Raw genomic sequence first — 47,198 nt, 5'->3', positions numbered from 1 at the left:
GTGTGGGGGGGGGGGGGGGGGGGGGCGGGGGGGGGGGGGGGGGGGGGGGGCCCGGGGGGGGGGGGGGGGGGGGGGGGGGGGGGGGGGGTGGGGGGGGGGGGGCGGGGCGGCCCCCCCCACCACCGCAAGCGCACCGCTGAACCCCCATCCCGGCGGTCGATCGGGATGCGACCCGACCGGTGGGTTACCAGTTCAGGTTCAACGAGACGCCCACGACGCGCGGTTCGTTGTACACCGCCGCCATGTAGTTCTCGATCACGCCCTTCAGGTTCTTCTCGTTGGTGATGTTGCGCGCGAACAGCGCCGCTTCCCACGCACCGTAGTTGCCCGAGTATCCCAGCTTCAGGCCGCCTTCGAAGCTGCCCCTGGAGTTGAACTCGGCCGAGTCATACAGCACGAAGCTGGTGTAGCCCTGCTTGTTCCAGTCGGTGGACACGAAGAACACGTCGCTGTCGTTCACCGGAATGTCGTAGCGCGCGGCGAAGTTCAGGTTGTACTTCGGCGCGTTCGGCAGCGGATTGCCGTTGATCTGGGCGAACGTGTTGGCGCCCACCCTGATCGTCGGGTCATTGACCGTGCACACCACCCCGCCGTTCAGGGCACAGACCTGCGCGTACACGCGGTCGTCCTGGATTTCGCTGTGCAGCAGGCTCACGCCGGCGCTCAGGCTCAGGTTCGGGATCGGGCGCAGCTCCATGTCCGCTTCCAGACCGTAGGCCTTGGCCTTGTCGGCATTGAACAGTACGCCGTTGCCGTTGGAATCGTTGCCGTTGAGCTGGATGTCGTTGACTACGTAGGTGAACGCGGTGGCGTTCATGCGCAGGCGGTTGTCCCACAGGCTGCTCTTCACGCCCGCCTCCCAGGACAGGATGGTTTCCGAATCGGCGGTGGTGAAGTCCGCATTGAACACCGCCGAACGGCCCTGGATGGTCGGGCCGCGGAAGCCACGCGCCACTTTGGCGTACACACTCAGCTGCGGGTTGAACGCGTACATCGCGCTCACGTCCCAGCTGGGGGTGGTGTCGGCCATTTCCACATCAGTACGGCCACGATAAGTGACTGCGCCAGCGGCGGTATCGGCGGTCTTCAGCAGGCGGGTGCGCTTCTCGTCGCGGGTCTGGCGCAGGCCGGCGGTCAGGGTGAACTTGTCGGTCACGTCATAGCTGACCTGGCCGAAGCCGGCCCACGAGGTGTTGGTGTTGCGCAGGCGCACCCAGTTGTTCGGGTTGCGCGCGGCGCCCTGCAGGAACCAGGCGCGCTGGTAGAAGTCGGTGGTGTCACGGCCATCGAAGTAGAACGCCCCCACCTGCCACTTCAGGCGGTTTTCATCGGCATTGGCCAGGCGCACTTCCTGCGTCCACTGGTCCAGGTCGCGGATCTGCCCCATCGACTGGCCATACCCGTTGGGGACGCCGTTGACCGGGAAGTTGACGGCCGCGCCGCCGTCGGTGTCACCGCGGCTGTAACCGGACGTGGTTTCGTAGGCGGTGATCGAGGTCAGCGCGAGGTTGCCGAAGTCGTACACGGCCTTGACCGAGCCGCCGTAGGTCTTGTACGCCTGCGGGTTGTTGTCGGCTTCGTCGTAGGCAACCTGGTCGCGCGGCACGTCGGTGGTGTTGGACCCCCTGGTGATGGCGTTGCGCAGGAACAGGGTGGAGGTGCCTTCGTAATCACGCGCGTGTGCCGAGGCCAGCAGCGAGAACGCGTCGCTGGGCTGCAGCAGCAGCTGGGCGCGCACGTTGCGGTCATCGAAGCCGCCCATGGCGTTCTTCTTCGGGGACACCGTGCCATCGGCACTGGGGCCGGCGTAGGTGTTGTCCACGTAGTCGTCGCGGTGCTGGTACAACGCCGATACGCGGAACGAGGCGATGTCGTTGATCGGGCCGCCGAAGCCGCCGTCCACCGCCACGCTGCCGTAGCTGCCATAGCTGGCCTGCACCCGGCCGTTGTAGTCCTGACTGGGCTTGATGCTGTCGAACTTGACGATGCCGGCAGTGGTGTTGCGGCCGAACAGCGTGCCCTGCGGGCCGCGCAGCACTTCGATCTGGTCCACGTCGTAGACCGGGTTGGACTTCAGCACCACGTGCTCAAGCACCACGTCATCCTGGATGATCGACACCGGCTGCGACGCACCCAGGTAGAAATCGATGTTGCCCAGGCCGCGGATGTAGAAGCGCGGGAAGATCCGGCCGGTGGTGGTTTCGGCGTAGAAACCCGGCACCCGGCCACTCAGGGCCAGCAGGGTGTCATCGCCGCCGGCAGTGTAGTCGCGCAGGCGCTCGCCCTGGACCACGCCGACCGACACCGGCACCTCCTGCAGATTGCGCTCGCGGTGGTCGGCAGTAACGGTGATGGCGTCGAGCGAGGTCGGGCTGGCGTCCTGGGCCACGGCGCCGCCGCTCAGGCCGAGCAGCGAAATGCAGGCCAGCGCCAGCGCGTGGGGGCGCGGCTGCCGGGCGGTGCGCGAGGGAGACGTTGCGGCCGAAGCGGAGGTGATGCGATGGGCGGACATTCAGGGGTCTCAGGCGTTACGGATCAAGGTGGCGTGCGGGACGCACGCGGGTGCACAACAGCGACACCGCTGTCTTCGCAGCGATGCGGCACGGTATTGCGCGGATGTTTCAAGGGGATTTCAACCCCACCTTTGATCCGGCGGTGGCGTCTGCGACTCCCCATCGCAGACGCCACCGCACCGATCAGGCCGCAACGCGCTCCCTGCGCGCGGGCTGCGCGTCGGCCAGGCGGAACTGCCCGACCGATTGCTGCAGCTCGGACGACTGCGCGTTCAATGCACGCGCAGCGGCCGAAGCCTCCTCGACGAGGGCAGCGTTCTGCTGGGTCACACCATCCATCTGCACGATGCTCTGGTTGACCTGCTCGATCCCTGCCGCCTGTTCCTGGCTGGCATTGGCAATCTCTTCGATCAGCCCGCCCAGCTCGCCCACCGATGCCACCACCCGTTGCAGGGTCTGCCCGGCCTGGCTTGCCAGGGCACTGCCATCGGCCACCTGGGTCACCGATGCGTCGATCAGTGCCTTGATTTCCTTGGCCGCACTGGCCGAGCGCTGCGCCAGCGCGCGGACTTCGGAGGCCACCACGGCAAAACCACGACCTTCTTCGCCGGCCCGCGCCGCTTCCACGGCGGCATTCAGCGCCAGGATGTTGGTCTGGAACGCGATTCCGTCGATGACGGTGGTGATATCGGCGATGCGGCGAGACGACGCTTCGATGCCGCCCATCGTTTCCACCACCTGCGCGACCGCAGCACCGCCCTGCACTGCCACGTCGGCGGCTTCGGCGGCCAGGCGGTCGGCGCGGCGGGCGTGGTCGGCGTTCTGCTTCACCGCCGAGGTCAGCTCTTCCAGCGACGCGGCCGATTCTTCCAGGCTGGCCGCCTGCTGTTCGGTCCGGCGCGACAGGTCGTCGTTGCCGGCAGCGATCTCCGCGGACGCGGTAGCCACCGACACCGCCGCCTGCTGGATGCCGCTCACGATGGCGGTCAGCTGGGCCACGGTGGCGTTGGCATCGTCCCGCATCGTGGCGAACACGCCCTGGAAGTGGCCGTCGATGCGGCCGCGCAGGTCACCGTCGGCCAATGCACGCAGCAGCCCTGACAGCGCGCCGAGGTTGCGGTCGGCCGACACCATCAAGGCGTTGAGGCCCTCCACCATCACCCGGAAATCGTACTGGAAAGCATCGGCATCGCCGCGCACGCTGAAGTCGCCGGCGGCGGCCGCCGCGACCAGGCGCTTGATCTCGCCATTGATCGCCAGCAGGCGATCACGCACGCCGTTGACCGCCTCGGTGATCCGCGCCTTTTCGCCCGGCAATTCGTCCATCGGCTGCGACAGGTCGCCGTCTGCGTAACGCCGGACCAGGTCGACCATGCGCATCTTCACCGAGATGTGCGCGGCCACCAGTTCGTTGGTGCCCGTCACCATGGTGCCGAACTCGCCTTCAAAGCGACTGGCATCGATGCGGTGGCTGATCGCCCCCTCTGCATGGCGCTGGCTCATTTCGTTCTGCGCGTGGATGATCTCGCGCAGCTTGTCCTGCATCTGCTGCAGCGCCGCCATCAGGCGGCCCACTTCGTCCTGGCTGCGCACGACGATGCGCTGATCCAGGCGACCGGCCGCCACGTCACGCGCCACCTGCCCGGCCTGTGCCAACGGCGCGCTGATCACACGTCGTACCACGACAACCAGCGCCACGATCACTGCCAGCAGGCCCAATCCGGAGACCACCACGATCTGCAGCATCAACTTGTGCAGCACGGTCTGCAGCACCGAGGCGGGCTCCAGGCCGAGCACCGTCCACTGCCACGGCCCGTAGGACTGGGCAGTAACGAAGTAGGTCTGCGCAGTGGCGTCCTTGGCGGTGCGCAGGTGCAGGGTGGCCACGGTGGCCTTGCCCGCAAGCAGCGCATCCAATCCGGCGCGGTCGTCTGCGTCGGTCAGCTCGAGCAGATTCTCGCCTTCCCCAGCCGAGCCGGCCACCACGGTGCCGAACTGCTCGCCCGCGCGGGTGTTGACCGCCAGGAAATGGCCTTCCTTGCCCAACTTGGAGTCGCGCAGGCGGGCCTTCAGGGCCGCCAGGCCGTCGGTGTAGTTCTGGCCGACGAAGGCGATGCCCGCAACCTCGCCTGCGGCATTCTTGATCGGCATGTAATGGGTCATGTAGTCCACCCCGAACAGCCGCACCGGTCCGGTGAAGCGTTCGCCGGCCAGCATCTTCGCGTAGGCCGGGCTTGCATGGTCCAACACGGTGCCCAGGGCGCGCGCGCCTTCGGCATTGCGGACCGAGGTGGAGATGCGCACGAAATCCTCGCCGTCGCGCACGAACACGGTCGCGACGCCGCCGGTGGCTTCGGCGAAACGGTCTACCGCCGTCTCCTGCTGGTTGACGACGTCGGCGCCAAAACGCAGCGTCGGGGTCTGGCGTTCGCCCACGGTCAGGGTGTTGGCGGGGTCCACGCTGACCTCGCCTGCCGGCAGCATGCCGCGAAAGATGCCCGCCATGCGTTCGGCACTGTCACTCAGGCTGCGGTCGTACAGCTCGACCGAATCGCGCATCAGGTCAGTGGACGATTGCAGGCCTGCTTCGACGCGCTGCTGGTAGCTGGTGGCAGCCTGGCGGTAGATCAGCACCGCCAGCGCCACAAACGCTACGGTGGTGATCAGGCCCATCAGCAGCGCCAAGCGGGCACCGATGGAAGTTGAGAAAACGGTGGCGGCACGGGTCGTCATCGTCGGTACTCGAAGGTGGGGGTTGGATTGAGAGGTGCGTCACAGTTCTTATCGGCACCGAAGTGGTCCTCTTTACGTGAAAAAAGGCCAGGTCTGAAAACCTTTCGTTTGGTCCAAGTTGTTGATTTGAAACAGATGTCTCCCGGTTACACCTTCACAAAGCCGGATTCCCGTTCAGGAAGAGTCGGTTTTTTCTCAAGTTGGGCTCACCCCTGCCGCCAACGGCGCCGCCCTGCCCACCCTCAGGATCGGATTGCCGCACTCTTGGCAGCGCGGGGTGTGCGGCGCTACACTTGTTCACATCGCGGCACCCACGCCGCATAGCAGCACACCTGGGGCCATAGCTCAGCTGGGAGAGCGCGTCGTTCGCAATGACGAGGTCAGGAGTTCGATCCTCCTTGGCTCCACCACATACCTGCAGTTGTCCTTTGGATGGCTGCCCGACGAAAAAGCCACCCAATGGGTGGCTTTTTTGTTTGTGGATGGCTCGCCTGACCGTGTCTCAGCGGGCGCCGTCGCCTGCGCGCTCGGCGATGGGGCGGACCTGCTGCACCAGGGTCAGCAGGGTCTTGCCCGGCTCTTCGATCATCACTTCGTGGGCGGACTGCTCGAACCAGACCAGCTGCTTGGTGGGTGCCTTCACCGTCTGGAACCACTGCGCCGCCAGTTCGGACGACACGTTGTAGTCGTGGCGGCCCTCGAACAGGAACAACGGCACCTTCAGTTCGCGGACCGCGCTCATGTCCAGCGTCAGCACCTCGCCAAGCAGGTGCTGCATCGAAAAATCATTGCCTTTCCATATGCCGGCCACGTCCTGGTCGGTGTATTCGGGCGAGAGCGTGATGGCGGCCGCTTCGGCATCGCCCCCACGACGGTTATGGACCATGCCGCCGTAATAGTTGAGCCATCTGCGCTGCTTGAACAGGTTCTCCAGCGGCACCGGCGTGCTGCCGGGCGCGTACGGCGCCAGCGCCTCCAGCTCGGCCACTGCCTCGGCATTGCCGTCCTCCCGCGCCTGCTGCAGGGTCCACGCCCAGCCCCGCCGCTCGCTCTCCGGCGCATTGGTCAACTGCCCGATGCCGATGTAGGCATGCAGCCACCCGGGCCGGCGCTGGGCCAGTTCAAGCCCCAGGTAGCTACCCCAGGACTGGCCCATCACGAAGATCTTGTCCTTGCCGAACTCGCGGCGCAGCCAACCCACCATTTCCTCGCTGTCGGCGATCATCCGTTCGCGGGTCATGGTCGGTGCCACCCGCGCGGGATCGTTGGCGACGTAGGTTTTGCCCGCGCCTCGTTGATCCCACTGGACCACGGTAAAGTACTCCTCCCAGCCGCGCTGGAAGTACCAGCTGGTGGGCATTGCCACCCAGCCAGGCCCGCCGTGCAGCATCAGCAGCACCGGGTTGCGGCGGTCGTTGCCGCGGATCGAGACCCATTGGTCAATGCCGCCGATGCGGACACTCTCCAGCCGCTCGATGCCGCCGTCGGCCACGACCCTGCGCAGGTCGGCAATGACCTTCACTGCCTCGGCGCGGTTGTGGGGCGCGGGGGCCGGCGGCTCAGCCGCCTGCGCCGAGACGCTGAACCCGGTTACAGCAAGCCAGACCAAGCCGGCAACCCAACATTTCATCGGCGTAGACACCGTTGCAGGAGCGATACGCCGATTGTGTCATGCGTCCGGGTTGTCCTTGATCGGCGGGCGACGGCTTTCGGACTGACGGACGCTCTCATCGGTCTGGCCGGGGCGGGCCTTTGCCGCATCTTCCTGCTTCCTGTCCTGCTTGGATTCGTCAACGCCCTGCTGCTTGCCGGGCTGCTTTTCGGTGTTCATGCGCGTGCTCGTGGTGGCCTGCCGATAGGGGCATGCCTGCACCGTAGCGGTGGTCGTGTGATGCAGTGGTCATGGGGACCGGCCAAGGGCCGGCGTTACCGTCCCAGTGCCTCATCGATGCAGCGCGACATCGCCTCGCCCTCCACCGGCTTGACCAGGAACGCGCGCCCGCCCCGCTCCATCACCCGCGCGCGCAGCGCATCGGTGGGAAACGCGGTCATGAAGATCATGGGAAACGCGCACCCACGCGCAAGCAGCTCGGCCTGCAGCTGGTCGCCACTGATCTGCGGCATCTGCATGTCGGTCAGCAGGCAGTCGGGTGCGTCGCCCTCGTCGGCCAGGAACGCCGCAGCCGAAGCGTAGGTGCGCGCTTCATGGCCGAGCGAGCGCACCAGGCTGGACAACGACTGGCGGACCCCCTCGTCGTCATCGACGATCGCAATGCGGTAACTCGGCTTCATGGGGCCTTTATGCCCGATCCGGCCGCGGGCCGGAACCATACACAGGTTTGTGCCCGGCAGGTTCAGGCGGTGCCGGTGCCCACGCCCAGTGCTTCTGCCTGCCGCACCAGGTCGGCCAGCGAGCGCACGCCCATCTTGCGCATGACGTTGCCGCGGTGGATCTTCACCGTGATCTCGCTCAGGTGCAGCGCGCCAGCCACCTGTTTGTTCATCAACCCGGCCACCACGTGCGCCATCACCTCACGCTCGCGCGGGGTCAGGGTGGCGTAACGGGTTTCCAGCGAACCGCGTGCGGCCGTCTCCTGGCGGCGGCGGGTATCGCGCTCGATCGCGGCGCTGACCGCATCCAGCATGTCCTGGTCGCGGAACGGCTTGGCCAGGAAATCCACCGCGCCGGCCTTCATCGCGCGCACCGTCATGGGAATGTCGCCGTGCCCGGTCATGAACACGATGGGCAGGTGGATACCCTGCGCGGCCAGTTGGCCCTGCAGGTCCAGGCCGCTGATGCCCGGCAGGCGCACGTCCAGCACGATGCAGCCGGGCACGTCCGGCAGCGCGGCCTGCAGCAGCTCAGAAGGCGAGCCCAGCACCCGGGTCTGCAGTCCGACCGACCGCAGCAGGCTGTCCAACGCGTCACGGACGGCGGGATCGTCATCAACCACCACGACCAGTGGCGGCGCGGGGGCGGTGGTGCCGCGCGGCGGGTTCGGGCTCATCAGGGCGAAGCTCCTGCGGAATGGGTGGCCAGCACCAGCCGGAAGGTGGCGCCATGGCCGGGCGCGCTCTCTACGGAAAGGTGCCCGCCATGTGCTTCAGCGGTGGACCGGCAGATCGCCAGGCCCATGCCCATGCCTTCCGGCTTGGTGGTGAAGAAAGGTTGGAACAGGGTATCCAGGTGCGCGCTGTCGATGCCCGGACCGCTGTCGGCAATGCTGATGGCCACCTCACCGGGCGCGCCGGGCTGCGCCTCCACCACCAGCTGCCGCGCGCTGGCCTGCCCCGCCATGGCCTGGCTGGCGTTGATCAGCAGGTTCACCAGCACCTGTTGCAGCTGCACTGCATCGCCGTGCAGGGGCGGCAGGCCGTCGGCCACGGCCACGCGCAGCTGCACTGCCTCGCGGTTGAGCTCGTGCTGGACCAGCCGCACCGCGTCTTCGATCAGCGCGCCGGCGTCGAGGGCTTCGCGCGGGGTACTGCGTTTGGCCAGGAACGCACGCACGCGCTTGACGATCTCGCTGGCACGGCGCGCTTCACTCACGGTGCGGGTGATGGCAGCCGCCACTTCGTGCAGATCCGGCGGTTCGCGCTGCAGCCAGCGCAGCCCGGCCTCGCCGTTGGTCACCACCGCCATCAGCGGCTGGTTGACCTCGTGCGCGAGTGAAGCGGTGAGTTCACCCAGCGTGGCCACGCGCGTGGCGTGCGCCAGTTCGGCGTGCGCGCGCAGCGCGGCATCCTCGGCCTGGCGGCGCTCGGTGACGTCGGTATGGGTTTCCATCACCCCCGTTGCGCGGCCAAGGCCATCGCGCTGGATCACCCAGCGGCTTTCCAGTACGCGCCAGGCGCCGTCCCGGGTGCGCTGCTCCAGCGTGCCTTCCCAGCTGCCCAGTTGCAGCAGGGTGGCCTCCACCGCTTCGCGCGCCTGCGGGTAGCGGGTGGACAGCAGGACATCGGCCACGCGGCCAATGGCGTCCTCGGCAGACCAGCCGTACACCTGCGCGGCCGTGCGGTTCCAGAACGTGATCACCCCGCTCCGGTCACGCACGAAAATCATGTCGTGCGACAGGTCCAGCAGCGTTGCCTGCCCGCGCAGGCGCTGCATCGCCCCCTGGTACTGCAGTGCCAGCAACGCGGTGATGATGACCGCCGCGAGGCTGACCAGTGCGCGGAAGGTCTGCGCGCCCACATGGTTCACCCCGTGCGAATCCAGATATGCGACGAGGGTCAACACGATGCCGGCCACGGCAGTGACCACGATGTCCGCGCGGCGCCCGGTGCGCGCCACCAGCAGTACCGCCACCACGTACAGCACGGCTACCGCACCTTCCAGCGTGGTAAGCACATCGATCAGGAAGATGCCCAGCGTGAGCAGCGCGGCAGCGGCGCGGAACACGGTGCGACCGCGCAACGTGGACGCCGCGGCGGTGCGCTGGCGCGTGGGAGTCGAGCTGGGCACGACGGTCTGGCCTCCTGGCAGGGCGCAGTGAGCTGCGCCGGGGTGAGCCAAGTATCCCCCGCACCCGGGGGCGGCAGATCCCCCCAAAGAGGGATGCGCCGGCAGGTGGCCGAAACCAAGGTATGAGCCGGGGAAACGATGGCGCAATGTTTTCGCCGGCCCACGCTGACTAGTCTGGATCCATCGGCTTCCCGCAGCACCTGCGGGCCGGCCGTCTTCCCCCGCTACCGGAGAGCTGCCATGAACGATGTTGTCGCCACGCCCCGCCAGACCGCCCCGCTGCGTACGCCCTCCGACCTCAGCCTGCAGGCCGGCAAGGACATCGCCGGTGCGCTCACCGTGCTGCTGGCCGATGTGTTCGCGCTGTACCTGAAGACCAAGAACTTCCACTGGCACCTGTCCGGACCGCACTTCCGCGACTACCACCTGATGCTGGATGAACAGGGCGAGGAGATCTTCGCCACCACCGATGCCATCGCCGAACGCGCGCGCAAGGTCGGCGGCACCACCCTGCGCTCGATCGGGCAGATCCACCGCATCCAGCGCCTGCTCGACAACGACGCGGACTATGTGACCCCCGAAGACATGCTGGCCGAACTGGCTGACGACAACCGCCAGCTCACCCGCTATCTGCGCGCCACCCACGTGGTGTGCACCACCCACAACGACGTGGCCACGACCAGCCTGATCGAGAACTGGATCGACGAGGCCGAACGCCGCAGCTGGTTCCTGTTCGAAAGCACCCGTCCCATCCGCTGATCCACGCGCTGTTTCGTTCCTGCAGGAGACTGCCATGTCCGCTGCACCCCGCATTTCGCTGCCCATCGGCGCACCCGCGCCGGCGTTCCAGCTTCCCGCCACCCCGGACCAGCGCGTCAGCCTGGACGAGCTGCGCGGCCACCCGGTGATCCTAACGTTCTACCCCGCCGACTGGAGCCCGGTCTGCGGCGACCAGCTGGCGCTGTACAACCAGCTGTTGCCCGAGTTCCACCGCAGCGGCGCGCAGCTGGTGGGTATCTCCGTGGATGGGGTGTGGTGCCACGCCGCCTTCGCCGAGCAGCGCCACCTGCATTTCCCGTTGCTGGCCGATTTCGAGCCCAAGGGTGAGGTGGCCCGCCGCTACGGCGTGTACCGCGAACAGGACGGTGTCTGCGAGCGCGCGCTGTTCGTGATCGACGCCGAAGGCATCGTGCGCTGGAGCTACATCTCACCCCTGGGCATCAATCCCGGCGCCGACGGCATTCTGGAAGCGTTGGCGCAACTTCCCTCCACTGCAGGAGCAGCGTCATGAAAGGTCTGTCGATTCCCGTGAGCGCGCAGGACCACAGCCAGGGCCCGGCCGATGCGGCCATCACCCTGGTCGAGTACGGCGACTACCAGTGCCCGTACTGCGGCGAGGCGTACCCCATGCTCAAGGCCGTGCAGCAGGCGCTGGGCGACCGGACGCGCTTTGTGTTCCGCAATTTCCCGATTTCCGAAATCCATCCGAATGCACTGCCCGCAGCGCGTTTCGCCGAAGCAGCCGCCGATGCGGGATTGTTCTGGGAAGCGCATGACCTGCTCTACCAGCGCCAGGATGCATTGAGCGCGCGGGACCTGCAGGGCTATGCCAGGCAGCTCGGGTTGGACCCGGCATTGCTTCAGGCCGCCGACAACGGCGCCTTCGATGCACGTATCGAACGCGACTTCATGGGCGGCGTACGCAGCGGCGTCAATGGCACCCCGTGTCTGTTCATCAATGGCGTGCGCTACGACGGCGCCCGCGATGTGGACAGCCTGGTCGAGGTCCTGACCGAGCTGGCCTGATCCGTTCCGCTGGCGCGCCGGGGTCTCCTCCCCCACCCCGGCCGCGCGCGTGTCGCTTCCCGGCGACGTCCCGTTCAATCCGGTTGTCGTGCCCTGCGCCATTGCAGAGGGCTCATGCCCATTTCGATGCGGAACATGTAGTTGAACGCCGAGGCCGACGCATAGCCCAGGTCATGCGCGATCGTCGTCGGCGAACGCCCCTGCGCCAGCCACTCGATCGCGCGCAGCAGGCGCAACCGGGTGCGCCACGTGCGCAGACTCATGCCGGTCTCGCGCTCGAAATGCCGCGCCAGCGTGCGCGGCGACGCTCCCAGCACCCGCGCCCACTCGTCCACGCTGCGCGCATCACCGGGCTGGTCGTGCAGTGCCTGGCACCAGCGCTGCAGCCGCGCATCCTGCGGCCACGGCAGGTGGCGCACATGCTGGCGCTGGCGGCGCAGCTGCGTGGTCACCAGCGCGCTCAGGTGCGCGTAGTACACCGCATCGTCTTCCGGCCGCACCTGCCCCAGCTCCACGATCAATTCGCGCAGCAGCGGCGACACATCCAGCACCGCACACCGGTCGGGCATGCCCAGCGCGGGATCATCGGCCACGTAAAGGTTGCGGAACGCCGCCGCACTCAATGCACCGGTGTGATGCACCATGCCGGTGGGCACCCACAGCGCCTGCTGCGGGGTGATCACATGCCGCGCATTGCGCGCCGTCACCTGCAGCACGCCGTGGGTGGCGAACACCACCTGGTTCCAGTCATGCGCATGCGGCGGGAAACGCTCGCCGGCAGCCAGCTCCTGGCTGCGCGCCATCACCGGCCACGGCATCGCGCGCAGCGACGGCACCGGAACTTCTTTCCAAGGCCCGTTGAGCGTGGACGACCCTTCGTGGCGGCTGATAGACATGATGCGACATTCTATCGAAAGACAGCCGCCACGCGCCTGCCCGACCATGGGCGCGTCCCTTTTTGGCTTCCCGCATGTCCACTCCCCTCGCCTCCGCTACTGCACGGAAGCCCTGGCAGGTCATCGCCGCCGGCATCTGCGCGCTGGTGCTCACCGTCGGGCTGGCCCGCTTCGCCTATACCCCGCTGCTGCCCCTGATGCTGGCAGATGCCGGCCTCAGCGCCGCGCAGGGCGGCTGGCTGGCGACCTTCAACTACCTGGGCTACCTGCTCGGCACGCTGCTGGCCGCCCGCTTGGGCAACATGCAGCAGAAATTCCGCTTCTACCGGATCGGCCTGGTGCTGGCGGTCGTCGCTACCGGCCTGATGGCGGTCACCACCCAGCCGTGGCTGTGGAGCCTGCTGCGCTTCGTGGCCGGCCTTTCCAGCACCGCCGGCCTGCTGCTGGCCTCCGGGCTGGTACTGAACTGGCTGCTGGCCAACGGACAGCGCCCGCGCCTGGGCCTGCACTTCGCCGGGCTGGGCCTGGGCATCGTGGTGTCCGGGTTGGCTACCGGCATCCTGGCCGGGCATGCCGGGTCCAGTGCGCAATGGGGCTGGCTGGGCCTGCTCGGCGTGCTGTTCCTGGTTCCCGCCTGGTGCTGGATGCCAGCGCCTTCCCCAACCTCCGCCGCCCAGGCCGCGCAGGCCCCACCCCCGCCCAGCCGGCGCTGGCGCCAACTGCTGGTGGCGGCCTACTTCTGCGCCGGCATCGGCTTCGTGGTCAGCGCCACCTTCATCGTTGCCATCCTCGAACAGACCCCCGCCTTCCGCGGCCACGGCAGCGCGGTGTGGGTGCTGGTGGGGCTGGCGGCGGTACCGTCCACGTTCGCCTGGGACCGCATTGCCGCGCGCATCGGCCTGATCCGCGCCCTGATGCTGGCCTTCGCCCTGCAGGCGGCCTCGTTCGTGCTGCCCCTGCTGGACACTGGCCTGTCCGCCGGGCTCGGCAGCGCGCTGCTGTTCGGCCTGACGTTCGCCGGCATCGTCAGCCTCACCCTCACCGTGGTCGGCCGCCACTACCCGCGCAACCCGGCCAAGGCGATGGCCAACCTCACCCTCAGCTATGGCGTAGCGCAGATCCTGGCACCGGCACTGGCCGGCACACTGGCCCGCAGCAGCGGCAGCTACCAGGCATCGTTGCTGCTGGCGGCCGTCTTCATGGCGGCAGGCATCGTGCTGCTGGCAGCCATGCCCGATGACGCGGGTGACCACGTGCGCGGATGAACACCGATTCATGCGCGACGCACACCTGCGATCAAGCATTTGACGCGCCACACCAAGGCCGCAGCAACGAATGTGAATTTTTTTTGTCGAAACGCTTGCCGAACCCCGTAGACCTCCGTATTATTCGCGTCCTCGCCAGCGGCAACGCAGCGATGAAGTGGCCGAGTAGCTCAGTTGGTAGAGCAGGGGATTGAAAATCCCCGTGTCGGCGGTTCGATTCCGTCCTCGGCCACCACAAATCCAAAAGACCTGCAGAAATGCAGGTCTTTTTTTTTGCATTGCTGTAGTGGCACTGCAGGCAGGCGCATGCAGAATGTGGACACCGTCATTGAACAAGGATGTCCCATGCGTGTCGCGTTGCTTCTGCCGTTCCTGCTGCTCAGCGTTGGTTGCGCGCACCAGAGTGCGATGACCGCTCCCAACGCGCCGATGCCGACGGTCACGCCAGGCTGGATCACCCCCGCCGAAGCCGTGTTCGCCGCCAACGAAGATCCGCAGCGCGGCATCAGTGGCACCTTCGTGTTCACGGTCAAGAACACCGACGTCACCGAAGATCGCATCTACCTCAACAGCGAACGCGACTACCGCCATCAGCTCGCGTTGAACGTGTGGCTGGATGCCGCGCAACGCGAAGCACTGCAGAAGCAGCTGGGCATGCCGCTGGAATACCTGGTCAACCGTCGCCTGCTGGTACAGGGCACCGCTCGCCGTACCACCATCGCGTTCACCCACGACGGCAAGCCCTCCGGCAAGTACTACTTCCAGACCCAGCTCCAGGTAAGCGACCCGCGCCACGTGCGGTTCGCCCCCTGATCCAGCGCGCGGCTGACAAAACCTTTACACCCGCCAACGCCACGCCCCCTAAGCTCTGGCCTCCTGCCGGGAGACACCCATGCCCATTCGCCCTGCCCTGTTAGCTGCCGCGCTGTTGTTGACCTCCGTCACCGCTTACGCGGTGGAACCGGTGCGCTCGGTGCCGCAGCTGGACATCGGCCGCTACGCCGGGCAGTGGCATGAAATCGCGCACCTGCCGGTGTCGTTCCAGAAGAAGTGCGTGGGTGACATCACGGCGACCTACGCGCTGCGCGCCGATGGCCGCATCAGCGTGCACAACGCGTGCCGTACCGGCGATGGCGAGCGCATCGCGGCCGAAGGCGTGGCGCGGCCGGTGGACGGCGAACCGGGCCAGCTGCAGGTGCGCTTCGTGCCCGACTGGCTGGCGTGGGTGCCGCTGGTATGGGCCGATTACTGGGTCATCGCGCTGGACCCGGATTATCAGTGGGCGGTCGTGGGGGACCCGGACCGCAAGTACCTGTGGATCCTCTCGCGCTCGCCGCGGATGGATGCGGCGCTGTTCGCCCGTCTGAAGGCCAGGGCTGAAGCGATGGGGTATGACCTGGCGCCGTTGAAGGTGATGGCCCCGGTGGACTGACGCCCGGGCGCGCCTGAAACCTGAATGCACGTTCGCTTGTCTTAGGGTATCGACCAACGGTCGATACCTACCGGCCTTTGGCCCACGGCCAGTACCGGCCGGCCTGTGGCCCACGGCGGGTACCTGCCGCCCCGCCATACCCGCACAACCACCATACGCCGTAGTATGCTCTTGCCTACGCGGCACCTGCACGAGGATTTGCGCCCATGTTCCACCGCCTCCGTACCGTTCTTACCGTGGCCCTGCTGGCCGGCACCGCCGTTGCGCTGACCGCCTGCAACACCAACGTCAAGCGGGTCTCGCCGCCGGCGGCCAGCGTGCAGCAGCTGACCGTGGGCGCCAACGGCGACTGGACCCTGGCCCTGCGCCTGCAGAACTTCAGCTCCATGCCCATGACCTTCGACAGCGTGGAGCTGCAGATGCAGGTGGGTGACCAGGATGCCGGCAAGGTAAGCGCACGCCCGGCCATCTCCATCGGGGGTGTCTCGGCGGATGTCATCAATGTGCAGCTGCAGCCCTCCTCGGCCGCGCGCATCGTGGTGGCCGACGCGCTGGCCGGCAACCGCACCCTGGGCTATTCACTCAAGGGCACCGTAGCCGCCACCCCGCAGGAAAAGAAGCAGCGCAGCTTCGAGATCGACAGCCGCAGCACCCTCAACCAGGCCCCCGGCCTGCCCGGCGTGCTGCGCTGAATCCACCCCGTTCCCACTGATTTCCCGTATCTGATCGAGACCTGACGATGAGCAGTTACACCGCACCGCTTTCCGATATCCGCTTCGCCCTGCATGACGTGTTGAAGGTCGAGCCGCTGTTCGCACGCCTGGGCTTTGCCGACGCCACCACCGACGTGGTCGATGCGGTGCTGGAAGAAGCCGGGCGCTTCAGCACCAGCGTGCTTGCGCCGCTCAACAGCGTGGGCGATGAGATCGGCTGCGTGCTCGACCAGGCCAGCGGTGAAGTGACCACCCCGCCCGGCTTCAAGCAGGCGTACACGCAATTCGTCGATGGTGGTTGGACCGGCCTGACCGCCGCCCCGGAACTGGGTGGCCAGGGTCTGCCGCACACGCTCGGCGTGCCGCTCAACGAGATGATCAACGCCGCCAACCTGGCATGGGGCAACTTCCCGCTGCTCTCGCACGGCGCCATTGAAGCGCTGAAGCAGCACGGCGAAGCCTGGCAGCAGGATGCCTTCCTCAAGCCGCTGATCGAAGGCCGCTGGACCGGCACCATGTGCCTGACCGAACCGCATTGCGGCACCGACCTGGGCCTGCTCAAGACCAAGGCCGAACCCAATGCCGATGGCAGCTACGCCATTACCGGCACCAAGATCTTCATCACCGCAGGCGAGCACGATCTTACCGACAACATCGTGCATCTGGTCCTGGCCAAGCTGCCCGACGCCCCGGCCGGTGCCAAGGGCATTTCGCTGTTCGTCACCCCGAAATTCAAGGTCGACCGCAACGGCAACGTGGGCGAGCGCAACGCACTGCGCTGCGGTTCGATCGAACACAAGATGGGCATCAAGGGCTCGGTTACCTGCGTGATGAACTTCGATGGCGCCGAAGGCTACCTCGTCGGTCAGCCGCACAAGGGCCTGCAGGCGATGTTTACCATGATGAACACCGCGCGGCTGGGCGTGGGCCTGCAGGGCATCGGCCTGTCCGAGCGCGCCTACCAGAACGCACTGAAGTATGCGCGTGAACGCCTGCAGTCGCGTTCGCTGAGCGGCCCGAAGAACCCGGACAAGCCGGCTGACCCGATCCTGGTCCATCCGGATGTGCGTCGCATGCTGCTGTCGATCAAGTCGCTGGTGGAAGGCAGCCGCCTGCTGGCGCTGCACGCGGCCACCCTGATCGACGTGGCCCACCATGCCGACGATGCCGGCGAGCGCGAGCGCGCCGAGACGCTGGTGAGCTTCCTCACCCCGATCTCCAAGGCCTGCCAGACCGAATGGGGCATCGAAAACACCTACAACGCCCTGCAGTGCTTTGGTGGCCACGGCTACATCCATGAGCACGGCATGGAGCAGCTGGCCCGCGATGCACGCATCACCACCCTGTACGAAGGCACCACCGGCATCCAGGCGCTGGACCTGATCGGCCGCAAGACCGCCGCCAGCCAGGGCGCCGGGCTGAAGCTGATGCTGGCCGAGATCGACGCCTTCGCCAAGGCCAACGAAGGCAACGAAGCACTGGCCGAGTTCATCGCCCCGCTGCGCGCCAAGGCCCAGGAATGGGGCCAGCTGACCATGGCCACCCTGCAGCGCGCGGCAGCCAATCCGGACGAACTGGGCGCGGCCAGCTTCGATTACCTGTTCTATTCCGGCTACGTGGTGCTGGCCTACTGGTGGGCCCGCAGCGTGGCCGCTGCCGATGCGTCCGCGCAGAGTGAGGCGTTCAAGCAGGCCAAGCGCGAAACCGCCCGCTTCTACTTCGCCCGCATGCTGCCGCGCACCCTCAGCCATGCCGCCGCCATCCAGGCTGGCGCGGAATCGCTCATGGCGATGGACGACGCCCGGTTTGGGGAGTAACCGGCGGCGACATCCGTGGATGTTGCATTCCCGGTAGGTACCCACCGTTGGTGGGTACGGCGGTCGTGAAGCATTACTCCGACTGCACCCCGGGGCGTTGATGGGATACGGGAAGGTCAACCGACCAACGGTCGGTTGCTACCCGGAACGAACCTTTGGTTCGTTCCTATACCCAAATTGCAATCAATCCGGTATAAGCTGTTTTCCCGATGGAGACAGACACTACGCGCTTAGGTCTGATCGATACCGGAGCCTCGTCCGCCCCGGTCCCCGAGCTATCGCCGATCGTTACCCTGCATCGGCCCGGCAGCGTCCGCCTGCTGTCCCTCGATGCCCATGGCCGGGTATTGGACTGGATCAACTGGCAGGACGCCGCCTGCCTCTACTCGCGCGATGCCGTTGCCTGGACCCTGGGCGACCCCTGCCTGCACATCCATGGTGGCATCAACCGGTTGACCGGCCAGCAGAGCGGGGTTGACCTGCACCCGATCATCGCCGCACGTGGCCATGCCCGTTCCCGCGCGATCGACCCCACCCCGACCCTGTCCAACCAGGCGCTGTTCGCGCGTGACGCTCACCTGTGCCTCTACTGCGGCCAACAGTTCCACCGCCCGCAGCTGACACGCGACCACGTCATGCCCCTGTCCAAGGGCGGCCTGGATGTCTGGGAAAACGTGGTCAGCGCCTGCTTCCACTGCAATTCGCGCAAGAGCGACCGCACCCCGCAGCAGGCCGGCATGCCCCTTCTGGCCGTGCCTTACCGGCCCAGCTGGATCGAACACATGATCCTCTCCAACCGGAACATCCTGGCCGACCAGATGGCGTTTCTGAAGGCGCAGCTGCCCAAACGCTCCAAGCTCGCTGCCTGAACCCTGCGACCGGTTGTCGCAGGGATCCTCACCGTGTGCTCACCGGTATGGCGGTTTGCTTGCCCCACCCCGGTTTGGGGGCGAAAATAGGCGCTTGAGAAGAAGCGCGATAAAAATGATCGATTCCGCACGCTATCCCCGCCTGTCGCGCATCCAGAATCCGGATGACCTGCGCAGGTTCGATGAATCCGAACTGCCCGCCATCGCAGATGAACTGCGTGCCTACCTGATCGAATCCGTGGGCAAGAGCGGCGGCCATTTCGGCGCCGGGCTGGGCGTGATCGAACTCACCGTGGCCCTGCACTACCTCTACCAGACCCCGGTCGACCAGCTGGTGTGGGACGTGGGCCACCAGACCTACCCGCACAAGATCCTGACCGGCCGCCGCGACGAGATCCACACCGTCAAGCAGAAGGACGGCGTGGCGCCGTTCCCCAAGCGCGAGGAAAGCGAGTACGACACGTTCGGGGTCGGCCACTCCTCCACCTCCATCTCCGCGGCACTGGGTATGGCCATCGCGCGCCAGCTCGAAGGCGACGACCGCAAGGTGGTGGCGGTGATTGGCGATGGCGCAATGACCGCCGGCATGGCCTACGAAGCGCTCAACCATGCCGGTGGCATGGAGCAGGAACCAAACCTGCTGGTGATCCTCAACGACAACAACATGTCGATCTCCGAAGCCGTCGGCGGGCTGACCAAGATGCTTGGCCGCGCCACCGGCAGCCGCACGCTCAATGCGCTGCGCGAAGGCGGCAAGCGGATCCTGGGCGACAAGAAGAAATCTCCGTCGGCGCGCTTCGTCAAGCGCTGGGAAGAACACTGGAAGGGCATGTTCGTGCCGTCCACCTTCTTCGAGGAAATGGGCTTCCATTACACCGGCCCCATCGACGGGCACGACGTGCCTGCGCTGGTGGCCACGCTGAAGACGCTCAAGGGCCTGAAGGGCCTGAAGCTGCTGCACGTGATGACCACCAAGGGCAAGGGCTACGAGCGCGCCGAGGGCGATCAGATCGGTTACCACGCCGTGGGCCCGTTCGACCCCGACAAGGGCCTGGTGGCCAAGGGCGGCGCGAAGAAGCCTACCTACACCGATGTGTTCAGCGACTGGCTGTGCGATGCCGCCGCCGCCGAACCGCGTCTGCTCGGCATCACCCCGGCCATGCGCGAGGGCTCGGGCCTGGTGCGTTTCAGCAGGGAATACCCGGAGCGCTACCACGATGTGGCCATTGCCGAGCAGCACGCGGTGACGCTGGCCGCCGGCATGGCCACCCAGGGGGCCAAGCCGGTGGTGGCGATCTACTCCACGTTCCTGCAGCGCGCCTACGACCAGCTGGTGCATGACGTGGCGGTGCAGAAACTGGATGTACTGTTCGCCATCGACCGCGCCGGCGTGGTGGGCCCGGACGGTGCCACCCATGCCGGCAACCTGGACCTGAGCTTCCTGCGCTGCGTGCCGCACATGGTGGTGATGGCCCCTGCAGACGAAGCCGAATGCCGGCAGATGCTCAGCACCGGCCTGCAGTACGACGGCCCGGCCGCCGTGCGCTACCCGCGTGGTAGCGGCACCGGTGTAGAGGCCGGCAACGACCTGTCCACGCTGGAAATCGGCAAGGCCGACCTGCGCGTGCAGGGCAGCCGCATCGCGCTGCTGGCGTTTGGCAGCACCGTGCCGGCGGCCGAAGCCGTGGGGCGTGAGCTGGGGCTGAGCGTGGTCAACATGCGTTTCATCAAGCCGCTGGACCGCGCACTGCTGCTGGAGCTGGCCAAGACCCACCAGGGCTTCGTGACCATCGAAGACAACGTAGTGGCCGGTGGCGCCGGTTCGGGCGTTGCCGAACTGCTCAATGCCGAAGACGTGCTGCGCCCGTTCCTGCACCTGGGCCTGCCGGACAGCTTCCAGCACCATGCCAGCCGGGAAGACCTGCTGGCCGAAGCGGGCATTGATGCGGCGGGCATCCGGGCCGCGGTGATGAAGCGCTGGCCGAATCTGGGCAGTCAGGCGCTGAGCGCCTGACCCCAACCCCCCGCTTGGGAACGCCGTCAGCGGATTTCGAATTCCGCGCGGCAACCGCCGTTGACCCATACGCCGTCGCGGTTCCAGCCCCAGGTGCGGCCTTCAACGCAGGCACTGCGTGAGGTCTGGCGGATCAGCCGGGCCTCGCGGCGGATGCTGACGTTGCAGCGGCGCATGCGGTTGTCGTTGGAATCGCAGCTGATCACCTGCCCGCGTCCACCACCCCAGCCACCGCCGTTGTTGCCCCAACCGTTGCCATTGCCATGCGAGGGCCGCCGGCCTTCGGCCACGAACTCCGCGCGGCAACCACGGGTGACCCACACGCCATTGCGCGCCTGACCCCAGTTGTCGCCCTCGATGCATTGGGTGCCCGACAGCTGCCGCACCAGGCGCGCGCGGCCCTCGATCGGGCACTGCTGGGTGCGGCCCTTGATCGATTCGCAACGAATCGGGCCATCGTTGTAGCCATCGTCACGGTACCGCTCGTACTGCTGCGCCTGGGCAGCCGCGCCAGCAGCCAGCAGCGCCGGCAGCAGCGCCCACACCCACCTGTGCGTTCCATTCGCCATCGCGTTGTTCCTCATGCCTGCCTCGATCCGTTTTGTGAATAGGCACAGGATCATGCAAGCGAGGCCCGTCGCCTATAGGCCGACGATCGCTCATTTCAGGGTCGATTCAACTAGCCAACGCGCAGCTGACCGGCTCCGGTCCGGTCAGCCGTATCGGATCACGTCTACAAAAGCGTCTGCTACTTCCACCCGCACACCAACGCTGCGCCCGGTTTCGGCGTGTTGTTCACGGGCCAGGTTGTCGGCGAAATCGAACGCCACCGCGCCTTCGGCGAAGGCGGCGGCCTCATTGCGGCTGGGGTCCAGAACGCACCAGCGGTGGTCAGCGTGCTTCACGGTAATGTTCATGGTGCACTCCGGGGGGGTATCCCTCACCCGCACCATACGGCCGAAGCCGACAGCGAACTATCGGATTAGTCTGATATTGGTATCCGCCCTATACCCGGCCCCACGCTTCCCCTATACCACCGGCAGCGTCATCACGAACCGTGCACCGCCACTGGGCGCTTCCTCCGCCACGATGCTGCCGCCATGGCGCAGCATGATCTCGCGCGCCAGATACAGCCCCAGCCCGCTGCCGCTGCCGCTGGGGCGCAGCCGGTGGAACGGTTCGAAGATCGATTGCCGCGCCTGCTCCGGGACGCCATCGCCGTCATCGCTCACCGACAGCACCCCGCTGGCCTGAAGCTCCACCACCACCAGGCCACGTCCACCCCCATGCGCGATGGCGTTCTGCAGCAGGCCGCTGATCACCCGGTGCAACGCATCGGGATCGCCCAGCACCCAGACCGGTGCCTCCGGTGCGTCTACCGCGAATTCGTAACCGGCATCGATCAGCAGCGGCGCCACATCCGCAGCGACCTCGCCGGTGAGGGCGGCCAGATCGATGCGCTGGTGCTGGCTGCGGTGATGATCCAGCCGCTGCAGGTCCAGCAGCTGCTCGGCGATGTTGCTCAACCGCCCGAGGTCGCGCTGCAGCCGCGAACGGACCTGCCCCGGCGGCAGATCGGCAATGCGCGTGGCCAGGATCGCAATCGGCATGCGCAGCTCGTGCGCGGCACCCACCAGGAAACGATCCTGCGCATCGTAGCTCTCGCCAATGCGCCGCACCGCCGCGTTGAATGCATCCACCAGCGGCACGATTTCGCGCGGCACCGCGTGTGTATCCAGGCCGCGCCCCCGTTCGGTGATCTGGATCGCTGCCGCCTGCGCCGCAACCCGGTTCACCCCGCGCAGCGAACGGTGGATCGCCCACGGTGCCACGACCAGCGTGATCACGATCAGCGGCAGCGTGATCCAGCCGCCGAGATAGCCGATCACCACCAGCATCTGCCGCCACAGGCCCCGATGCGGAATGCCACCCAGCATCACGTGGATGCGGCCACCCTCCGGTTCGGTCACCCACACCCGCATTGCCAGCTCCACCCCGTGGGTGCGCGTGCGCACGTCGGTGGGTTCGACATGCTGCAACTGCTCAACCAGTGGGCGGAACGCAGCCGGCACGTTGCCCTGCTGCAGCGTCCGGCCCTGCTCGTCGGCGGCGGCAAACCAGAACGTGGCCGGGCGATCAGGCACGGCGGCGTCGACCGCCTCCCAATCCACCCCCAGCGCATCGCCCTCCACATGGATGGCCTCGGCCACCGATTGGCTGGTTTTCCAGTCGATGTAGGCTGCGCCACGGTCCCCGTACATCAGCACCATGCCGGTCAGGCCCACCGCCACCATGGTCATCTGGATCAGGCAGATCTTCCAGGCCAGGCTGAAGGACAGCGAGCCGGGTTTGAGGAACTTCATGCGGTCTCCTTGAGCAGATAGCCGATACCGCGCATCACGTGGATTTCCACCTGCGCATCGGCATCGGCCAGCGCGCGGCGCAGCTTGGAGACGTGCGCATCGAGTGCGTTGGACTGAATCTCATCATCGAAGCCGTACACCGCTTCCTGCAGCGCCGCGCGCGCCACCGTGCGGCCCTGGCGCAGGGCGAGTGCTTCCAGCACCAGCAGCTGTCGCCGCGGCAAGGCGAGCAGCGCACCAGCCACGCTGGCCTGGCGCGCCACGAAATCGAACTGCAGCCGGCCCAGCGCCAGCACCGGCAGGGTGATCTGCGCCGGCCGCCGCGAGATCGCGCGGATCCGCGCCAGCAGCTCTTCCACCGCAAACGGTTTGGTGAGGTAGTCATCGGCGCCCACATCCAGTCCCGTCACGCGGTCGGCCACCGAATCGCGCGCGGTGAGCATGATCACCGGCAGGTTGGGAATGTGACTGCGCGCCACCCGCACGAAGTTGGCGCCATCGCCATCGGGCAGCTGCCGGTCCAGCAGCAGCACCTGGTGTACGCCCGATTTCAGCGCCTCAGCGGCCTGCGCCATCGACACCACCAGGTCCACCACCATGCCATGCCGGCCCAGGCTGGCCTGGATGGCGCCGGCCAGTTCGGGGTCGTCTTCAAGCAGCAGAATGCGCATCGCAGTACGGGCAAGGGGGAATGGGCGCCGATGGTAACCCGCAGGCCGGCGCAACGTTCCCACAATGTCCGGGCGACATCATGGGGTTTGATCGCCCCCAGGAGCAGTACCCATGCAGATCGGTTCACGGAAGGCAGCAGCGGCAGGTTTCACCCTGCTGGGCCTGCTGGCCAGCGGCAACGTGCTGGCCCAGGCGGCCCCCGGCGAAAGAGCCCGCAGCAGCCTGGGGTTGGCCGTGGTGGCACAGAAATCGCCCTATGCCGGCTATGACACCGACGTCCTGCCTGTGCCGGTCATCAACTACGAAGGAAAGAAGTTCCATTTCCGCGGCGGCAGCATCGGCTACACGCTGTTGGACAACGACAAGACCGAAGTCTCGCTGCTGGCCCAGCCGCACGTGATGCGTTTCAAGCGCAAGGACACCGATGATCTGCAGCTGCGCCAACTCGACAACCGCAATCTTTCTGCGATGGCCGGCGTAGCCGTGCGCCACACCGCGCCGTGGGGCGTGCTGCAGGGCAATGTGCTGGCCGAAGTGAGCGGCCACGGCGGCGGCGTGGCGGCCGATGCCAAGTACGCGTACCCGATTCCAACCGGAAAGGTCGTGCTGATGCCCGGCGTGGGCGTGAACTACGCCAGCAGCGCGCTCAACGATTACTACTTCGGCATCAGTGCCGATGAAGCGCAGCGCAGCGGGCTGGCCCGTTACACGGCCGACAGCGGCGTGGCCCCGTATATCGATGTCACCGCGCTGATGCCGCTGGGCGCGCACTGGACCGCCACTGCATCGCTGCGCCGCACCCTGCTTTCCGGTGCGGTGAAAGACAGCCCGATGACCCGGGGCGACCACATGGACACCGCGCTGCTGGCGCTCACTTACGGATTCTGACCATGCGCGAAGGCATCGTACGCCGTGTCGCCAACATAGCGCTGCAGATCGAGCCGGACCGCAGCCAGGTACTGCAATGGATCCTGCATGCCCCACTGGCCGCCCTCGGTGGCCACACCACCTTCGAACTGGCCTGCAACGGCCAGGGCGAACGGGTGATTGAACTGCTGCACGGGGTGCTCGCGCAGGCGGGCACCACGCCGCCGCACCTGCCGCAGGCCCCCACATGAGCCGACCCTTCCCGATGCTGAGCACTGACGAACCCGCAGATGCACCGGCGCTGGCTGCGGCGCTGGTCTCGTTCGACCAGGCCGTACAGACGCTGATCGACCAGGACCCGGACCGGCACGGACGCTTTTCCCGCGCCTATGTCACCGCGATTTTCCGTGCGTGCCTGCTGCCGCCCGAACCGGGCGCCGGTGCGCCGCGTGGGCGGCCGGACCCGGAGATCGCCCAGGCGCTCAAGCAATGGATCCAGGCCCAGCTGCTGCGCCACCCCGGCGAAGGCGACGACCACCGCCTCACTGCCGCGCGCCGCGCCGCGCACGGCTTCTGGCTGCAGTCCATGGCCTGCCCGATCGACGATGACGGGCAGCCGCGCGCTGCGCGGCTGCTGGAAGGGCTGCTGGCGCTGACCCACCCGGAGTGATCCGCACGGTTGGGCAGTTTGCGACTTGTTGCGTTGAAAAGCGGGGCCGGCAGGATCACTGTCCGGCTTCCCTTCCAGCGCACTGGACGCACTGACATGCGAGTTCCCTCCGATGTTCCGCCGCCGCTGCCGCCTCGCATTGAACCGCCCTCCCCGCTTGCCGAAGCAGTAAGCCCCGATGCGCCGGGCTGGCAGGAGGCCGCCGAGGCGTTGGATGAGACGACGCCTTCCGCTGCGGACGACAGCGACAGCGCGCACGACCATGAGCACGACGAAGGCGGCAGGCGAAATGGCCCGCTGTGGCCCGACCTGGAAGAGGAAGATCCCGCCCCGCCGCTGGACCACGAGACGGCACGCCGCCCGGAACTGGGCAATGGCTTCTGGGTGTTGCCCGACCCGCGCGTGCCCCTGCCGCGCGTGCATGCACAGAGCCGCAGCCCCTTGATCGCCGAACCCTCGCGCACCTTGTCCACCGATCTGCCCGGCCAGCGCCATGCCCGGCAGGGACGCAATGACAGCGACGACGATACCCGCCGGGAAAGGGACGCTGGCCAGGACGAAGGCCGCGCAAAAGAGTGAGAGCACATCCTCACGGCGCGTTGCCGGCGCATCGCTAGGCTGCAGCTGTTTCCCGACAGCAGGTGTGGCGATGCGTGGTGTGATGGCGGTGATGTTGCTGGCGCTGGCCGCGCCTGCGTGGGCGCAGCAGGATGACGCGGAAACACCCGCGTTCGATCGCCCGGGACTGGGCTTCTCCGCCTCGGTGCTGCCGCGCGGCGGCGCCGCACTGGAACTGGGCCTGCCCAGCTACGAACGCGACCGCGATGACGACGGCACACGCACCACGCAATACGGCACCGACCTGCTGCTGCGCGTGGGCCTGGGCGCCAACCTGGAACTGCAGGCGTTCGGCAGCCCTTGGAACCGCCTGCGCGAAGCGCCGCGCAATGCGCCCTCGACCACCACACGTGGCGCAGGCGACAGCGGCCTGGCACTGAAGTTCGCACTCCCCCTCGAGTCGGACAACCATGCCATCGCGCTGCTGGCCAGCACCAGCTTCGACACCGGCTCGCGCGACTTCAGCGAAGGCGGCACCCAGTACCAGCTCGGCGCCAGCTACGAATACACCTTCAACGACCCGTGGAGCGGAGCGCTGTATGCCAATGCCACGCGCGGCGGGGGCGAAGACGAATTCAGCTGGTCGCCCGGCCTCAGCCTCGCCGTAAGCGACACCGTGAGCACCTACATCGAGGCCGGTTTCACCCATACAAATGGCAAACCTTCCACCTCCGTGGCAGGTGCAGGCGTCACCTGGATGGCAGCACGAAGAGTGCAGCTGGACGCCTCGTTCGACCTCGGCCTTGACCGCAACAGCCCGGATCTGCAGGCGGGGCTCGGCGTGTCGTTCTACTTCGAATGAAGCAAAAAAGCCTGCGCATCGCTGCGCAGGCTTCTTCGGCGGTGTTACACGTTACGGCCCTGGGGTCAGGTCACTTTCCTTGCGACCGTCATGCCCAGCAGGAACAGGATGACGGCGATGATGATGCCGGCCCAGAACAGGAACTTGGCCACGCCAATGGCGGCGCCGCCGATGCCGGCAAAGCCAAGCGCGCCGGCGATGAGACCGATGATGGCGAAGATGATGGCCCACTTGATCATGTTGTTCCTTTCCCCGGAATGCGGGTTGACTGACAGGGCTCCACGCTAGCCATTGACGCGTGCCGCAACAGTGAATGGGGCGCGTGAACGGCGTGAAATCGCTACCTTGACTGTGAAGACGTTGGCTACGTATTCAGGTGCACTCGTAGGAAATTTCCGACGAACGGTAGGGTGCTTCTCCGAGCCACCCCCCGTAAACCATTGATTTTGAAGGTCGCTCACGTAACCTCTCATCACAGCACTGAATGTGTGATCGTTGCCTCAATTTCACCGGCTGGTCACAATGCTGACGTCCCACTCTTCCTTCAAATGCCATGCGCGCATTCGTATCCAAGCAGCACCCTGCCCTGCTCAAGGTCTACTTTGTGGCCTGCTACGTCGTGTTGATTGAAGAAGTGATCCGCGCCGTCGGCTGATTCAGACAGGCACCCGCATCACTGGCCCGGCGGTGGGCGATGGGCGGCTGCCTCGCTCGCAGGCGTTGATTCCTGCAGACGTTTGAGTGCGCTTTGCAGCGCTGACATCCGGAACGGCTTCTGCAACCCGAAGCGATGCTGGAACGCCAGCGGCAGGCTGGACCTGTCATAGCCGGTCAGAAATACGTACGGAATGCCGCGCGACTCCAGCGCCTCGGCTATCGGAAACGACTGTTTCCCGCCCAGATTGATGTCCAGCAACGCCAGGTCGAAGGGCGTCTGCTCGACCATCCGCAGCGCCGCATCCACGGTGCCCACCGGCCCTACCACTTCGTAGCCCAGCGTCTCCAGGCCGTCCTCGACGAGCATCGCGATCAGCGATTCGTCTTCGACTACCAGGACGCGCGGACTCATGGGTGCACCTGGACCGCGTCATCGCCCTGCGGTATCGAGACCCGATACCGCACACCACCCGGCTCGAACGCCAGCTCCACATTGCCGCCGAGATCGTGCTTGATTCCACGTTCCAGCAATCGCGAACCAAACCCGCGCTGCGCGGGCGGCTGCACCGGCGGGCCATCGCGCTCCTGCCACTCCAGTTCGATAAGGTCCCTGCCATCGACCTCGCGGTGCGCCCATTCCACCCGCACGCGGCCTTCGGGACCCGACAGCGCCCCATGCTTGACCGCGTTGGTGCCCAGCTCGTGCAGGGCCATGGCCAGCGCCAGTGCACGGCGGGGATCAAGCCGGCAGGGCCCGCCATGGATGTCGAAGCGCTGTCCCCCTTCGCCATGCAGGTCGCTCGTGGCCTGGACCAGATCCTGGATATCGGCGCTGTGCCAGTTTTCGCGGGTCAACACATCGTGTGCGCCGGCAAGCGCCAACAACCGCTCTTCGATCTTTTCGCCGGCGTCGACGATGCTCTGTGCATTGCGGAAGGTCTGGCGCGTAATGGACTGCACCATGGCCAGCGAGTTCTTGACGCGGTGGTTGAGCTCGTTGATGAGCAGTTGCAGGTGCTGCTCGTGGCGCTTGCGCTCGGTTACATCGCGGGTGCTGCCGGCGATGGCCTCCACTTCGCCATCCGGGCCGATCACCGGGGTGAAGATGTAATCGTAGATGCGCACGCCTTCGGTGGCGTGCGGAAACGGTACATCACCACGGATGGGCTGCCTGGTGGCAATCACCCGCTCGATCTCAGCATCGTGCATTGCCGCGTGCCAGGGTTCGTAGCCGATCTCCAGGCAGGTCTTGCCCATGGCTTCATCCCAGCTCATGCCCCACATGTTCAGCAGCGCCTTGTTGGCGTAGATGAAGCGATGTTGCAGGTCAAAGACGTACGACAGATCCGGCGTTGCCTGTAGAAGAGCTTCGTAGATCCGCCACCTGGCGCTGTTGTCTTCCTGTTCCTGCAGCACGGGATAGAGCCCTGTTCATTTAGGGGAAGCATAGGGGCGGCGGCGTGAAAGTAGGATCACGTTTATGTCCATCGGCTGATATACCAGCCCCAGGTACTCCCCCACCTCCCCCGACACCCGGAACCCATAGCGCTCATAGGCCGGCACCGAGCTCAACGAGGCCCGCACCGTAACCACCTCGCCCCGCGCGCACTCCAGCAGCGCCTGCATCAGCGCCCGCCCAACCCCCTGCCCCTGCCACCCCGGCGCAACGAACAGCGTGGCCACATGCTGGCCGCCCATCAGCTCGGCCACCCCGACGACCCGCCCGGCGCTCTCGAAGACAAACATGTCGTTGTCGTCGGACATGCGGTCGGCGAACCCGTTCATCGACACGATGCCGGTAAACGTCTCGATCCCCAGCGGCGACAGCGACGGCGCCACCGCCTCCAGGAAGGACGCCATGCACACCGCACTGGCCTGCTCCAGATCTGTGGCCCTTAGTCGCCTTACTGTCATTGAGGTGTCCTCCATGAAAACCGGTTTGAAACTGACATCTGCATGGTAGCTGGCGGGACGCAGCCAGCGCAGCGCCCCACACAGAATGTGCCCCCGCACAAACCAAGCGCGTCGCGCCGCACGGTTTGATCAAGCAAACGCTCCCTACCGCACAGTTCGTCACCCCAGTCGTTGACTGGCCTGTCTCATCGCACGCAGCATCTGTACGTCGCCGCACATTCGGCGGCCGGAATTGGCGTTCCGAGTCAAAGGCGCACCAGCGCCCATCGGCATTTCGCAGGGCGGTGGATCTCACTTCTACTGAGGAATTCCGCAATGTCCAACGACTCCCTCGCAGCGCCAACCCGCGTCACCGTCCACCTCGCTCACTACTTCGGCGATATCTCCGACTCGCTGGAATGGAACAGTTCGGCATGGGTCGAACTCGAAGAACGCCTGGCCGCCACCACCCGACCGCTGGATTCGCTGACTATCGGCGAGATCATGCAGGCCCTCGCTGAGAGCCGCTGCGGAAGCTCCCCGGATGCGGGCAACTTCGTCAAACGCATGATCGGCCAGCACGACCCCTCTCGACACGACCTGTTCCGCGCCATACGCAAGCTGTTTCGCATCTACGATCTGAGGATCATCGAACTGCTGGAACTGATCGACGTACTGGAACGCTGCCCTGGCACTGTTGAGGACATGCCCATCAAGAACCTCCTCGCACTGATCGCCATCGTGGACATCGACGAAGAGCCGCTGGCTCCACTAGAAGCAGACAGCAACTCCCCCGCAACCACGCACTGAAGCCAACACACCAACGAAAAAGGCCCGAGACGGGCCTTTTTCGATACCACAGCGCAATGACGCAGCAGTCTCCTTAGCAAGCCTTCCATGTCACCACGAAAGGGGGTTCGGAGCATCCCCAGCCACGCTGGGAAATCATTGCAAAAGCTGCTTGTCGTTTAGCAGCCAGGCCCTCAGCGGATGTAGCCTGAAACATCGACCATGCAGTCACCGCCAGATCTTTGCCATTTACACAACCGCAAACGCTTTCTACAACCTCGCGGACACTCAGTTCGTTGGCCGATTTGCAGAACGTTTCAGCCTGATGATCTCATTGTTGATCTTCATTACTGCGTCAACGATGTCGCGAACGCGGCAGATCTGATCCTTGACCTCGCCAAGACTCACGTCGGCGTTCATCTGGTAATCCGCGCGAACGCGCGCGTTCCTTGCGGCTATCAGCCTCACAATCAGCTTGCTCTTCAACGGCACCAAGCAACCCAGGTCTACGCCGAGCCTATCGGTACGCCACTCCCTCAACCGCTCGATCATCTCGGCATGAGAGACGTGCATGACATTGGGTGGGCACCGACGGGATGACGGCAGCTGATCAACGAAAGGATGCAGAACATGGAACGCGGCGTAGTACGACCTGCTGGACGCCGCCCGTAGAGCCACCTCATCGGACTGCCCACAGGCGTGCCTTCTGGCGAAGTCACGAAGATGCTCAGGTGAGATCGGCATCGATCGCCTCATCGATAGTAGGGATGAACGCTATGCTGGCACCACCGCTCAGGATGATGGGAAAGTCGCGTTCAACCAGAAGGTCATAGAAGTCGGATTCTGCGATGCTGGTGACATCGATCACATCATCGATGAGTATCTGAAAGTGCATCGACGCAGGGCCGTACTCGTGCGGGATGAATGAAGATCTGACCGCAAGCACCTTCAGCTGTCTTTCTCGAAGAAACTGAATCGCGCAGCCGACTGGTTCGGACCACGCATCGACATTCAAGCCCTGGGCTGAAAGGTCATCCACTGCGTTCTCCACAGAGAATTTATAGGTGCTGCTCGGCAAGGACTCTGCGCCTTCGCGGTTGTCAGGGGCATCCGCGCCTTTTCTGTCTGGAGCAGACGCTATACCGAACTCGTGCTCAAGAATGGCGCAGCCGCCATCCCCGCCAAGCTCAGCAACACGCTCACGAAGCAGAAAAGCGTCATACAGCAAGCCGACGTACCCAAGCAGACTGGTGACAGCCTGCATGGCAGCGAAGTTGCCATCCAACGCCGCCCGAAACTCGACGAAACGCTCCTTCGCCTTGCCTGCCTGGCCGGTGACGCACAGCATCGCCAACCAACGGACCTTGAGATTTGAGTTTGCTGGTTGGAGCCGAACGGCGCGCGCGAAACCTTCATCCGCCGCATCAAACAAACTGCTCATTGCAGACGCATATGCGCGGAGCTCCCATGCGCCAGCTGCATCGATCGATGAAAGCTCGTCTGCCCTCTTTCGAAGTCGACGCACCGCGACGCTGTCATTGACACCAGACTTCAACGCGTCAAACGCTTCATTCAACGTGTCGTTGAACACAGTGTCGGGAGTGGCGCTGTTAGACATGAAACCGCGTCCGGAAATCAGGCGGGCGCAACCTTACCACTGCGCAACAGTCCAAAAGAGTGCACCCTGTCCCAGTGTGTTACTTGGAACTAATGCACCGGGGAGAGAAAGTTCAATCCTTGATCGCGTTATCGAAAGTGAGCTCGAAGAACGGGCCCAAGCTGACATCTCCAGCGGCTCAGCCGGCGGATTCCAGATGAATTCGTGGATACGGCTACCCTGCGCAATTAACCGCCAGCGCCCACTTGTCGGAATCCAACCCTTCCTGAAACCCAACCGCCTGGGCGATCTGGTCTTGGACGCTACCCAAACAAAAAAGGGCCCGCACCAGAAGTGCGAACCCTTGATCGTGTCACCAACAATGGTCGGGACGGCCGGATTTGAACCGACGACCCTCTGCCCCCCAGGCAGATGCGCTACCAGGCTGCGCTACGCCCCGATGTTGCTGGTGTTGTCCCCGCCTCTCAGCGGGCCGACGAGTATAACCGGTTTGATCGAAAAATGGTTCAGCGACGCAGCAGCTGGAGCACTTCTTCCAGCTCCATCCGCGTCTGCTTGATGATCTGGTTGCTCAGCGCCGATTCGTCGCGTGCGCCGGCACCTTCCAGGCGCAGGCGGGCACCGCCGATGGTGTAGCCCTGTTCGTAGAGCAGGCCGCGGATCTGGCGCACCATCAGCACGTCGTGGCGCTGGTAGTAGCGGCGGTTGCCACGGCGCTTGGCCGGTTCCAGGCTGGGAAATTCGGTTTCCCAGTAGCGCAGCACGTGCGGCTTTACATCGCACAGCTCGCTGACTTCACCAATGGTGAAGTAGCGCTTGGCCGGTATCGGCGGAAGTTCGCGGTTACTGCCCGGATCCAGCATATGCCTCTACCCTTTCCTTGAGCTTCTGGCCCGGACGGAAGGTGACCACCGTACGGGCGGAAATCGGAATTTCCTCGCCGGTCTTCGGGTTGCGGCCCGGGCGCTGGTTCTTGCGCCGCAGGTCGAAGTTGCCGAAGCCGGAAAGCTTCACCTGACGTCCCTGTTCCAACGCTTCACGCAGTACATCGAAGAACGCGTCGACAAATTCCTTGGCTTCGCGCTTGTTCAGACCCACTTCGTCGAACAGCTTTTCGGCCATCTCAGCCTTGGTCAATGCCATTGCCTGCTACCCCCCATGCTGCCCGCTCAACCGCGGATCCGGGCGTGGTGTTCACGCTCCATTGCGGCCACCGCCTCGGTGACCACCGCATCCACGTCGCGGTCCGTCAGAGTGCGCGACTTGTCCTGCAAAATCAAGCCCATAGCGAGACTCTTGAAGCCCGGCTCGACCCCCTGGCCGACGTAACGGTCGAACAGGGTCACCTGGCGCAGCAGCGGGCCCACGGCGCGGCGCAGGGTGGCTTCCAGGTCCGCCCAGGCGACCGCTTCGGGTACCAGGAAGGCCAGGTCGCGGCGCACGGACGGGAAGCGGGACAGCTCGGTGGCGCGCGGCAGGCTGCGGGCGGCCAGCGGGGCCAGGTCCAGCTCCAGGCCGAACACGTCCACGTCGATGTCCATGGCCTTGGCCAACCGTGGGTGGATCTGGCCGATCCAGCCGATGCTGGCGCCCTCGCGCAGCACCTCGGCCGAACGCGCCGGGTGGCCGTACGGGCGGGTGGAGGGCACGAAGCTGAGTGCGGCGCCGGAGGCGGCGGCAAGCGATTCCAGGTCGCCCTTGAGGTCATGGAAATCGACCTTGCGGGTGGCCAGTCCCCACTGCTGCGGGGTGGCATCGCCACACACGGCCACGGCCACGCGCTGGGTTTCCAGCGGGACGGCGCCCTGCCCGGCCTGCGGGTGGAACACGCGGCCCAGTTCGAACAGGCGCACGGTGCCCTGCTGGCGAGCGGCATTGCGGCCCAGGGTGGCCACCAGGCCCGGCAGCAGCGCCGGGCGCATCACCGCCAGCTCGGCCGACAGCGGGTTGGCCAGGGCCACCACGTTGTCCTGCAGCTGCCACTGGGCCAGCAGGCCGGCGTCGACGAAGGCGTAGTTGATGGTTTCCTGCAGGTCGCGGGCCACCAGCTGGCGGCGCGTGCCCAGATCGTCCAGGCGGGTCTCGCTGGGCATGGCGATGCGCGCGGCACCGCCGGGCAGGGTGGTGGGAATGCGCTCGTAGCCGTGGATGCGGGCCAGCTCTTCGATCAGGTCTTCTTCGATGGCGATGTCGAAGCGGCGGCTGGGCGCGGTGACCTGCCAGCCGTCGGCAGCGGCGGCCACGTCCATGCCCAGCGCGCGCAGGATGCGCTCCACGTCGGTGTCGGCAATCTGGATGCCCAGCACGCGGGCGATACGCGCGCGGCGCAGGCCGATGGTCGCGGTGGCCGGCAGGTCGGCCTCGCGCAGGGCTTCAGTCACCGGCGCGGGGGTGCCGCCGGCCAGGTCCAGCACCAGGCGGGTGGCATATTCAATGGCGGTGCGCGGCAGCGCCGGGTCCACGCCTCGCTCAAAGCGGTGGCCGGCGTCGGTGTGCAGGCCCAGCTTGCGGCCACGGCCCATGATGGCGGCCGGCGCGAAGTGCGCGGCCTCCAGGAACACGGCGCTGGTGTCGTCGGTGACGCGGGTGTCGTAGCCGCCCATGATGCCGGCCAGGCCCACCGGACGGTCGGCATCGGTGATCAGCAGGAAGCCGTCGTCCAGCGTGGCGTCGCGGCCGTCCAGCAGCTTCAGGGTTTCACCGGCGCGCGCGCGGCGCACGGCGATGCTGCCCTGCAGGGTGCCCAGGTCGTAGGCGTGCATCGGCTGGCCCAGTTCCAGCATCACGTACTGGGTGATGTCCACCAGCAGCGACACCGGGCGCACGCCGCTGCGGCGCAGCCGCTCGGCCATCCACAACGGGGTGGCGGCACGCGGGTTCACGCCCTCGATCACACGCCCCAGGTAACGCGGCGCTTCGGCGCCGGCGTCCAGCGCGATGGTGAGTTCGCGGCTGCCCACGGCGGCGATCGGCGCGGCATTGAACGGCACCACTTCACTGGCGCACGCGGCGGCCACGTCGAAGGCGATGCCGCGCACGCTGAAGCAGTCGGCGCGGTTGGGGGTGAGCTTGATCTCGATGCTGGCGTCGGGCAGGCCCAGGTACTCCACCAGCGACTGGCCCACCGGGGCGTCATCGGGCAGCTCGAACAGGCCCGAGGCGTCGCTGTCCAGGCCCAGTTCCTTGGCCGAACACAGCATGCCGTTGGAATCCACGCCGCGCAGCTTGGCCGCCTTGATGTTGAAGTCGCCGATCTTCGCGCCGATCATCGCCAGCGGCGCCACCAGGCCCGGGCGCGCGTTGGGCGCGCCGCACACGATCTGCAGCTGCTCGCCCTGCCCGGCATCGACCTGGCAGATCTGGAGGCGATCGGCTTCGGGGTGGCGCTCGGCGGTGACGATACGTGCCACCACCACGTGGTCCAGGCTGGCGCCGAGGTTGGTGACCTCTTCGACTTCCAGGCCGATGGCGGTCAGCACCGCGCTCAGCTCGTCGCGCGAGGCGGTGGTGGGGACGTGGCTGCGCAGCCAGTTTTCAGAGAATTTCATGGTGTCACCCTGGTGGGCCGGCGCACGCGCCTGGGCCGTAATTCAACAATCGTAGTGCCGGGCGCTGCCCGGCATCCGGTCATCCGGCGAATTGCTTGAGGAAGCGCACGTCGTTCTCGAAGAACGCGCGCAGGTCGTTCACGCCGTAACGCAGCATGGCAAAGCGCTCCACGCCCAGGCCGAAGGCAAAGCCGGTATAGCGCTCCGGGTCGATGCCCACGTTGCGCAGCACATTGGGGTGCACCATGCCGCAACCAAGCACTTCCAGCCACCGGGTGCTGCCGTCGGGCTGCTGCCAGGCAATGTCCACTTCCGCACCCGGTTCCACGAACGGGAAATAGCTGGGGCGGAAACGCATCTCGAAATCGCGTTCGAAGAACGCGCGCACGAACTCGGACAGCGTGCCCTTGAGGTCGGCGAAGGTCGAATGCTCATCCACCAGCAGGCCTTCCACCTGGTGGAACATCGGCGAATGGGTCTGGTCGCTGTCGCTGCGGTACACCTTGCCGGCCGCGATCATGCGCAGCGGCGGTGCGTGGTCGCCCATGTAGCGCACCTGCACACCGGAGGTATGCGTGCGCAGCAGGCGGCCATCGCCGAAGTAGAAGGTGTCGTGCATGGCACGCGCCGGGTGGTGCGGCGGGAAGTTCAGGGCTTCGAAGTTGTGCCAGTCGTCTTCGATTTCAGGGCCTTCGGAGAGCTCGTAACCGAGGCGGCCGAAGATGTCGGTGATGCGCTCCAGGGTCCGGGTCACCGGGTGCAGGCCACCGCGTTCGGCGCGGCGCCCAGGCAAGGTGATGTCGATTGCTTCGGCGGCCAGGCGGGCGTCCAGCGCCGCACTCTCGAGCACGGCCTTGCGTTCACCCAGCGCGCTGGTCAGCGCGTCACGGGCCTGGTTGATGGCTTCGCCGGCGGCCTTGCGCTCATCGGCCGGGAGTGCACCCAGCTGCTTGAGCTGTGCGGTGATGCTGCCGCTCTTGCCAAGCAGCGCCACGCGCAGGGCTTCCAGCGCATCGGGACTCTGGGCGGCGGCCACGTCGGCCAGCGCCTGGGTGGTCAGGGATTGGATGTCACTCATGGATAGCCTGGACCTCGCGTCGGTATGCCTTCGCGATGCGCGCCGGGCCGACCCCCGTCGCCACCGCTGTCGGGACGGCACCCGGTTGGGCTGCCGCCGCCACAAAAAAGAATGGGGAAGGACTTGCGCCCTTCCCCATGCATTGCCTTACCCGCAGCCGTTGCGTTTGCACGGCAACGGCGGGGAATGGACTTATGCCGCCAGCGCGCCCTTGGCCTTTTCGGCCAATGCTGCAAAACCAGCTGCGTCGTGCACGGCGATATCGGCCAGAACCTTACGGTCCAGGGTGATACCTGCCTTGAGCAGGCCGTTCATGAAACGGCTGTAGCTCAGACCATTGATGCGGGCAGCCGCGTTGATGCGGGTGATCCACAGCGAACGGAAATTACGCTTCTTCTGCTTACGACCGATGTAGGCGTACTGCTGGGCCTTGATGACGGCCTGCTTGGCAACGCGGAAGACCTTGCGGCGTGCGTTGTAGTAGCCCTTGGCCAGGGTCAGAATCTTCTTGTGGCGGCGACGCGCCTGTACGCCACGCTTTACTCGTGCCATGGGTCAGTCCTCAGAGGTAGGGAAGCATACGGTTCAAACGGCCTGCGTCTTCTGCACGAACATGGTTCGTCTGACGCAGATTGCGCTTCCGCTTGGTCGACTTCTTCGTGAGGATGTGGCTGCGGTTGGCGTGGCCAGCCTTGAACTTGCCGGAGGCGGTCTTGCGGAAACGCTTGGCCGCCGCCCGGTTGGTCTTGATCTTGGGCATTGCAATGTCCTTGATGATGTTTTGTCACTGACCAGGGCGGTGGCATTGCCACACTTTCCGTCCGTGCCCTTGCCTGCTTGTAAGCCTGGGATCCCCATTGGGAGCCAGGCCGGTCCTGTTGCCGTTGAAAAGCGTGAAACCGTTCAAAACAGCAGCCCCGCGAAAAACGGGGTCGCCCATTATGCATGGGAACTGTGAGGGTTGCAAACCTTTGATTGGGCGGGGTTTGGTGCGCCGAGGGGTTGCAGGCGAGCACAAACCTGAACGGCGCCCGGATTCGGGCACCGTCTGGGACACGCGTGGCGTGTCGCTACGCGGATGGCCTGCAGCGCCACGTGCGAGGTGGCGCGCGCCGGGCCAGCGCAGTTACTTCTTCTTCGGCGCGATCATCATGACCATCTGCCGGCCTTCCAGGCGCGGGCGGGACTCGATCACGATGTCCTCGCCCAGATCGGCCTCGATCCGGTTGGCCATTTCGCGACCCAGTTCCTGATGGCTCATTTCACGACCACGGAAGCGGATGTTCACCTTGATCTTGTCACCCTCTTCCAGGAACCCGCGCATCTTGCGCAGCTTGATCTGGTAGTCGCCTTCATCGGTGACCGGGCGGAACTTCACTTCCTTGATCTCGACCTGCTTGGTCTTCTTCTTGGCCTCGTTGGCCTTCTTCTGCGCTTCGAACTTGAACTTGCCGAAGTCCATGATCTTGCACACCGGCGGATCAGCCTGCGGCTGAATCTCGACCAGGTCCAGACCTTCGTCTTCGGCCATCGACAGCGCTTCGTCACGCGTCAACACGCCAATCATTTCACCGTCACTGCCGATCACGCGTACGCGCGGCACCCGGATTTCCTGATTCTTGCGGTTCTGTTTGTTGTCAGGGGTACTGATATTGCAATCTCCCAGAGGAATCAAACCGGCCCAGAGCGGATCATCCGCAGGGCCGGGACTTTCTTACACGGACTGTTCTGCCTGCAGCCGCTCGATAAAGGCCTGGACGGACATGCTGCCCAGATCCTCGCCCGAGCGCGTACGCACGGCTACGGCGCCATTTTCCTTCTCACGGTCGCCCACCACCAGCAGGTACGGGACCCGCTGCAGCGTATGCTCGCGAATCTTATAACCGATCTTCTCGTTGCGCAAATCCGACGTTACGCGGAACCCTTGATCTGCAAGGGTTTTCGTCACTTCCTGCACGTATTCAGCCTGGGCGTCGGTGATATTGGCCACCACCGCCTGGGTCGGGGCCAGCCAGGCCGGGAACTGGCCGGCATGGTGCTCGATCAGGATCCCGATGAAGCGTTCCATGGAGCCGACGATGGCCCGGTGCAGCATGACCGGGTGCTTCTTCTGGCTGTTTTCGTCCACGTACTCGGCGCCCAGGCGGCCGGGCATCATGAAATCGACCTGCATGGTGCCCAGCTGCCAGGTGCGGCCGATGGCGTCCTTCAGGTGGTACTCGATCTTAGGGCCATAGAAGGCGCCCTCGCCCGGCAGCTCCTGCCATTCCACGCCACAGCTGGACAGCGCCGAACGCAGCGCGGCTTCGGCCTTGTCCCAGGTGGCATCGTCGCCCAGGCGTGATTCGGGACGCAGGGCGATCTTGATCTGGATTTCTTCAAAGCCAAAGTGCTGGTACACCGCCAGCGCCTGCTGGTGGAAGGCGGTCACTTCCGATTCGATCTGCGATTCGGTGCAGAACACGTGGCCGTCGTCCTGGGTGAAGCCACGCACGCGCAGGATGCCGTGCAGCGCGCCCGACGGCTCGTTGCGGTGACAGGAGCCGAACTCGCCATAGCGGATCGGCAGGTCGCGGTAGCTGTGCAGGCCCTGGTTGAATACCTGCACGTGGCCCGGGCAGTTCATCGGCTTGACCGCGTAGGTGCGCTTCTCCGATTCGGTGAAGAACATGTTGTCCTGGTAGTTGTCCCAATGGCCGGACTTCTTCCACAGGCTCACGTCCAGGATCTGCGGGCAGCGCACTTCGCCGTAGCCGCTCTTCTGGTAGACCTTGCGCATGTACTGCTCGACCACCTGCCACAGCGCCCAGCCCTTGGGGTGCCAGAACACCAGGCCCGGGGCCTCTTCCTGCAGGTGAAACAGGTCCTGCTGCTTGCCGATGCGGCGGTGGTCGCGCATTTCGGCTTCTTCGATGCGCTTGATGTAGGCCTCAAGCTGCTTCTTGTCGGCCCAGGCGGTGCCGTAGATGCGCTGCAGCTGTTCGTTCTGCGCATCGCCACGCCAGTAGGCGCCGGAAATGCGGGTCAGCTTGAAGGCCTTCAGGAAGCGCGTGTTGGGCACGTGCGGGCCGCGGCACATGTCCACGTATTCCTGGTGGTAGTACATGCCCATGGCCTGGATATCGGCCGGCATGTCTTCGATCAGGCGCAGTTTGTAGTCTTCGCCACGGGCCTTGAAAATCTCCACCACTTCCGCGCGCGGGGTCATCTTCTTGACCACGTCGTAGTCCTGCGCGATCAGCTCGCCCATGCGCTTTTCAATGGCGGCCATGTCGTCCGGGGTGAACGGGCGCTCGGAGTAAATGTCGTAGTAGAAGCCTTCGGCGATGACCGGGCCGATCACCATCTTCACGTCCGGGTACAGCTGCTTGACCGCATGGCCCACCAGATGGGCGCAGGAGTGGCGGATGATCTCCACGCCTTCCTCGTCCTTGGCGGTGATGATGCGCAGGCTCGCGTCATGGTCGATGACGTCACTGGCATCGACCAGGGTGCCGTCCACCGAACCGGCGATGGTGGCCTTGGCCAGGCCGGCGCCGATCGACTGGGCGACGTCCATGACACTGACGGGGTTTTCAAACTCACGGCGGCTGCCGTCGGGAAGCGTGATCGCAATCATGGCTGGGACTTTGTGCTGGTGGGCCTGCGGCGCAGGCCAGGGAAACGGGGTCGAGGGTGTCCGGGGCGCACGGCCGGATAAAAGAAAAGCGCCATGAAGGCGCCTGGGCAGGGGGCCGTCATGACGTTCAGCGCTGGGCGGTGGTAGTGCTCATGTCGCACGCTGGACCGGCGCTGGGCGCGGGTCACCTTGTTGCCTCGAGGTGGATGCACCGATCTTAAACCAAACGGGTGGGGAAGCCCAATCCCGCCGCCGGCAGAGCCGAGGCCGCCACTACTGAACGGGGCGTTGTGGCGATTGAAAACGGCAATGATTACCATGCGCAGGTTGCCGCATTGTTCGAACGGTCTTCGTTTCCAAGGATTTCCATGCCATGCGCCGCCCCTTCGGCCCGCACGCCCCAGCCCTGCGCGGCACGCCCATGCTGAGTGCAGATGCCCTGGCCCTGCTGTATTGCGCGCTGGCCGGCGCGGCGTCGGCCTTTTCAGCGCTGGCCTTCTATGCTGCCTCACCGCACTGCCGCTGGCCGCGCCTGCGCCGGGCCGGCCGCTTGGGCCGCCAGCTCGGGCTGGTGGCCGCGGCCACCTCGCTGTGGCTGTGGATGGGCCAGCTCGGCTTTGCCACTGGGTTCTGCGTCACCCTGGGCGGCTGGATGCTCACCGCCATGGCGCTGCCCTACCTGGCCGCCTGGACGCGGCCGGATGCGGAGGCGCGGCGCTGATGTGGGCACGTGCACTGGCCGGTCTGCTGGCAGGCTTCTTCGTGGCCGCGGCCGTCACCGGGTTGATCACCTGGCTGCCGCCGGGTCCGTGGCAGTCGGTGATCGTGCCCGGCATGATCGCCTTCATTCCGCTGTGGATGCTGGCCGCGCTGTGGGCGTTCGCGTTCCGTACCGGGATGCGCGCGTGGGGGTGGCTGAGCGCCTGCGCCGCGTTCGGCTTCGGCCTGCTGTGGCTGCTGCGCCACTTCCATTGGGTGCAGTGAGGCCTCTTCGATGAAATTCAGTTCGCTTACCCTGCGTACCTTCACCACCGTGCACACCTGGGTAGGCCTGGTGGCCGGCTTTGCGCTGTTCGTGGCGTTCTATGCCGGCGCCATTACCGTGTTCCACCATGACCTGCCGCTGTGGCAGTCGCCGCAGGGCATGGACCAGCCGGCGCAGACCCTGGACGATGCGCAGCGGCTGCTCGATGGCGTGCTGGCCAGACACCCTGACGCGCGGAAGCATGTGGGCATGACCTTCCCCGGCGCGGAAACGCCGCAGTCCATCGCGTACTGGCAGGATGCCAAGGGCACCTGGCTGTTTGCCTGGGCCGACCATGTCGATGGCAGCCCCACCCCGCCGCAGGCCGGGTTGGCCGAGCTGATCAACGAGCTGCACTACACGCTGGGCCTGCCGGTGGCCGGCATCTACCTGATGGGCGTGGTCAGCCTGCTGTACGGGCTGGCACTGCTGTCCGGGCTGGTGATCCACCTGCCCAAACTGGTGGGCGACCTGTTCGCGCTGCGCCCGGGCCGGAACTTCAAGCAGATGTGGCAGGACGCGCACAACGTGATCGGCGTGCTCAGCCTGCCCTTCCACCTGTTGTTCGCGGTCACCGGTGCGCTGCTGTGCCTGATGTTCCTGCAGATGGCCGCGCTCAACCCGCTGATCTACGACGGCAAGCTGCTGGCGGCGCTGCCGGGGGCGACCGATACCGCGCCGATCCGCGCGCCAGCCAACGAGCCGGTGCGTGCCGGCAGCCTGGCGATGCTGCATGCGCGGGCGATCGCGGTAGCCAACGACAAGGGCCAGGCGGTGTTTGAGCCGGCCTACCTGAAGCTGGCCAATGCCGGTGACCGCAACGCGGTGATCGAGATCACCGGCGATGGCGGCGTGTCGCTGGGCCCGCTGGGCGCGGTAGCGATGGATGCCAATACCGGCGATGTGCTGCACACCCAGCTGCCCGGGCATCGCGATGCCAACCACGCCACGTTGGCGGCGGCCTATGCGCTGCACTTCGGCGAATTCGGCAACGGGCTGGTGCCGTGGCTCTACTTCGTGCTCGGCCTGGGCGGGGCGTTCCTGTTCTATTCGGGCAACCTGCTGTGGATCGAGTCGCGCCGCAAGCGCCGCCAGGTCACGCAGGGGCGCGCCCAGGTCAACATGGCGCGGGCCACGGTGGGCGTGTGCATCGGGCTGTGCGTGGCGGTGTCGGCCGCGTTCGTGAGCGTGCAGCTGCTGGAGCACTTGGCCCCGGCGCATGCCGATGCAGGCATGCGCTGGACCTGCTTCCTGGTCTGGGGCGGCTGCGCCCTGTGGGCGGCGCTGCGCGCGCCGTCCAAGGCCGCGGTGGAGCTGCTGTGGGCAGCGGCGGCGGTGACCGCGCTGATCCCGGTGGTGCACGGCGCGATGAGCGGGCTGTGGCTGTGGTCCAGCGCCGCGCGCGGCTATTGGCCTCTGTTCTGGGTGGACGGCGTGGCGCTGGCAATGGCGCTGGGGTTTGCCGCGATGGCACGCGCCACCCGGCGACGAGCCGTATACGGTGACCCCAACAGCGTGTGGGCGCACGCGCGGGCGTAAGAGCTCTGGCCCCGGAGCCCAAACGACTGCCGATAACGGTGATCGGTTCGGTAACGCATGACCTGCAACGGAGATGCGCGCGAAATGCGTCGCCCCGTTCGAGGTCATGCGTTACCGGACGTTGCGCCGTTACCGGCAGTCGTTCGGGAACCGACCCTACCGACGATTGCATCGCCCGATGCAGGCCGACGTGCTGCTTTCAGAATTCTTCAGACGTTCTTCCAGCACTTCAGACGCGGTGCTGGCGTAGTGGAGCCTCACTTCCGAGGAGCGCCACCATGCCCCACCCCGTCCGTCGATTCATCGTACTGGTTATTTCCATCACCGCCTGCCTGCCTTTTGCGGCCTTGGCCGCCCCGCCGAAGCTGGACCCCGCCCCGCTCGCCGCGCTCGAGGCGGGCATCGCCCGCGAGGACATCAAACAGGTCACCAGCGTGTTGTTGCTGGTCGATGGCACGGTGGCCTACGAACGCTATTTCAACGGTGCCGATGCCGAAACCCTCAACGATGTACGCTCGGCCAGCAAAAGCGTGACCTCGCTGCTGGTGGGGGCGGCCATCGGCGCCGGGCACCTGCCAGGTGTGCAGGCCCGCGTCTACGACTACTTCCCGGAATTCACCGCGCAGCACCCGGTCGACCCCCGCCTGCGCGGCACCACGCTGGAAGACCTGCTCACCATGAGCAGCCTGTGGGAGTGCGATGACCAGAACCAGTTTTCCAGCGGCAACGAAGAGCGCATGTACGTGACCGAGCGCTGGCTGGACTTCGCGCTGGCGCTGCCGGTCAAGGGCTTCGCGCCCTGGATGCGCCGCCCCGAGGACAGCCCGCACGGCCGCGCGCATGCCTACTGCACCGCCGATTCGTTCGTGCTGGGCGCGGTGCTGGAACGGGCCACGAAACTGCCGCTGGCCGACTACGCCGCGCAGGCCCTGGAACGCCCACTGGGCATTACCCGCAGCCACTGGAACCGTTCCCCCGAAGGCATCGGCATGGGGGGCGGCGGCACCCGCTACCGCAGCCGCGACCTGGCCCGGCTGGGCGAGCTGGTGCTGGCCGGCGGCAAATGGCAGGGACAGCAGCTCGTTCCCGCCGCGTACGTTTCTGCCATGGTGAGCGCACAGGCCGAGACCGACGACGGCAGCGACTACGGCTACCAGTGGTGGGGCCTGAAGCTGCCGGTGGACGGCAAGGAAACCACGGTGTGGGCGATGTCGGGCAACGGCGGCAACTACGTGTTCGTGATGCCGGAGAAGAAGCTGGTCGCGGTGGTCACCAGCAGGGCCTACAACCGCAGCTATGCCCACCCGCAGTCGCGCCGGGTGCTTACCGAATTCCTGTTGCCGGCGCTGCGCTGAGGCCGTTCAGGTCATCGGGGCGCCAGGGCGCGGCCAGCACCTGCGCACGCTGTGCGGCCACGTCCGCCTCGATCCGGGCCAGCAGGCGCTCCCAGCCGGGCGCCTGCCGCAGCGGGGCGAACAACGGGGTGACGCGCAACCACGCGGCGTCGCGGAAGCCGGCGTCCACCGCACGGTGCAGGTCGGCGATTGCCGCCGCTGCATCGCCCTGGGCCTGGTGCAGCAGCGCGCGTTCCACGGCGGCATCCGACCAGCCGTCGTCAGCCTGCGCGGAGACCTCACCCAGCCGGGCGGCAATCCACTCCGGGGATGGCCCGCCGTCCGGCTGCTGCAGGCCGGCCAGGGTTGTGCCCAGCGACTGCAACGGGCGCAGCCGGCGGCCCTGCTCGAAGGCCTGCGCCGCCCCCTGCGGGTCGCCGCCCATCAGCCGCAGTTCGCCCTGCAGGCGCAGCAGCTGCGGATGCGGGGTGCCACGTGCGAGCGCCTGGTCGAGTGCCTGGCGAGCCTTGTCCTGCTCGCCCATGTTCATCAGCGCACGTGGCCAGGCGATGTTGCTGAAGACGTTGTCCGGGTACAGCTGGAAGTTGCGCGCGTGGCGGCGTGCGGCGGCGTCGGTGAAGCCGAGCAGTTCCAGCTCGCGTGCGACCTGCACATCGCGAAAGCGGATCCGCTCGGGCGCGCGCAGCGTGAGGTTGGCCTTCAGCGCCTGCGCCAGGTGGCCCTGCTCCTGCTGCAGGTAGGCCAGCGAGGCGCGGGTGCGTTCATCGTCGGGATCGCGCCGCAACGCCTGCTCGTAATCGGCAATCGCCAGCGGCATCGCGCCCATGCAGTCGTGGGCATAACCACGCAACGCATGCGCGGCGGCATCATCAGGCGCCGCCTGCAGCACCTGCCCGGCAAGCTGAAGTGCCTCCTGCGCACTCGCTGGCTCGCCGTTGAACAAACAGGCATCGGCCGCCAACGCGCGCGCCAGGCCACGCCGTGCGGGGCTGGAATCGGGATCGATCTGCAACGCCTGACGATACAGGGTGATCGCCCGGTCATTGTTGCTGGCCTGGCCAATGCCAGCGTAATACGCAGCGCGTTGCAGCACCGGATCGGCCGGTGAGCGCGGCGCGCTTCCCGGCCGCGCGACGATGACGGCGATGGCGATGGCGGCCCCGGCAGCGCCCGCCGCCAGCCAAGCCCAGCGCCGGTACGGACGCCGTTGCGATCCTTCCGTCGGCGTCGCTGTCGGTGCTTCCGCCGCGCACGCCTGCAGCGGCGCACACAACTGGTAGCCGCGCGCCCGCACCGAGCGTACATAGCGCGGCTGGCGGCCGTCATCCCCCAATGCCTGCCGCAGCAGCTTCACCCGCTGGCTGATCGCGTCCTCGCCCACCACCGCCGGTGCCCAGACCTGCTCGGCCAACGTATCGAAGTCGACCACCTCGGTGCCGTGCTCCAGCAGGCAGTCCAGCAGCCGCCAGCTCAGCCCACTGACCGGCAGCACCACATCACCGCGCCGCACCTGCTGCGCGGCACGGTCGATATGCAGGTCCAGCAGCCGGACAGTACTCATGCGGGAAGCATAGTGCAGGCCCGGCCGGAGCGTTAGAGCCCGATAATCCGGGCAGCATTCCCGCGGTAGGGTCGCATCCCAATCGACCGCCATTGCACTACCCACATTCGGTGACGGCATGAGCGCTGGCGGAAAAGGCTTCTGCTTCGCTTATGGTCATGCGTCACCGAATGTCTACGCGTCCACGGCAGTCGTTTGGGAACCGACTCTACCTGCGTGTAGTCGGCTTCACTTGAACGGCGCGGCCATGGCCTTCAGCAGGCTGGCCTGGTCGTCATCGCCGGTCAGTTCCCAGGTGAACACGCCGCGCAGCTTCTGGTCTTTGGCGTAGTCCGCACGTAACGCAATCGAGGTCGGGTCTTCATAGCTGATGAAGACCTTGTCGGCGGCGTTGTACAACCACGGCGCCTGCGCCACCGGGTGCCAGTGCCGCTGCCAACCCGGCGTGCCGAGGAATTCCTGCTTGATGCGGCGCCAGTCGCCGGCATCGAACGGGGCGCTGTAGGGCTGGTACAGGCCATCGGCAGATTCGGTGGTGACCTTGAAGCCGCGCCCGTAGAACGGCACGCCCAGCACCAGCTTGTCGTTCGGCACGCCATGCTGGCGGTAGTACTGCACGGCGCCTTCCACGCTGTTCCAGCGGCGTTGTTCCGGTGCGAGCGGGTCCTGCGGCACCACGCGCAGCGGCGCGTTGAAGGTGGACACCTTGGAGAAGCCGGTGCCCATGTCGTAGCTCATCAGGTTGATGAAATCGAGCGCCTTGCCCAGTTCCTTCAACTCATAGCTCAGTGCGGGATCGTAAGGGCCGTCGGTCTGTACGCGACCGGCCGGCAGTGCGGCGGTCAACAGCCGGTGCGGACCCCGGCCGCCATCCAGCGCATCGAGCTGGCGGCGGAATTCCTGCACCAGCAGCGTCATGTTGCGACGGTCCTGCGGGCGGTCGGTGATGTCCAGCGGGCCACCGGAGACCGGGAATTCCCAGTCGATATCCACGCCGTCGAAACTGCCGCGATGCTGCTCGAAGAACATCGCCACGCACGAACGCACGAAACGTTCGCGGCTCTGTGCGGTGAGTGCGGCATCGGAGAAGCCGCCGGCGTTCCAGCCGCCGATGGAGATCAGGGTGTGCAGCTGCGGGTGGTCGCGCTTGAGCGCGGCCAGTGCCTTGAAGTGCGCGGCAGCGCCGTCGTCCACCACGCACTTTCCATCATCAATCCGCGCGAACGCGTAGAACAGATGGGTCAGCGTATCGGCGGGAATGGACGCCACCGGATAGCGCTCGGCCGAACCGCCCGGATAGTAGGCACCGATCACCGCATTCGACGCCGGGGCGGCATGGCTGGCGAGCGGAAGCGCGACCGCAAGGGCAGTAGCCAACAGGGAAGCAGGCAGGCGGTACATGGCGACTCCGTGGAGAGGAATGGGCCAACGTTAACAAGGCGCAGGCCGTCATGGCCGGATGTCCTGCGAATCTGTCCGGCGGACACGTCCTGTAGCCGTGGACGGGAAACGCAATGACTGCACAGGGGCCCTCGGGGCAAAGCAGACGCGGCTGCCGGGGGACATCTGCACAGGGGCCTACCGGCCGCGGCGGGGCTCTGGACGCTCGCGACGCCCCTGATCGAAGATCGTGCGCCAAACAAAAAAACGGGCCCGAAGGCCCGTCTTTTTTCCAAGGAGTGACGACCAACGGTCGTCACCTACCCTCGTAATCCGCCGTTGGCGGATTACTCGGCCGAGGCGCCTTCGCCTTCCTCGACGGCCTTCATCGACAGGCGGATGCGGCCCTGCTTGTCGACTTCCAGCACCTTGACCTTGACCACGTCGCCTTCCTTCAGCTTGTCGCCGACCTTTTCAACGCGCTCGCTGGAGATCTGCGAGACGTGGACCAGGCCGTCCTTGCCCGGCAGGATGGTGACGAACGCACCGAAGTCCATGATCTTGGCGACCTTGCCTTCGTAGATGCGGCCCGGCTCGACGTCCGAGGTGATCTGCTCGATGC

The 47,198-nt window shown here is 66.1% G+C and carries 49 protein-coding genes and 3 tRNA genes; 22 read left to right on the top strand and 30 right to left on the bottom strand.

Annotated elements, in window-relative coordinates; all coding sequences use genetic code 11:
• Positions 1 to 184 precede the first annotated feature (184 nt).
• On the bottom strand, positions 185 to 2,512 hold the full coding sequence (locus tag ACGFZ3_RS12055) for a TonB-dependent receptor (protein WP_392921165.1): 2,328 nt from the start codon (positions 2,510 to 2,512) through the stop codon (positions 185 to 187).
• Between the two features lie 184 nt (positions 2,513 to 2,696).
• Positions 2,697 to 5,246 carry a Cache 3/Cache 2 fusion domain-containing protein gene (locus tag ACGFZ3_RS12050; protein WP_392921162.1) on the bottom strand — a complete coding sequence of 850 codons (2,550 nt, stop codon included), beginning with the start codon at positions 5,244 to 5,246 and terminating at the stop codon, positions 2,697 to 2,699.
• Positions 5,247 to 5,580: 334 nt separating this feature from the next.
• Here ACGFZ3_RS12050 and ACGFZ3_RS12045 point away from each other — a divergent pair.
• Positions 5,581 to 5,656: transfer RNA gene (locus tag ACGFZ3_RS12045), tRNA-Ala, on the top strand.
• A 92-nt stretch (positions 5,657 to 5,748) separates the two neighbouring features.
• Here the strand turns inward: ACGFZ3_RS12045 and ACGFZ3_RS12040 are convergent.
• The 5 genes from ACGFZ3_RS12040 to ACGFZ3_RS12020 all read right to left on the bottom strand — a co-directional run bounded on the left by ACGFZ3_RS12040 (position 5,749) and on the right by ACGFZ3_RS12020 (position 9,711).
• Positions 5,749 to 6,876, bottom strand: a complete 1,128-nt coding sequence (locus tag ACGFZ3_RS12040) for an alpha/beta fold hydrolase (protein WP_392921159.1) — start codon at positions 6,874 to 6,876, stop codon at positions 5,749 to 5,751.
• A 39-nt stretch (positions 6,877 to 6,915) separates the two neighbouring features.
• A complete protein-coding gene (locus ACGFZ3_RS12035) occupies positions 6,916 to 7,077 on the bottom strand; it encodes a hypothetical protein (protein WP_392921157.1) in 162 nt (53 codons plus the stop codon).
• A gap of 95 nt (positions 7,078 to 7,172) precedes the next feature.
• Complete coding sequence (locus tag ACGFZ3_RS12030) at positions 7,173 to 7,538, bottom strand: response regulator transcription factor (RefSeq protein WP_392921154.1); 366 nt, start codon at positions 7,536 to 7,538, stop codon at positions 7,173 to 7,175.
• Between the two features lie 62 nt (positions 7,539 to 7,600).
• Positions 7,601 to 8,254 (bottom strand): response regulator transcription factor, encoded by a 654-nt coding sequence (locus ACGFZ3_RS12025; protein WP_392921151.1) that lies wholly within the window; start codon positions 8,252 to 8,254, stop codon positions 7,601 to 7,603.
• Entirely contained in the window at positions 8,254 to 9,711 is a 1,458-nt protein-coding gene (locus tag ACGFZ3_RS12020) for a sensor histidine kinase (protein WP_392921148.1), read from the bottom strand. Before ACGFZ3_RS12020 ends, ACGFZ3_RS12025 begins: the two co-directional genes overlap by 1 nt.
• 240 nt (positions 9,712 to 9,951) lie before the next feature.
• On the opposite strand from ACGFZ3_RS12020, the gene ACGFZ3_RS12015 reads away from it, so the two are divergent.
• The 3 genes from ACGFZ3_RS12015 to ACGFZ3_RS12005 are packed head-to-tail and all read left to right on the top strand — an operon-like array spanning position 9,952 to position 11,517.
• On the top strand, positions 9,952 to 10,470 hold the full coding sequence (locus ACGFZ3_RS12015) for a Dps family protein (RefSeq protein WP_392921145.1): 519 nt from the start codon (positions 9,952 to 9,954) through the stop codon (positions 10,468 to 10,470).
• Positions 10,471 to 10,504: 34 nt separating this feature from the next.
• On the top strand, positions 10,505 to 11,002 hold the full coding sequence (locus ACGFZ3_RS12010; protein ID WP_392921142.1) for a peroxiredoxin: 498 nt from the start codon (positions 10,505 to 10,507) through the stop codon (positions 11,000 to 11,002).
• Positions 10,999 to 11,517 carry a DsbA family protein gene (locus ACGFZ3_RS12005; RefSeq protein ID WP_392921139.1) on the top strand — a complete coding sequence of 173 codons (519 nt, stop codon included), beginning with the start codon at positions 10,999 to 11,001 and terminating at the stop codon, positions 11,515 to 11,517. Before ACGFZ3_RS12010 ends, ACGFZ3_RS12005 begins: the two co-directional genes overlap by 4 nt.
• Positions 11,518 to 11,591: 74 nt before the next feature.
• Here the strand turns inward: ACGFZ3_RS12005 and ACGFZ3_RS12000 are convergent, their stop codons facing one another.
• On the bottom strand, positions 11,592 to 12,413 hold the full coding sequence (locus ACGFZ3_RS12000; protein WP_392921136.1) for an AraC family transcriptional regulator: 822 nt from the start codon (positions 12,411 to 12,413) through the stop codon (positions 11,592 to 11,594).
• Positions 12,414 to 12,487: 74 nt separating this feature from the next.
• Here ACGFZ3_RS12000 and ACGFZ3_RS11995 point away from each other — a divergent pair, with 74 nt between their 5' ends.
• The 8 genes from ACGFZ3_RS11995 (at position 12,488) to dxs (ending at position 20,523) form a co-directional block, all read left to right on the top strand.
• Positions 12,488 to 13,678 (top strand): YbfB/YjiJ family MFS transporter, encoded by a 1,191-nt coding sequence (locus tag ACGFZ3_RS11995; protein WP_392921133.1) that lies wholly within the window; start codon positions 12,488 to 12,490, stop codon positions 13,676 to 13,678.
• Positions 13,679 to 13,837: 159 nt separating this feature from the next.
• Positions 13,838 to 13,913: transfer RNA gene (locus tag ACGFZ3_RS11990), tRNA-Phe, on the top strand.
• 110 nt (positions 13,914 to 14,023) lie between these two features.
• Complete coding sequence (locus ACGFZ3_RS11985; RefSeq protein WP_392921130.1) at positions 14,024 to 14,491, top strand: hypothetical protein; 468 nt, start codon at positions 14,024 to 14,026, stop codon at positions 14,489 to 14,491.
• 79 nt (positions 14,492 to 14,570) lie between these two features.
• Complete coding sequence (locus tag ACGFZ3_RS11980) at positions 14,571 to 15,110, top strand: lipocalin family protein (RefSeq protein ID WP_392921128.1); 540 nt, start codon at positions 14,571 to 14,573, stop codon at positions 15,108 to 15,110.
• Positions 15,111 to 15,316: 206 nt separating this feature from the next.
• Positions 15,317 to 15,802: an LEA type 2 family protein gene (locus tag ACGFZ3_RS11975; protein ID WP_392921125.1), complete on the top strand. Its 486-nt coding sequence runs from the start codon at positions 15,317 to 15,319 to the stop codon at positions 15,800 to 15,802.
• A gap of 47 nt (positions 15,803 to 15,849) precedes the next feature.
• Positions 15,850 to 17,640 (top strand): acyl-CoA dehydrogenase C-terminal domain-containing protein, encoded by a 1,791-nt coding sequence (locus ACGFZ3_RS11970; RefSeq protein ID WP_392921123.1) that lies wholly within the window; start codon positions 15,850 to 15,852, stop codon positions 17,638 to 17,640.
• A gap of 209 nt (positions 17,641 to 17,849) precedes the next feature.
• Positions 17,850 to 18,509 (top strand): HNH endonuclease, encoded by a 660-nt coding sequence (locus tag ACGFZ3_RS11965; RefSeq protein ID WP_392921120.1) that lies wholly within the window; start codon positions 17,850 to 17,852, stop codon positions 18,507 to 18,509.
• A 115-nt stretch (positions 18,510 to 18,624) separates the two neighbouring features.
• Positions 18,625 to 20,523: a 1-deoxy-D-xylulose-5-phosphate synthase gene (dxs, locus tag ACGFZ3_RS11960; protein WP_392921117.1), complete on the top strand. Its 1,899-nt coding sequence runs from the start codon at positions 18,625 to 18,627 to the stop codon at positions 20,521 to 20,523.
• Between the two features lie 26 nt (positions 20,524 to 20,549).
• Here the strand turns inward: dxs and ACGFZ3_RS11955 are convergent, their stop codons facing one another.
• From ACGFZ3_RS11955 to ACGFZ3_RS11940, 4 genes are all read right to left on the bottom strand, one after another.
• Positions 20,550 to 21,092 carry a DUF3011 domain-containing protein gene (locus tag ACGFZ3_RS11955; protein ID WP_392921115.1) on the bottom strand — a complete coding sequence of 181 codons (543 nt, stop codon included), beginning with the start codon at positions 21,090 to 21,092 and terminating at the stop codon, positions 20,550 to 20,552.
• 144 nt (positions 21,093 to 21,236) lie between these two features.
• Entirely contained in the window at positions 21,237 to 21,440 is a 204-nt protein-coding gene (locus ACGFZ3_RS11950) for a hypothetical protein (protein WP_392921112.1), read from the bottom strand.
• 111 nt (positions 21,441 to 21,551) lie between these two features.
• On the bottom strand, positions 21,552 to 22,886 hold the full coding sequence (locus ACGFZ3_RS11945; RefSeq protein WP_392921108.1) for a sensor histidine kinase: 1,335 nt from the start codon (positions 22,884 to 22,886) through the stop codon (positions 21,552 to 21,554).
• Positions 22,883 to 23,557 carry a response regulator transcription factor gene (locus ACGFZ3_RS11940; RefSeq protein ID WP_392921104.1) on the bottom strand — a complete coding sequence of 225 codons (675 nt, stop codon included), beginning with the start codon at positions 23,555 to 23,557 and terminating at the stop codon, positions 22,883 to 22,885. The genes ACGFZ3_RS11945 and ACGFZ3_RS11940 overlap by 4 nt, the downstream gene beginning before the upstream one ends.
• Positions 23,558 to 23,669: 112 nt before the next feature.
• Here ACGFZ3_RS11940 and ACGFZ3_RS11935 point away from each other — a divergent pair, with 112 nt between their 5' ends.
• The 5 genes from ACGFZ3_RS11935 to ACGFZ3_RS11915 all read left to right on the top strand — a co-directional run bounded on the left by ACGFZ3_RS11935 (position 23,670) and on the right by ACGFZ3_RS11915 (position 26,515).
• The gene (locus ACGFZ3_RS11935) at positions 23,670 to 24,446 is read left to right on the top strand and encodes a MipA/OmpV family protein (protein WP_392921101.1); all 777 of its coding nucleotides are present in this window, start codon (positions 23,670 to 23,672) and stop codon (positions 24,444 to 24,446) included.
• Between the two features lie 2 nt (positions 24,447 to 24,448).
• Positions 24,449 to 24,676 carry a hypothetical protein gene (locus ACGFZ3_RS11930; RefSeq protein ID WP_392921098.1) on the top strand — a complete coding sequence of 76 codons (228 nt, stop codon included), beginning with the start codon at positions 24,449 to 24,451 and terminating at the stop codon, positions 24,674 to 24,676.
• Complete coding sequence (locus tag ACGFZ3_RS11925) at positions 24,673 to 25,095, top strand: hypothetical protein (protein WP_392921095.1); 423 nt, start codon at positions 24,673 to 24,675, stop codon at positions 25,093 to 25,095. Before ACGFZ3_RS11930 ends, ACGFZ3_RS11925 begins: the two co-directional genes overlap by 4 nt.
• A gap of 96 nt (positions 25,096 to 25,191) precedes the next feature.
• Positions 25,192 to 25,674, top strand: a complete 483-nt coding sequence (locus ACGFZ3_RS11920) for a hypothetical protein (RefSeq protein ID WP_392921092.1) — start codon at positions 25,192 to 25,194, stop codon at positions 25,672 to 25,674.
• A 70-nt stretch (positions 25,675 to 25,744) separates the two neighbouring features.
• Positions 25,745 to 26,515 carry a transporter gene (locus ACGFZ3_RS11915; RefSeq protein ID WP_392921089.1) on the top strand — a complete coding sequence of 257 codons (771 nt, stop codon included), beginning with the start codon at positions 25,745 to 25,747 and terminating at the stop codon, positions 26,513 to 26,515.
• Between the two features lie 65 nt (positions 26,516 to 26,580).
• Here ACGFZ3_RS11915 and ACGFZ3_RS11910 read toward each other — a convergent pair whose 3' ends face one another.
• From ACGFZ3_RS11910 to ACGFZ3_RS11895, 4 genes are all read right to left on the bottom strand, one after another.
• The gene (locus ACGFZ3_RS11910; protein ID WP_392921086.1) at positions 26,581 to 26,754 is read right to left on the bottom strand and encodes a DUF1328 domain-containing protein; all 174 of its coding nucleotides are present in this window, start codon (positions 26,752 to 26,754) and stop codon (positions 26,581 to 26,583) included.
• 434 nt (positions 26,755 to 27,188) lie between these two features.
• Positions 27,189 to 27,584 carry a response regulator gene (locus tag ACGFZ3_RS11905; RefSeq protein ID WP_392921083.1) on the bottom strand — a complete coding sequence of 132 codons (396 nt, stop codon included), beginning with the start codon at positions 27,582 to 27,584 and terminating at the stop codon, positions 27,189 to 27,191.
• Entirely contained in the window at positions 27,581 to 28,585 is a 1,005-nt protein-coding gene (locus tag ACGFZ3_RS11900; protein ID WP_392922002.1) for an HWE histidine kinase domain-containing protein, read from the bottom strand. Before ACGFZ3_RS11900 ends, ACGFZ3_RS11905 begins: the two co-directional genes overlap by 4 nt.
• A gap of 18 nt (positions 28,586 to 28,603) precedes the next feature.
• The gene (locus ACGFZ3_RS11895) at positions 28,604 to 29,032 is read right to left on the bottom strand and encodes a GNAT family N-acetyltransferase (RefSeq protein WP_392921081.1); all 429 of its coding nucleotides are present in this window, start codon (positions 29,030 to 29,032) and stop codon (positions 28,604 to 28,606) included.
• Positions 29,033 to 29,401: 369 nt separating this feature from the next.
• Between ACGFZ3_RS11895 and ACGFZ3_RS11890 the strand changes: the two genes are divergently transcribed.
• The gene (locus ACGFZ3_RS11890; RefSeq protein WP_392922041.1) at positions 29,402 to 29,875 is read left to right on the top strand and encodes a hypothetical protein; all 474 of its coding nucleotides are present in this window, start codon (positions 29,402 to 29,404) and stop codon (positions 29,873 to 29,875) included.
• A 267-nt stretch (positions 29,876 to 30,142) separates the two neighbouring features.
• On the opposite strand, the gene ACGFZ3_RS11885 is transcribed toward ACGFZ3_RS11890, so the two are convergent.
• The 11 genes from ACGFZ3_RS11885 to thrS all read right to left on the bottom strand — a co-directional run bounded on the left by ACGFZ3_RS11885 (position 30,143) and on the right by thrS (position 39,717).
• Entirely contained in the window at positions 30,143 to 30,598 is a 456-nt protein-coding gene (locus tag ACGFZ3_RS11885; RefSeq protein ID WP_392921078.1) for a hypothetical protein, read from the bottom strand.
• Positions 30,582 to 31,472, bottom strand: coding sequence for a hypothetical protein (locus ACGFZ3_RS11880; RefSeq protein ID WP_392921075.1), 891 nt, complete (start codon positions 31,470 to 31,472; stop codon positions 30,582 to 30,584). Before ACGFZ3_RS11880 ends, ACGFZ3_RS11885 begins: the two co-directional genes overlap by 17 nt.
• A 362-nt stretch (positions 31,473 to 31,834) precedes the next feature.
• Positions 31,835 to 31,911: transfer RNA gene (locus tag ACGFZ3_RS11875), tRNA-Pro, on the bottom strand.
• A 67-nt stretch (positions 31,912 to 31,978) separates the two neighbouring features.
• On the bottom strand, positions 31,979 to 32,335 hold the full coding sequence (locus ACGFZ3_RS11870; RefSeq protein ID WP_068853353.1) for a MerR family transcriptional regulator: 357 nt from the start codon (positions 32,333 to 32,335) through the stop codon (positions 31,979 to 31,981).
• Positions 32,316 to 32,615: an integration host factor subunit alpha gene (locus tag ACGFZ3_RS11865; RefSeq protein ID WP_005410432.1), complete on the bottom strand. Its 300-nt coding sequence runs from the start codon at positions 32,613 to 32,615 to the stop codon at positions 32,316 to 32,318. The genes ACGFZ3_RS11870 and ACGFZ3_RS11865 overlap by 20 nt, the downstream gene beginning before the upstream one ends.
• Before the next feature lie 26 nt (positions 32,616 to 32,641).
• Positions 32,642 to 35,020 carry a phenylalanine--tRNA ligase subunit beta gene (pheT, locus tag ACGFZ3_RS11860; protein ID WP_392921073.1) on the bottom strand — a complete coding sequence of 793 codons (2,379 nt, stop codon included), beginning with the start codon at positions 35,018 to 35,020 and terminating at the stop codon, positions 32,642 to 32,644.
• A gap of 79 nt (positions 35,021 to 35,099) precedes the next feature.
• Positions 35,100 to 36,098 (bottom strand): phenylalanine--tRNA ligase subunit alpha, encoded by a 999-nt coding sequence (gene pheS, locus ACGFZ3_RS11855; RefSeq protein WP_392921071.1) that lies wholly within the window; start codon positions 36,096 to 36,098, stop codon positions 35,100 to 35,102.
• Positions 36,099 to 36,290: 192 nt separating this feature from the next.
• On the bottom strand, positions 36,291 to 36,650 hold the full coding sequence (gene rplT / locus ACGFZ3_RS11850) for a 50S ribosomal protein L20 (RefSeq protein WP_003484828.1): 360 nt from the start codon (positions 36,648 to 36,650) through the stop codon (positions 36,291 to 36,293).
• Between the two features lie 10 nt (positions 36,651 to 36,660).
• Positions 36,661 to 36,858, bottom strand: a complete 198-nt coding sequence (rpmI, locus tag ACGFZ3_RS11845; protein WP_017355265.1) for a 50S ribosomal protein L35 — start codon at positions 36,856 to 36,858, stop codon at positions 36,661 to 36,663.
• A gap of 366 nt (positions 36,859 to 37,224) precedes the next feature.
• A complete protein-coding gene (infC, locus tag ACGFZ3_RS11840; RefSeq protein ID WP_026070650.1) occupies positions 37,225 to 37,764 on the bottom strand; it encodes a translation initiation factor IF-3 in 540 nt (179 codons plus the stop codon).
• A gap of 48 nt (positions 37,765 to 37,812) precedes the next feature.
• Positions 37,813 to 39,717, bottom strand: a complete 1,905-nt coding sequence (gene thrS, locus ACGFZ3_RS11835) for a threonine--tRNA ligase (protein WP_392921023.1) — start codon at positions 39,715 to 39,717, stop codon at positions 37,813 to 37,815.
• A gap of 373 nt (positions 39,718 to 40,090) precedes the next feature.
• On the opposite strand from thrS, the gene ACGFZ3_RS11830 reads away from it, so the two are divergent.
• The 4 genes from ACGFZ3_RS11830 (at position 40,091) to ACGFZ3_RS11815 (ending at position 43,635) form a co-directional block, all read left to right on the top strand.
• Entirely contained in the window at positions 40,091 to 40,438 is a 348-nt protein-coding gene (locus ACGFZ3_RS11830) for a hypothetical protein (protein ID WP_392921021.1), read from the top strand.
• Positions 40,438 to 40,701, top strand: coding sequence for a hypothetical protein (locus ACGFZ3_RS11825; RefSeq protein ID WP_392921018.1), 264 nt, complete (start codon positions 40,438 to 40,440; stop codon positions 40,699 to 40,701). Before ACGFZ3_RS11830 ends, ACGFZ3_RS11825 begins: the two co-directional genes overlap by 1 nt.
• Positions 40,702 to 40,711: 10 nt before the next feature.
• Positions 40,712 to 42,280: a PepSY-associated TM helix domain-containing protein gene (locus ACGFZ3_RS11820; RefSeq protein WP_392921015.1), complete on the top strand. Its 1,569-nt coding sequence runs from the start codon at positions 40,712 to 40,714 to the stop codon at positions 42,278 to 42,280.
• A gap of 278 nt (positions 42,281 to 42,558) precedes the next feature.
• Positions 42,559 to 43,635, top strand: coding sequence for a serine hydrolase domain-containing protein (locus ACGFZ3_RS11815; RefSeq protein WP_392921013.1), 1,077 nt, complete (start codon positions 42,559 to 42,561; stop codon positions 43,633 to 43,635).
• On the opposite strand, the gene ACGFZ3_RS11810 is transcribed toward ACGFZ3_RS11815, so the two are convergent.
• From ACGFZ3_RS11810 to ACGFZ3_RS11800, 3 genes are all read right to left on the bottom strand, one after another.
• Complete coding sequence (locus ACGFZ3_RS11810; RefSeq protein ID WP_392921010.1) at positions 43,604 to 45,196, bottom strand: winged helix-turn-helix domain-containing protein; 1,593 nt, start codon at positions 45,194 to 45,196, stop codon at positions 43,604 to 43,606. The two genes, ACGFZ3_RS11815 and ACGFZ3_RS11810, sit on opposite strands and share 32 nt — an antisense overlap.
• A 228-nt stretch (positions 45,197 to 45,424) precedes the next feature.
• Positions 45,425 to 46,597, bottom strand: a complete 1,173-nt coding sequence (locus tag ACGFZ3_RS11805) for a glycoside hydrolase family 18 protein (RefSeq protein ID WP_392921007.1) — start codon at positions 46,595 to 46,597, stop codon at positions 45,425 to 45,427.
• Between the two features lie 326 nt (positions 46,598 to 46,923).
• Positions 46,924 to 47,198 (bottom strand): S1 RNA-binding domain-containing protein (locus ACGFZ3_RS11800; protein ID WP_392921004.1); only part of this gene is annotated, 275 nt, incomplete at its 5' end.

This window comes from Stenotrophomonas sp. NPDC047960 (assembly GCF_043204395.1).
Classification (GTDB): domain Bacteria; phylum Pseudomonadota; class Gammaproteobacteria; order Xanthomonadales; family Xanthomonadaceae; genus Stenotrophomonas.
Note: the sequence above shows the minus strand (reverse complement) of the source record. Positions and strands in the feature narration are given on the sequence as shown.

Coding starts and splice junctions, on each gene's coding strand:
- ACGFZ3_RS12055 (WP_392921165.1), bottom strand. CDS start 2,512: ATGTCCGCCCATCGCATCACCTCCGCTTCGGCCGCAACGTCTCCCTCG.
- ACGFZ3_RS12050 (WP_392921162.1), bottom strand. CDS start 5,246: ATGACGACCCGTGCCGCCACCGTTTTCTCAACTTCCATCGGTGCCCGC.
- ACGFZ3_RS12040 (WP_392921159.1), bottom strand. CDS start 6,876: ATGAAATGTTGGGTTGCCGGCTTGGTCTGGCTTGCTGTAACCGGGTTC.
- ACGFZ3_RS12035 (WP_392921157.1), bottom strand. CDS start 7,077: ATGAACACCGAAAAGCAGCCCGGCAAGCAGCAGGGCGTTGACGAATCC.
- ACGFZ3_RS12030 (WP_392921154.1), bottom strand. CDS start 7,538: ATGAAGCCGAGTTACCGCATTGCGATCGTCGATGACGACGAGGGGGTC.
- ACGFZ3_RS12025 (WP_392921151.1), bottom strand. CDS start 8,254: ATGAGCCCGAACCCGCCGCGCGGCACCACCGCCCCCGCGCCGCCACTG.
- ACGFZ3_RS12015 (WP_392921145.1), top strand. CDS start 9,952: ATGAACGATGTTGTCGCCACGCCCCGCCAGACCGCCCCGCTGCGTACG.
- ACGFZ3_RS12010 (WP_392921142.1), top strand. CDS start 10,505: ATGTCCGCTGCACCCCGCATTTCGCTGCCCATCGGCGCACCCGCGCCG.
- ACGFZ3_RS12005 (WP_392921139.1), top strand. CDS start 10,999: ATGAAAGGTCTGTCGATTCCCGTGAGCGCGCAGGACCACAGCCAGGGC.
- ACGFZ3_RS12000 (WP_392921136.1), bottom strand. CDS start 12,413: ATGTCTATCAGCCGCCACGAAGGGTCGTCCACGCTCAACGGGCCTTGG.
- ACGFZ3_RS11995 (WP_392921133.1), top strand. CDS start 12,488: ATGTCCACTCCCCTCGCCTCCGCTACTGCACGGAAGCCCTGGCAGGTC.
- ACGFZ3_RS11985 (WP_392921130.1), top strand. CDS start 14,024: ATGCGTGTCGCGTTGCTTCTGCCGTTCCTGCTGCTCAGCGTTGGTTGC.
- ACGFZ3_RS11980 (WP_392921128.1), top strand. CDS start 14,571: ATGCCCATTCGCCCTGCCCTGTTAGCTGCCGCGCTGTTGTTGACCTCC.
- ACGFZ3_RS11975 (WP_392921125.1), top strand. CDS start 15,317: ATGTTCCACCGCCTCCGTACCGTTCTTACCGTGGCCCTGCTGGCCGGC.
- ACGFZ3_RS11970 (WP_392921123.1), top strand. CDS start 15,850: ATGAGCAGTTACACCGCACCGCTTTCCGATATCCGCTTCGCCCTGCAT.
- ACGFZ3_RS11965 (WP_392921120.1), top strand. CDS start 17,850: ATGGAGACAGACACTACGCGCTTAGGTCTGATCGATACCGGAGCCTCG.
- dxs (WP_392921117.1), top strand. CDS start 18,625: ATGATCGATTCCGCACGCTATCCCCGCCTGTCGCGCATCCAGAATCCG.
- ACGFZ3_RS11955 (WP_392921115.1), bottom strand. CDS start 21,092: ATGGCGAATGGAACGCACAGGTGGGTGTGGGCGCTGCTGCCGGCGCTG.
- ACGFZ3_RS11950 (WP_392921112.1), bottom strand. CDS start 21,440: ATGAACATTACCGTGAAGCACGCTGACCACCGCTGGTGCGTTCTGGAC.
- ACGFZ3_RS11945 (WP_392921108.1), bottom strand. CDS start 22,886: ATGAAGTTCCTCAAACCCGGCTCGCTGTCCTTCAGCCTGGCCTGGAAG.
- ACGFZ3_RS11940 (WP_392921104.1), bottom strand. CDS start 23,557: ATGCGCATTCTGCTGCTTGAAGACGACCCCGAACTGGCCGGCGCCATC.
- ACGFZ3_RS11935 (WP_392921101.1), top strand. CDS start 23,670: ATGCAGATCGGTTCACGGAAGGCAGCAGCGGCAGGTTTCACCCTGCTG.
- ACGFZ3_RS11930 (WP_392921098.1), top strand. CDS start 24,449: ATGCGCGAAGGCATCGTACGCCGTGTCGCCAACATAGCGCTGCAGATC.
- ACGFZ3_RS11925 (WP_392921095.1), top strand. CDS start 24,673: ATGAGCCGACCCTTCCCGATGCTGAGCACTGACGAACCCGCAGATGCA.
- ACGFZ3_RS11920 (WP_392921092.1), top strand. CDS start 25,192: ATGCGAGTTCCCTCCGATGTTCCGCCGCCGCTGCCGCCTCGCATTGAA.
- ACGFZ3_RS11915 (WP_392921089.1), top strand. CDS start 25,745: ATGCGTGGTGTGATGGCGGTGATGTTGCTGGCGCTGGCCGCGCCTGCG.
- ACGFZ3_RS11910 (WP_392921086.1), bottom strand. CDS start 26,754: ATGATCAAGTGGGCCATCATCTTCGCCATCATCGGTCTCATCGCCGGC.
- ACGFZ3_RS11905 (WP_392921083.1), bottom strand. CDS start 27,584: ATGAGTCCGCGCGTCCTGGTAGTCGAAGACGAATCGCTGATCGCGATG.
- ACGFZ3_RS11895 (WP_392921081.1), bottom strand. CDS start 29,032: ATGGCGTCCTTCCTGGAGGCGGTGGCGCCGTCGCTGTCGCCGCTGGGG.
- ACGFZ3_RS11890 (WP_392922041.1), top strand. CDS start 29,402: ATGTCCAACGACTCCCTCGCAGCGCCAACCCGCGTCACCGTCCACCTC.
- ACGFZ3_RS11885 (WP_392921078.1), bottom strand. CDS start 30,598: ATGCCGATCTCACCTGAGCATCTTCGTGACTTCGCCAGAAGGCACGCC.
- ACGFZ3_RS11880 (WP_392921075.1), bottom strand. CDS start 31,472: ATGTCTAACAGCGCCACTCCCGACACTGTGTTCAACGACACGTTGAAT.
- ACGFZ3_RS11870 (WP_068853353.1), bottom strand. CDS start 32,335: ATGCTGGATCCGGGCAGTAACCGCGAACTTCCGCCGATACCGGCCAAG.
- ACGFZ3_RS11865 (WP_005410432.1), bottom strand. CDS start 32,615: ATGGCATTGACCAAGGCTGAGATGGCCGAAAAGCTGTTCGACGAAGTG.
- pheT (WP_392921073.1), bottom strand. CDS start 35,020: ATGAAATTCTCTGAAAACTGGCTGCGCAGCCACGTCCCCACCACCGCC.
- pheS (WP_392921071.1), bottom strand. CDS start 36,098: ATGAGTGACATCCAATCCCTGACCACCCAGGCGCTGGCCGACGTGGCC.
- rplT (WP_003484828.1), bottom strand. CDS start 36,650: ATGGCACGAGTAAAGCGTGGCGTACAGGCGCGTCGCCGCCACAAGAAG.
- rpmI (WP_017355265.1), bottom strand. CDS start 36,858: ATGCCCAAGATCAAGACCAACCGGGCGGCGGCCAAGCGTTTCCGCAAG.
- thrS (WP_392921023.1), bottom strand. CDS start 39,717: ATGATTGCGATCACGCTTCCCGACGGCAGCCGCCGTGAGTTTGAAAAC.
- ACGFZ3_RS11830 (WP_392921021.1), top strand. CDS start 40,091: ATGCGCCGCCCCTTCGGCCCGCACGCCCCAGCCCTGCGCGGCACGCCC.
- ACGFZ3_RS11825 (WP_392921018.1), top strand. CDS start 40,438: ATGTGGGCACGTGCACTGGCCGGTCTGCTGGCAGGCTTCTTCGTGGCC.
- ACGFZ3_RS11820 (WP_392921015.1), top strand. CDS start 40,712: ATGAAATTCAGTTCGCTTACCCTGCGTACCTTCACCACCGTGCACACC.
- ACGFZ3_RS11815 (WP_392921013.1), top strand. CDS start 42,559: ATGCCCCACCCCGTCCGTCGATTCATCGTACTGGTTATTTCCATCACC.
- ACGFZ3_RS11810 (WP_392921010.1), bottom strand. CDS start 45,196: ATGAGTACTGTCCGGCTGCTGGACCTGCATATCGACCGTGCCGCGCAG.
- ACGFZ3_RS11805 (WP_392921007.1), bottom strand. CDS start 46,597: ATGTACCGCCTGCCTGCTTCCCTGTTGGCTACTGCCCTTGCGGTCGCG.